The organism is Caulobacter sp. GW821-FHT05F04 (assembly GCF_059419665.1).
This window is the reverse complement of the sequence record NZ_JBWKSF010000009.1, coordinates 1-56,728: the sequence shown is the minus strand read 5'-3', so window position 1 is coordinate 56,728 and position 56,728 is coordinate 1. Positions and strand designations below refer to the sequence as shown.

At 67.8% G+C, this 56,728-nt stretch carries 48 protein-coding genes, 1 tRNA gene and 1 riboswitch (1 of these 50 cut by a window edge); of the genes, 26 read left to right on the top strand and 23 right to left on the bottom strand.

Annotated elements, in window-relative coordinates; translation table 11 throughout:
* The 3 genes in view from AC07R7_RS21150 to moaC are tightly spaced (at most 13 nt apart) and all read left to right on the top strand, a layout consistent with a single transcriptional unit that may run on beyond the window.
* A protein-coding gene (locus AC07R7_RS21150; RefSeq protein ID WP_494636491.1) for a molybdenum cofactor biosynthesis protein MoaE crosses the window boundary here: on the top strand, positions 1-448 show its 3' portion. It extends 11 nt beyond the left edge of the window; the window shows 448 of its 459 coding nt (coding positions 12-459); its start codon lies off the left edge, out of view; the stop codon is at positions 446-448.
* Positions 449-458: 10 nt separating this feature from the next.
* Positions 459-1,010 (top strand): molybdenum cofactor biosynthesis protein B, encoded by a 552-nt coding sequence (gene moaB, locus AC07R7_RS21145; protein ID WP_494636490.1) that lies wholly within the window; start codon positions 459-461, stop codon positions 1,008-1,010.
* A 13-nt stretch (positions 1,011-1,023) separates the two neighbouring features.
* Entirely contained in the window at positions 1,024-1,503 is a 480-nt protein-coding gene (gene moaC, locus AC07R7_RS21140) for a cyclic pyranopterin monophosphate synthase MoaC (protein WP_492887403.1), read from the top strand.
* Here moaC and AC07R7_RS21135 read toward each other — a convergent pair.
* The 6 genes from AC07R7_RS21135 to tsaD all read right to left on the bottom strand — a co-directional run bounded on the left by AC07R7_RS21135 (position 1,500) and on the right by tsaD (position 6,619).
* Positions 1,500-3,299 carry a methyl-accepting chemotaxis protein gene (locus AC07R7_RS21135; RefSeq protein ID WP_494636489.1) on the bottom strand — a complete coding sequence of 600 codons (1,800 nt, stop codon included), beginning with the start codon at positions 3,297-3,299 and terminating at the stop codon, positions 1,500-1,502. The two genes, moaC and AC07R7_RS21135, sit on opposite strands and share 4 nt — an antisense overlap.
* A gap of 118 nt (positions 3,300-3,417) precedes the next feature.
* Positions 3,418-3,795 carry a hypothetical protein gene (locus tag AC07R7_RS21130; RefSeq protein WP_494636488.1) on the bottom strand — a complete coding sequence of 126 codons (378 nt, stop codon included), beginning with the start codon at positions 3,793-3,795 and terminating at the stop codon, positions 3,418-3,420.
* A gap of 45 nt (positions 3,796-3,840) precedes the next feature.
* Positions 3,841-4,206 (bottom strand): Rieske (2Fe-2S) protein, encoded by a 366-nt coding sequence (locus tag AC07R7_RS21125; RefSeq protein WP_492887406.1) that lies wholly within the window; start codon positions 4,204-4,206, stop codon positions 3,841-3,843.
* A 1-nt stretch (position 4,207) separates the two neighbouring features.
* Complete coding sequence (locus AC07R7_RS21120; RefSeq protein ID WP_492887407.1) at positions 4,208-4,492, bottom strand: YciI family protein; 285 nt, start codon at positions 4,490-4,492, stop codon at positions 4,208-4,210.
* A 31-nt stretch (positions 4,493-4,523) separates the two neighbouring features.
* A complete protein-coding gene (locus AC07R7_RS21115; protein ID WP_494636487.1) occupies positions 4,524-5,519 on the bottom strand; it encodes an NAD(P)H-dependent glycerol-3-phosphate dehydrogenase in 996 nt (331 codons plus the stop codon).
* Positions 5,516-6,619 carry a tRNA (adenosine(37)-N6)-threonylcarbamoyltransferase complex transferase subunit TsaD gene (tsaD, locus tag AC07R7_RS21110; RefSeq protein WP_492837775.1) on the bottom strand — a complete coding sequence of 368 codons (1,104 nt, stop codon included), beginning with the start codon at positions 6,617-6,619 and terminating at the stop codon, positions 5,516-5,518. The genes AC07R7_RS21115 and tsaD overlap by 4 nt, the downstream gene beginning before the upstream one ends.
* 71 nt (positions 6,620-6,690) lie before the next feature.
* Between tsaD and hemC the strand changes: the two genes are divergently transcribed.
* From hemC to AC07R7_RS21085, 5 genes are all read left to right on the top strand, one after another.
* Positions 6,691-7,659, top strand: coding sequence for a hydroxymethylbilane synthase (gene hemC / locus AC07R7_RS21105; protein WP_494636486.1), 969 nt, complete (start codon positions 6,691-6,693; stop codon positions 7,657-7,659).
* A 4-nt stretch (positions 7,660-7,663) separates the two neighbouring features.
* The gene (locus AC07R7_RS21100) at positions 7,664-8,383 is read left to right on the top strand and encodes a uroporphyrinogen-III synthase (protein WP_492887411.1); all 720 of its coding nucleotides are present in this window, start codon (positions 7,664-7,666) and stop codon (positions 8,381-8,383) included.
* A gap of 98 nt (positions 8,384-8,481) precedes the next feature.
* On the top strand, positions 8,482-9,375 hold the full coding sequence (locus AC07R7_RS21095; protein ID WP_494636485.1) for a COG4223 family protein: 894 nt from the start codon (positions 8,482-8,484) through the stop codon (positions 9,373-9,375).
* Positions 9,372-10,928 carry a heme biosynthesis protein HemY gene (locus AC07R7_RS21090; RefSeq protein WP_494636484.1) on the top strand — a complete coding sequence of 519 codons (1,557 nt, stop codon included), beginning with the start codon at positions 9,372-9,374 and terminating at the stop codon, positions 10,926-10,928. The genes AC07R7_RS21095 and AC07R7_RS21090 overlap by 4 nt, the downstream gene beginning before the upstream one ends.
* A 40-nt stretch (positions 10,929-10,968) precedes the next feature.
* Positions 10,969-11,044, top strand: a tRNA-Thr gene (locus tag AC07R7_RS21085).
* Positions 11,045-11,422: 378 nt separating this feature from the next.
* Here the strand turns inward: AC07R7_RS21085 and AC07R7_RS21080 are convergent.
* Positions 11,423-12,115 (bottom strand): 5'-methylthioadenosine/S-adenosylhomocysteine nucleosidase family protein, encoded by a 693-nt coding sequence (locus tag AC07R7_RS21080; RefSeq protein WP_494636483.1) that lies wholly within the window; start codon positions 12,113-12,115, stop codon positions 11,423-11,425.
* Between AC07R7_RS21080 and AC07R7_RS21075 the strand changes: the two genes are divergently transcribed.
* The 5 genes from AC07R7_RS21075 (at position 12,114) to AC07R7_RS21055 (ending at position 16,697) form a co-directional block, all read left to right on the top strand.
* Positions 12,114-12,437, top strand: coding sequence for a hypothetical protein (locus tag AC07R7_RS21075; protein WP_494636482.1), 324 nt, complete (start codon positions 12,114-12,116; stop codon positions 12,435-12,437). The genes AC07R7_RS21080 and AC07R7_RS21075 overlap by 2 nt on opposite strands.
* A gap of 305 nt (positions 12,438-12,742) precedes the next feature.
* The gene (locus tag AC07R7_RS21070; RefSeq protein ID WP_494636481.1) at positions 12,743-13,894 is read left to right on the top strand and encodes a site-specific integrase; all 1,152 of its coding nucleotides are present in this window, start codon (positions 12,743-12,745) and stop codon (positions 13,892-13,894) included.
* Between the two features lie 84 nt (positions 13,895-13,978).
* Positions 13,979-14,512, top strand: coding sequence for a hypothetical protein (locus tag AC07R7_RS21065; protein ID WP_494636480.1), 534 nt, complete (start codon positions 13,979-13,981; stop codon positions 14,510-14,512).
* A gap of 127 nt (positions 14,513-14,639) precedes the next feature.
* Positions 14,640-15,860 (top strand): HNH endonuclease, encoded by a 1,221-nt coding sequence (locus AC07R7_RS21060; protein ID WP_494636479.1) that lies wholly within the window; start codon positions 14,640-14,642, stop codon positions 15,858-15,860.
* A gap of 537 nt (positions 15,861-16,397) precedes the next feature.
* Positions 16,398-16,697 (top strand): hypothetical protein, encoded by a 300-nt coding sequence (locus tag AC07R7_RS21055; protein ID WP_492887414.1) that lies wholly within the window; start codon positions 16,398-16,400, stop codon positions 16,695-16,697.
* A 7-nt stretch (positions 16,698-16,704) separates the two neighbouring features.
* On the opposite strand, the gene AC07R7_RS21050 is transcribed toward AC07R7_RS21055, so the two are convergent.
* The 7 genes from AC07R7_RS21050 to AC07R7_RS21020 form a co-directional block, all read right to left on the bottom strand.
* Positions 16,705-17,355: a hypothetical protein gene (locus tag AC07R7_RS21050; protein ID WP_494636478.1), complete on the bottom strand. Its 651-nt coding sequence runs from the start codon at positions 17,353-17,355 to the stop codon at positions 16,705-16,707.
* Positions 17,356-17,487: 132 nt separating this feature from the next.
* Positions 17,488-19,686 (bottom strand): 3-hydroxyacyl-CoA dehydrogenase NAD-binding domain-containing protein, encoded by a 2,199-nt coding sequence (locus AC07R7_RS21045; protein WP_494636477.1) that lies wholly within the window; start codon positions 19,684-19,686, stop codon positions 17,488-17,490.
* Positions 19,687-19,704: 18 nt separating this feature from the next.
* Positions 19,705-20,910, bottom strand: a complete 1,206-nt coding sequence (locus AC07R7_RS21040) for an acetyl-CoA C-acetyltransferase (RefSeq protein ID WP_492887417.1) — start codon at positions 20,908-20,910, stop codon at positions 19,705-19,707.
* A gap of 107 nt (positions 20,911-21,017) precedes the next feature.
* Positions 21,018-21,401, bottom strand: coding sequence for a hypothetical protein (locus AC07R7_RS21035; RefSeq protein ID WP_494636476.1), 384 nt, complete (start codon positions 21,399-21,401; stop codon positions 21,018-21,020).
* A complete protein-coding gene (locus AC07R7_RS21030) occupies positions 21,398-22,561 on the bottom strand; it encodes an acyl-CoA dehydrogenase family protein (protein ID WP_494636475.1) in 1,164 nt (387 codons plus the stop codon). The genes AC07R7_RS21035 and AC07R7_RS21030 overlap by 4 nt, the downstream gene beginning before the upstream one ends.
* A 2-nt stretch (positions 22,562-22,563) precedes the next feature.
* A complete protein-coding gene (locus AC07R7_RS21025; RefSeq protein WP_494636474.1) occupies positions 22,564-24,357 on the bottom strand; it encodes an acyl-CoA dehydrogenase C-terminal domain-containing protein in 1,794 nt (597 codons plus the stop codon).
* 90 nt (positions 24,358-24,447) lie between these two features.
* The gene (locus AC07R7_RS21020; protein ID WP_125157280.1) at positions 24,448-24,927 is read right to left on the bottom strand and encodes a MerR family transcriptional regulator; all 480 of its coding nucleotides are present in this window, start codon (positions 24,925-24,927) and stop codon (positions 24,448-24,450) included.
* Between the two features lie 193 nt (positions 24,928-25,120).
* Between AC07R7_RS21020 and AC07R7_RS21015 the strand changes: the two genes are divergently transcribed.
* Complete coding sequence (locus AC07R7_RS21015; protein WP_492887421.1) at positions 25,121-25,780, top strand: S24 family peptidase; 660 nt, start codon at positions 25,121-25,123, stop codon at positions 25,778-25,780.
* Positions 25,781-25,855: 75 nt separating this feature from the next.
* Here the strand turns inward: AC07R7_RS21015 and AC07R7_RS21010 are convergent, their stop codons facing one another.
* From AC07R7_RS21010 to AC07R7_RS20995, 4 genes are all read right to left on the bottom strand, one after another.
* Entirely contained in the window at positions 25,856-26,065 is a 210-nt protein-coding gene (locus AC07R7_RS21010) for a hypothetical protein (RefSeq protein ID WP_492887422.1), read from the bottom strand.
* Positions 26,066-26,248: 183 nt separating this feature from the next.
* Positions 26,249-27,907, bottom strand: a complete 1,659-nt coding sequence (locus AC07R7_RS21005; protein WP_494636473.1) for a lysine--tRNA ligase — start codon at positions 27,905-27,907, stop codon at positions 26,249-26,251.
* 44 nt (positions 27,908-27,951) lie between these two features.
* Positions 27,952-29,589: a phosphoglucomutase (alpha-D-glucose-1,6-bisphosphate-dependent) gene (gene pgm, locus AC07R7_RS21000; protein WP_494636472.1), complete on the bottom strand. Its 1,638-nt coding sequence runs from the start codon at positions 29,587-29,589 to the stop codon at positions 27,952-27,954.
* A gap of 87 nt (positions 29,590-29,676) precedes the next feature.
* Positions 29,677-30,555, bottom strand: coding sequence for an isoaspartyl peptidase/L-asparaginase family protein (locus AC07R7_RS20995; RefSeq protein ID WP_494636471.1), 879 nt, complete (start codon positions 30,553-30,555; stop codon positions 29,677-29,679).
* A 70-nt stretch (positions 30,556-30,625) separates the two neighbouring features.
* Here AC07R7_RS20995 and AC07R7_RS20990 point away from each other — a divergent pair, with 70 nt between their 5' ends.
* The 5 genes from AC07R7_RS20990 to AC07R7_RS20970 all read left to right on the top strand — a co-directional run bounded on the left by AC07R7_RS20990 (position 30,626) and on the right by AC07R7_RS20970 (position 34,806).
* Positions 30,626-31,624, top strand: a complete 999-nt coding sequence (locus AC07R7_RS20990) for an NADPH:quinone oxidoreductase family protein (RefSeq protein ID WP_492837755.1) — start codon at positions 30,626-30,628, stop codon at positions 31,622-31,624.
* Positions 31,625-31,741: 117 nt separating this feature from the next.
* The gene (locus AC07R7_RS20985) at positions 31,742-32,659 is read left to right on the top strand and encodes a WecB/TagA/CpsF family glycosyltransferase (RefSeq protein ID WP_494636470.1); all 918 of its coding nucleotides are present in this window, start codon (positions 31,742-31,744) and stop codon (positions 32,657-32,659) included.
* Positions 32,660-32,724: 65 nt separating this feature from the next.
* Positions 32,725-32,916: a hypothetical protein gene (locus AC07R7_RS20980; protein ID WP_494636469.1), complete on the top strand. Its 192-nt coding sequence runs from the start codon at positions 32,725-32,727 to the stop codon at positions 32,914-32,916.
* Positions 32,917-33,025: 109 nt separating this feature from the next.
* A complete protein-coding gene (locus tag AC07R7_RS20975) occupies positions 33,026-33,916 on the top strand; it encodes an SDR family NAD(P)-dependent oxidoreductase (protein WP_494636468.1) in 891 nt (296 codons plus the stop codon).
* Entirely contained in the window at positions 33,913-34,806 is an 894-nt protein-coding gene (locus AC07R7_RS20970; RefSeq protein ID WP_492837749.1) for a DMT family transporter, read from the top strand. The genes AC07R7_RS20975 and AC07R7_RS20970 overlap by 4 nt, the downstream gene beginning before the upstream one ends.
* Here the strand turns inward: AC07R7_RS20970 and AC07R7_RS20965 are convergent.
* Together AC07R7_RS20965 and AC07R7_RS20960 are read right to left on the bottom strand one after the other, a co-directional pair.
* Positions 34,794-35,768 (bottom strand): NAD-dependent epimerase/dehydratase family protein, encoded by a 975-nt coding sequence (locus tag AC07R7_RS20965; protein WP_492887429.1) that lies wholly within the window; start codon positions 35,766-35,768, stop codon positions 34,794-34,796. The genes AC07R7_RS20970 and AC07R7_RS20965 overlap by 13 nt on opposite strands.
* A gap of 2 nt (positions 35,769-35,770) precedes the next feature.
* On the bottom strand, positions 35,771-37,078 hold the full coding sequence (locus AC07R7_RS20960; RefSeq protein ID WP_494636467.1) for a UDP-glucose dehydrogenase family protein: 1,308 nt from the start codon (positions 37,076-37,078) through the stop codon (positions 35,771-35,773).
* Between the two features lie 194 nt (positions 37,079-37,272).
* Here AC07R7_RS20960 and galE point away from each other — a divergent pair, with 194 nt between their 5' ends.
* The 3 genes from galE to AC07R7_RS20945 all read left to right on the top strand — a co-directional run bounded on the left by galE (position 37,273) and on the right by AC07R7_RS20945 (position 43,279).
* Complete coding sequence (gene galE, locus AC07R7_RS20955) at positions 37,273-38,250, top strand: UDP-glucose 4-epimerase GalE (RefSeq protein ID WP_494636466.1); 978 nt, start codon at positions 37,273-37,275, stop codon at positions 38,248-38,250.
* Between the two features lie 117 nt (positions 38,251-38,367).
* Positions 38,368-40,821 (top strand): bifunctional diguanylate cyclase/phosphodiesterase, encoded by a 2,454-nt coding sequence (locus tag AC07R7_RS20950; protein WP_494636465.1) that lies wholly within the window; start codon positions 38,368-38,370, stop codon positions 40,819-40,821.
* Between the two features lie 109 nt (positions 40,822-40,930).
* A complete protein-coding gene (locus AC07R7_RS20945) occupies positions 40,931-43,279 on the top strand; it encodes an ATP-binding protein (protein WP_494636464.1) in 2,349 nt (782 codons plus the stop codon).
* On the opposite strand, the gene AC07R7_RS20940 is transcribed toward AC07R7_RS20945, so the two are convergent.
* Entirely contained in the window at positions 43,276-44,823 is a 1,548-nt protein-coding gene (locus AC07R7_RS20940) for a helicase HerA-like C-terminal domain-containing protein (protein ID WP_494636463.1), read from the bottom strand. The two genes, AC07R7_RS20945 and AC07R7_RS20940, sit on opposite strands and share 4 nt — an antisense overlap.
* Before the next feature lie 97 nt (positions 44,824-44,920).
* Between AC07R7_RS20940 and AC07R7_RS20935 the strand changes: the two genes are divergently transcribed.
* The 4 genes from AC07R7_RS20935 (at position 44,921) to AC07R7_RS20920 (ending at position 53,817) form a co-directional block, all read left to right on the top strand.
* Positions 44,921-46,072, top strand: coding sequence for an AI-2E family transporter (locus tag AC07R7_RS20935; protein ID WP_494636462.1), 1,152 nt, complete (start codon positions 44,921-44,923; stop codon positions 46,070-46,072).
* A gap of 289 nt (positions 46,073-46,361) precedes the next feature.
* A complete protein-coding gene (locus AC07R7_RS20930; protein WP_494636461.1) occupies positions 46,362-51,188 on the top strand; it encodes an NAD-glutamate dehydrogenase in 4,827 nt (1,608 codons plus the stop codon).
* A gap of 57 nt (positions 51,189-51,245) precedes the next feature.
* Entirely contained in the window at positions 51,246-52,565 is a 1,320-nt protein-coding gene (locus AC07R7_RS20925) for an MFS transporter (RefSeq protein ID WP_494636460.1), read from the top strand.
* A gap of 37 nt (positions 52,566-52,602) precedes the next feature.
* The gene (locus tag AC07R7_RS20920) at positions 52,603-53,817 is read left to right on the top strand and encodes a DUF418 domain-containing protein (RefSeq protein WP_494636459.1); all 1,215 of its coding nucleotides are present in this window, start codon (positions 52,603-52,605) and stop codon (positions 53,815-53,817) included.
* Here the strand turns inward: AC07R7_RS20920 and AC07R7_RS20915 are convergent.
* Entirely contained in the window at positions 53,784-54,536 is a 753-nt protein-coding gene (locus tag AC07R7_RS20915; RefSeq protein WP_494636458.1) for a dienelactone hydrolase family protein, read from the bottom strand. The genes AC07R7_RS20920 and AC07R7_RS20915 overlap by 34 nt on opposite strands.
* A 148-nt stretch (positions 54,537-54,684) precedes the next feature.
* Entirely contained in the window at positions 54,685-56,274 is a 1,590-nt protein-coding gene (gene purH, locus AC07R7_RS20910) for a bifunctional phosphoribosylaminoimidazolecarboxamide formyltransferase/IMP cyclohydrolase (protein ID WP_494636457.1), read from the bottom strand.
* 26 nt (positions 56,275-56,300) lie between these two features.
* A riboswitch (ZMP/ZTP riboswitch) is annotated at positions 56,301-56,381 on the bottom strand.
* Between the last annotated feature and the right edge of the window lie 347 nt (positions 56,382-56,728).

Below are 56,728 nucleotides of genomic sequence, written 5' to 3'. Positions count from 1 at the left end.
GCCCACGATCACCTTGGCCGACCAGCCATTCGAACCCGGCGCGCTCGTCACCGCCTTTTGCGCGGACCGCCAGGAGACCGGCGCGGTGGCCACCTTCGTCGGCCTGGCCCGCGCCGAGCAGGGCGCGGCGGCCGCGCTGGAACTGGAGGCCTATCCGGGCTTCACCGACGCGGCGATCGGCGAGATCGCGAAGGACGCGATCAAGCGGTTCAAGCTGCAGGACGTCCACATCGTCCATCGTACGGGACGCATCGCGCCGGGCGAGGCCATCGTCTTCGTCGCCACGGCCGCCGGCCACCGGCGGGAGGCCTTCGAGGCCTGCGACTTCCTGATGGACTATCTGAAGAGCCGCGCGCCCTTCTGGAAGAAGGAGCATGGCCCGGACGGCGCGCGCTGGATCGAGCCGACGGACCGCGATAGGACCGACGCCGAACGTTGGGACGGATAGGAGAGACGGAATGACCGAAGCGCTGAAGCCGGGCGGCGGGATCAAGCCGGACCTTCCATTCAAGCCGGTCCGCGTGGCCGTGCTGACCATCTCCGACACCCGCGACGAGGAGAGCGACACCTCGGGTCAGATCCTGGTCGACCGCGTCAAGGCCGCCGGCCACGACCTGGGCGGCCGGGCGGTGGTCCGCGACGACGTCGAGCAGATTCGCCAGCAGGTTCGCGACTGGATCGACGCCAAGGCCGTCGACGCCATCGTCACCACGGGTGGCACCGGCCTGACCGGACGCGACGTCACCCCCCAGGCGCTTGAGCCGCTGTTCGACAAGAAGATCGACGGCTTCTCGGTGATCTTCCACCTGGTCAGCTACGCCTCGGTGGGCCTGTCGACCCTGCAGTCGCGAGCCACCGCCGGGCTGATCGACGGCGTCTTCGTCTTCTGTCTGCCGGGCAGCAACGGCGCGGTGCGCGACGGCTGGGACAAGGTGATCAGCGCCCAGCTCGATAGCCGCCACAAGCCTTGCAACATGGTCGAGCTGATGCCTCGACTGCTGGAACAGTGAGGCCGCCGCGGCCGTGAGCAAGCTTACCCACATCGACGAGCAAGGCCGGGCGCGCATGGTCGACGTTTCCGACAAGCCGGCGACGGCGCGCGAGGCGGTGGCGACCGGCTTCGTGCGGATGCGTGCGGAGACCCTGGCTCTGGCGGTGTCGGGTTCGGGCCGCAAGGGCGACGTCCGCGCGGTGGCCGAACTGGCCGGGGTGATGGCCGCGAAGAAGACCTCGGACCTGATCCCGTTGTGCCACCCGCTGGCGCTGTCGAAGGTGGTGGTTGAGGTCGAGCCGGCAGAGGGCGGACTGTCGGTGACGGCGCGGGTCAAGACAACGGGACCGACGGGCGTCGAGATGGAGGCCCTGACGGCGGCGTCGGTGGCCTGCCTGACGATCTACGACATGCTGAAGGCGGCCGAGAAGGGCATGGTCATCGAGGCCGTGCGACTGCTCGAAAAGACCGGCGGCAAGTCGGGAGACTGGGCGGCCGACTCGCCGGCCTAAGCCGCCCGCCGCGGCGCCGTCTCACCCGCGATCCGCAGCTCGCCCATCCGCTGGGCCAGGCGCGTGGCCTCCTGCGCCAGCGCATGGCTCGCCGCCGTCGTCTCTTCCACCATGGCCGCGTTCTGCTGGGTCACCTGATCCATCTGGTTCACGGCCACATTGACCTCGGCCAGGCCCCGGGCTTGTTCCTGGGCCGAGGCGGCCATGGCGCGAACCAGGCCGTCAATCTGCTCGACCTCGGCGGCGATGGCGCGCAGGGCCTCGCCGGCCTTGCCGACGAAGTCAACGCCCTGGTCGACCTCGGCGGCGCTGGCGGCGATCAGGCTTTTGATCTCCTTGGCGGCGTCGGCCGAGCGTTGGGCCAGGGCCCGCACCTCTTGCGCCACGACCGCGAAGCCGCGGCCAGCCTCGCCCGCGCGGGCCGCCTCGACCCCGGCGTTCAGGGCCAGCAGGTTGGTCTGGAAGGCGATTTCGTCGATCACCCCGATGATCCGGCCGATCTGGCTGGAGGACTTCTCGATCGCGCCCATGGCCCCGACGGCCTGGTCGACGATGTCGCCGCTGGCCCCGGCCGCGTCCCGGGCGCGCTGGACCACGGCGCGGGCGCGGTCGGCGCCCTCGGCGGTCTGGCGTACGGTCGAGGTGATCTCGTCCAGGGCGGCGGCCGTCTCTTCCAGGCTGGCGGCCTGTTGCTCGGTGCGGCGGGACAGATCGTCGGCCGCGTCCGTGATCTCGCGCGCGCCGCCGTGGATCATGCTGGTAGCCTCCAGGGACGCCGCGATCACGCCCGACAGCTTCTCGATGGCGATGTTGAAGTCGACGCGCAGCCGCTCGTAACCGGCCGGGAACGGACGCTCCAGGCGTTGCGTCAGGTCGCCCTCCGACATCGACCTCAACGCGCCGGCCAGGCTCTCGACCACGGCCTTCTGAGTGGCTTCGGCCTCGTCGCGGCGCGTTTCGGCTTCGGCGCGCTCGATCTCCAGGGCATCGCGGACGTCGGCGGCTTCCAGCTCCTTGCGGCGGGCCTCGACGGTGTCGTGGAAGGTCTGGAGAGCCTCTGCCATCTGGCCGATCTCGTCCTGGCTGCGCTTTTCGGGCAACACCACCGACAGGTCGCCGGCCGCCAGGCGGCGCAGGGCGCGGGTGATTTCGACCAGCGGCGCGACCAGGCCCCTCTGGGCGGCGATCATCAGGATGGCGGCGAAGGCGGCGGCGACCAGCAGCAGCGCGCCCATCACCACCTGGCCCAGCAGGCCTATCGTCTTGGCGGCCTTGGCGTCGCGGATGGCGGCGGTCTCGATCTTGGTCGAGGCCTCTTCCATCTTGGTCTCGAGGGCGGAGAACTGCCGGGAGAAGCCGGGCAGCCCGGCGCGCGCGCCGGCCGCATCGGTGTCGGCTCGACCGACGATCGCGTCGGCCGAGGCGATGTAGGTCGCCAACGGCCCCTCGACATCCGCGAGGGCGGCCTTGATCGCCGGATCGCGGGCCAACTGGCCGCTCGCGGCGATGTCGCTCTCGAAAGCCTGGATGTGCTCGGCGAGATCCGCTTGGACGGCCTTGATATCGACGCCCAGGGCAGGGTCGGAGGACATGATCCCGCCCATGACGTCAGCGCGCAGAGCGTCGTGCATCATGTCGGCATGCATGTGCAGCCGCAGGATCTTGGCCGAGGTCTCGGAGCGGGTGAGGGCAGAGTCGAGGCTCATCGCCACCCAAAGGCCCGTGCCGGCGGTGGCCGCGCACAGCAGCGCAGCGCCGGCGGCCGCTCCTATGACCTTCTGACCCAAGGACGCCATATCGGTATCTCCCGCGACGCATCGCAAATTCGCGGGGCAGGATGCGGGGATAGTTATCTAACGGCCCTTAACCTTGGCCGTATCGAGCCGGCGACATAGTGTCGCGTACCGGCGATATCTAGCGCGGGATTTCGGCGGTCTTGACCAGGGCGACCTGACGATAGACGGCCGCGACCTCGAAATAGCGGCCGAAGGCGGCGTGGAACTGATCGACGGCCTGCTTCACGCCCGGTCCGCCGATCTCGCTGATGTCGTGCCAGTAGTCGTCCAGCACCATCATGCCGCCGACGTAGATCAGGTCGAACTGTTCATTCCGCTCCAGCATCTGGGGCAGGACGGAGGTCGAGAAGCCCTTGTGGGTGTCGAGGCTCTTGAAGCCGCACTTGGCCAGGTTCGAGGCTAGGCGCGGATTGATCTTGGTCTGCGAGCGCAGCTTGGCGAGACCGGCGCGGTGGGTGACCGTCTCGGCGTCGAAGTGCATGTCGGCGGCGGCCATGGTCCGGTTCCTCGCGATCGTTGGCGAGACCGTACCGGAAAGGTCTTAAGCGACGACGATCTGGCCGTCGCGGACCTCGACCGGCCAGGGGAACAGCTTGTCGCCGGGGCAGGGGCCCGCCACGCAGGTCCCGTCCTCGATCTTGAACAGGGCCGCGTGACCCGCGCACAGGATCAGGTCGTTCTCGCGGGTCAGGTAGCGGCCGGCGAAGCCGGCCAGCGGCCAGCCGGCGTGCGGGCAGCTGTCCAGATAGCCGACCACCCGTTCGTCCTTGCGGACCACGAACCCGGCGAACATCGCGTCGCCCTCGCGCCAGCGGAAGCCCTTCGCGCCGGGCGAGGCGATCTCGTCCAGCGCGCAGAGCACCGTGCCGGCGGCCGGGCGTGCGGGGTTGTCCGGGTCGGCGCGCAAGCTAGCCGAGCGAGCCGACGCCGACGCGCCAGGCCTGGATCTCGACGCTCTCGAAGATACCGGCCAGGGTGTAGGGGTCGTTGTCGACGAACGCCTGCGCGGCGGCGCGATCCTGCGCCTCGACGATCAGCATCGAGCCGATCGGGGCGCCGGCGTCATCCAGCAGCGGGCCGGCGGCCTTTACCAGGCCCGCGCCGTTCAGATAGTCCAGATGGGTCGGGCGAGTGGCCATGCGCGTCTCCAGCGCGCCGGGCTTATCCTTGCAGTAGATGACGAAGAGGGCCATGCGGCGGTCCTTTTTAGGTTTCTGATAGCTCTTAAATTTCAGACTTCAGGGGGCGAGACAGCAGGCGCGCGATGGCGGCGTCGACCTCGATCTCGCCGTCCAGGATGGCGGCGACGGCCTCGCAGATCGGAACCTCGACCCCGACCTTGCGGGCCAGGGCGCGGACGGCGGGGGCCGAGGCGACGCCTTCGGCCACGGATACCTTGCCGGCCAGGGCCTGCTCCAGGGTCAGGCCCCGGCCCAGCGCCAGGCCGACGCTCATATTGCGCGACTGCGGGCTGGAGCAGGTCAAAACGAGGTCACCCAGGCCGCAGAGACCCGACAGCGTCTCCGGCTTTGCCCCCAGGGCCACAGCCAGGCGGGTCAGTTCGGCGAAACCCCGGGTGATCACCGAGGCGTGGGCGTTGCGGCCCAGACCCTTGCCCTCGACCACGCCGCAGGCGATGGCCAACACGTTCTTGACCGCCCCGCCCGCCTCGGCGCCGATCAGATCGCTGGCCGTATAGGGACGGAAGGTCGGGGTGGCGATGGCCTCGGCGATGGCGCGGCCCAGGGCTTCGTCCGCGCAGGCCAGGGTGACGGCGGCCGGAAGGTTGCGGGCCACCTCGCCGGCGAAGCTGGGCCCCGACAGCACCGCGATCGGCGCGCCCGGCAGGGCCTCGGCGGCGACCTCCGTCATCAGTTTCAGCGTGCCCTGCTCGACGCCTTTGGCGCACAGCACGATCGGCGCGCCGGCCTGACGATGCGGGGCGAAGGCCGCCAGCGCGGCGCGCAGGTGCTGGGCCGGGGCCACGGCCAGGATCAGGTCGCAGTCGGCGAGGGCGGCCAGGTCCGTCACGGCCGTGATCCCAGGCTCCAGCCCGACGCCGGGCAGGAACACCGCGTTCTCGTGGCGCCCATTGACGGCCGTCACGACCTCGGGCTCGCGGGCCTGCAGGGTGACCTGCAGACCGGCGCGAGCGCAGACCTGGGCCAGGGCGGTGCCCCAGGCGCCGGCGCCGATGACGCCCACGTGCTTAAAGGTCATGCCTTGGCTCCCTTGCGTCCGTAGGCGTTGGCGGGGTTGGCCAGCGCCGCGGCCTCGTCCAGCGGCCAGCGCGGTCGGGCGACCGCGTCGAGGTCGTCGAAGATCCCCAGGGCCAGCCGCTCGGCCCCCGCCAGGGCGATCATGGCGGCGTTGTCGGTGCAATAGGCCAGCGGCGGCGCGGCGAAGGAAAAGCCGTTCTTCTCGCAGTCGGCCAGCAGGGCCGCGCGCACCGCGCCATTGGCGGCCACGCCGCCGGCGACGACGAAACGCAGGTCGTCCGCGCCGTGGCTATCCCTGTAGAGCTTCATCGCCCGGTCGACCCGCTCGGATAGCTGGCGGGCGATGGCGCCTTGGACGGCGGCGGCCAGGTCGCGACGCTCGTCGTCGGTGGTCAGGGTCTCGGCGATCCGCGCCGCGGCGGTCTTCAGGCCCGAGAACGAGAAGTCGCAGTCCTTGCGGCCCAGCAGGGCCCGGGGGAGGCTATAGCGGGTCGCGTCGCCGCCGACCGCCAGTTTCTCCAGGGCCGGACCGCCCGGATAGGGCAGGCCCAGGCTCTTGGCGATCTTGTCGAAGGCTTCGCCGGCCGCGTCGTCGATCGTGGTGCCCAGGCGCTTGCAGGCCCCGACGCCGGAGACCTCCAGCAACTGGCAGTGACCGCCCGAGACCAGCAGCAGCAGGAACGGATAGGCGATGTCGGCGCCGAGGCGGGCCGAGACCGCGTGGCCTTCCAGGTGGTTGACGGCGACCAGCGGCACGCCCCGCGCCAGCGACACGGCCTTGCCGAACGCCAGGCCGACCATCACCCCGCCGACCAGGCCTGGACCGGCCGTGGCGGCCACGCCGTCCAACTGGTCGAAGGTCAGGCCCGAGGCGCGCATGGCCTCGGCGGCGATGGCGTCGATCGACTCCACGTGGGCGCGGGCGGCGATCTCGGGCACGACGCCGCCGAACGGCGCATGCTGCTCGAACTGGGTGCCGATGACCGACGACAGCACTTCAACCGTCCCGTCCGGCGCGCGCCGTACGACCGAGGCCGCGGTCTCGTCGCAGCTGGTTTCCAGGCCGAGGATGGTGAGTGTTGAATCCGTAAGGACAGTCATTCGTTGCGGGCTTCCCGCCGCTCCTGTAGCAGCGAAGGTGAAATCTTGTCTCCGCAGGTAACGTTCCGACCGTGTCCCGGCAACCTCCCATCCGTATCGGCGCGCGTGGCTCCAAGCTCTCCCTGGCCCAGTCGGGGCTGATGCAGGCGCGGATCGCGCACGCGCTGGGTGTCCCCAAGGGGGCCTCGCAGGCCGAGATCGAGGCCGCCGCTCCGCTGATCCCGATCATCACCAGCGGCGACCGCATCCAGGACCGCCGCCTGATGGAGATCGGCGGCAAGGGGCTATTCACCAAGGAGATCGAGGAGGCCCTGCTGGACGGTCGCATCGACTGCGCGGTCCATTCGCTGAAGGACATGCCGGCCGAGCTGCCGCCGGGCCTGATCCTGGCCGCCACACCCGAGCGCGAGGATCCGCGCGACGCCTTCATCAGCCATGTCGCCGAGCGGCTGGAGGACTTGCCCAAGGGCGCGCGCCTGGGCACCGCGTCCTTGCGTCGTCAGGCCCAGGCGTTGCACGTGCGGCCCGACCTCGAGATCATCATGCTGCGCGGCAATGTCGACACCCGCCTGGCCAAGCTGGAGCGCGGCGAGGCCGACGCCATCCTGCTGGCCCAGTCGGGCCTGAACCGCCTGGGCCTGGGTCACCTGACCCGCAGTTGGCTCGACCCGGAGGCCGCTCCGCCGGCCCCTGGACAAGGCGCGTTGGTCATCGAGACCCGCCTCGAAGACGCCCACGCGCCCTGGCTGCAGGCCGTCAGCTGCCGCGAAACTACGCTCGCCGTCGCCGCCGAGCGCGGGGCGCTCTACGCCCTGGAAGGCTCGTGTCGCACGGCCATCGGCGCCCGCGCGGTGCTGGACGGTTCACGCCTGACCCTGATCGTCGAGGCCCTGACTCCGGACGGCGCGCAGCGCTTCCGCCGGCAGGGCGAGACCACCCTTTCGGGTGTGGATGATATCGCCGACGCCCGCGCCCTGGGCCTGGAGCTGGGCGCCCAGGTCCGCGTCGAGGGCGGCGACGCCATCCTGCTGCCGGAATAGCGCCGTGGACGCGGGCGCGCCGGTCTGGATCACCCGCGCCCGCCCCGGCGCCCTGGCCACCGCCGAGCGCGTGCGGGACCTGGGCTTCGAGGCCATCGTCGATCCTCTGCTGGCCGTCGAAATCCTGGACGCCGAGTTGGACCTCGCCCACGTTACGGCGCTTGCCTTCACCAGCGCCAACGGGGTCGAGGCCTTCGCGCGGCTGTCGGACGAACGCGGCCTGCCGGTGTTCGCGGTCGGTCGGGCCACGGCCAAGGCGGCGCAGGGCGAGGGCTTCGCGTCGGTCTCCAGCGCCGACGGAGATGTCGAGGACCTGTGCGCGCTGATCGCCGCCGGGGCTTCCGGACCGGTGCTGTGGGCCGGGGCCAAGGAACCGGCCGGCGATCTCGTCGGCATGCTGCGCGGCCACGGGGTGATGGCCAGAGGCGTGGCCGTCTACGAGACGCTGGAGCGCGCCCCTTCCGATGACACTCTGGCGCGGCTGGACGCGCCAGCGGCGGTGCTTGTGCACTCGCCCCGCGCGGCCCGCGCCTTGGCGGCGATCCTGCGTGAGCGGCCCGCGCCGGCCGTGCGATTCCTGTGTCTCTCCAAGGCCGTCGCCGCCCCTCTGCGCGACGCCGCCGAACCCGGGTCCGTGACCTTCGCGCCGCGTCCGGACGAATCCGCGTTGCTGGATCTGCTCAACGCCACAGGTCTGTCAGTTCAGACAGACCTGATTTCCTAGGGGGAGCGCGACGGTCGCCAAAACCGGACGCCACTTTTGGCTGTCGCGCTCAAGCGCGCCGTTGCGAAGCGCGGCGGCGTGGGGCACGAATGGACGTCATGAACGCCGCTCCCGATCCCGCTGAAATCGTCGCCCCCAGCGATCCGGCGCTGTATGCCCGCCGCCGCGTGATGGGACCCGGCGTCTGGATCTGGCTGATCCTCTGCGTGCTCTGCATCGCCCTGGGCGCGGGCGTCGCGCATTACGGCCCGACTCTGTTCAAGACCAAGGCCGCCCCAACTGACGGCGAGGTCTCGGCCGAGCCGAGCCCGCACGCGGTCGCCGATCGCGTCGCCACGGGCTCGGCCCTGCCGGTCGACGCCGGAACCAGCGCCGTGGCCCCGCCGGCCGCCGATCTTGAGCGCCTGGACGGCCGAATCGCCGCCCTCGAATACAGCCAGAAGGGCGTGACCGCCGCGGCGGCCGCCGCCTTGGCGGTTTCCGCGCTCGCGGAGGCCACCGAGACCTCGCGCCCGTTCGGCCAGGAGCTGGCCGGCCTGCAGCGCGTGCTGCCGCCCTCGCCCGACCTGCGGGCGCTCGGCGAGCTGGCCGACAAGGGCGCGCCGACCCGCGCCGGCCTGGCCGTGCAGTTCAGCGCCCTAGCTGGCCGCGCCGCCAGCGCTTCGCGCAATCCCGGTCCGGACGCCGACCTGTTCTCGCGCATCCGCTACGCCCTCTCCAGCATCGTCTCGATCCGCCATGTCGGCTCGACCACCGGCTCGACGCCCGACGCCATGCTGGCCCGCGCCCAGGCCTTGCTCGACGACGGCGATGTCGAGGGCGCGGTCCAGGCGCTGGACCCGCTGCCCGACGCAGCCCGCGTCGTCCTGGCCCCGTGGATCAACGCCGCCAACCGCCGCATCGAGATCGACCGCCACGTCGCCGCCATCCGCGCCGACGCCCTGACCGGCCTGTCTCGTGTCACGCGGACGGGCTCCGAGGGGCTGCCATGACCCGCGTCGCCTTCGCCCTCTTCCTCGTCGCCGCCGTCGCGGTCACCGTCCTGGCCCTGACCGGCGAGCCGGGTCGCGCCGCGCTGGACTGGATGGGCTGGCGCATCGAGATGACCGCCGCCGCCGCGGCCCTGCTGACCCTGTTTTCGGCGTTGGCGTTCACCCTGCTGTGGCGCGGCGTGATCTGGATCGTCGAGGCGCCGCGCCGGGCCGCCCGCGCTCGCGCGGAGGCCAAGCGCAAGTCGGCGATCGAGGCTCTGTCGCGCGGCTTCCTGGCGGTCGCCGCCGGCGACGGCTCCGAGGCTCGCCGACTGGCTCAGAAGTCCGCTGAGCTGGCCGAGGACGCCCCGGCCCTGGTCCGCGTGCTCGCCGCCCAGGCCGCAGAGGCGGCCGGCGACCTTGGCGCGGCCAAGAGCGCCTACAACGCCATGCTCGGCTTCCCCGAGATGCGTCTGGCCGGCCTGCGCGGCCTGATGCAGGCGGCCCAGGCCGAGGGCGACCGGCCGACGGCCCTCCGTCACGCCGAGACCGCCTACGGCCTGGCGCGCACCGCCCGCTGGGCCTGGCGCGCCTTGCTGGAAGCCCGGCTGGAGGTCGGTGACTGGGCCGCGGCCCTGGATCTCGTCCAGGGCGCTTTGGAACGCAAGATCGTCTCGCCGGTCGTCGCCGATCGCAGCCGCGCCGCGCTCCTGGCCGCTTCGGCCGCCAGCCTGGAAGACAGCCCCGAGCCCAAGGCCCGCGTCCAGGCGCTCGACTTCGCGACCCAGTCGGTGAAACTGAAGCCCGACTTCGCACCCGGCGTGGTGATGGCCGCCCGCCTGCTGGCCGACGATGGCAAGGTCGCCAAGGCGGGCCAGCTGATCGAGACCGCCTGGAAGGCCGAGCCGCACCCGGCGCTTTGGCTAGCCTATCGCGACCTGAAGACCAACGAGACTCCCAAGGTCCGCGCCCAACGCCTGACCGCCCTGGCCGCGATGAAGCCCGAGCCGCGCGAGAGCCGCATCCTGCGTGTCGAGAGCGCCCTGATTGGCGGCGACCCCATCGCCGCCCGCGCCGCCGCCCGGCTGCTGGACGCCGAGGCCCCGACCGCCCGTTTCGCCGGTCTTATGGCCCGCGTCGCCGCCGCCAACGGCGAGGCCGACGAGGCTCGCGCCTGGATCGCCCGCGGCGTGGAGGCCCCGCAGGAGCCCGACTGGTCCGACCTCGACCCCGAGGGCCGCGCCTTCGCCTATCGCCGCGAGGACTGGGCCCGCCTGGTGGGCAGCTATGGCGAGACCGGCCAGCTGATCCACCCACGCCACGAGCGCCGCGAGCGGACGATGAACGACCTGCCCGAGCTGCCTTCGGCCTATGCCGACTACGCGGCGTCGACGCCGTTCATTCGCGCGGCCGAGACCGGCGGCGCCCTGATGCCCGTCCCTGACGATCCCGGCGTCTTCGACGCGCCGCCGATTTCGGACCCGCCGGAAGGGCCTCTTGGGGGAGGGCCGGCGCCTCGTCGCAATTCTGGTGCAAGACGGCGCTTGGCAAGCGGCTCGCGCGCCGCTAAATAGGCGCTCCCTTCGCCCTGAAGCCCTGCTTCGGGGTGCGTGGGCCGCCTTAGCTCAGCCGGTAGAGCGGCGCATTCGTAATGCGTAGGTCAGGTGTTCGAGTCACCTAGGCGGCACCACCCCTTCCAGTAGGACATAAAGTTTGAAGCTGCCGAAAGGCCGCAAACCTTAGTCGCCGCGTGGGTTCCCACTGGGTGTGGCTTTGGTTCGGATGAACTCGTTCTAGCGCTTGCTCGCGACTCACGACCATGCGGCCGCTAGGTCATCAGCGGGAGGGATGCGCGCTTACCACGCTCCTTTCGGAGTGTCCGCTGGCAGGGCTGTGGCGGCGATTTTAAATCACGACCTGGCGCAGTGTTGCCTCGCCGTCAATTGAGCGCACCCAGGCTGCCCCCCCCCTGGGTGAAATCCATTGAGAAGGTGCCATGCCCGGAGAAAATTCGAGCATTGCCCAAATTTCGGATGAAACGGTATTCGAAATTTATCCCATTTGAGAGTTAGCAATTCCGCTCGAAGTATTTCTTGAGCGCTTCAACCATAAATCTTGCTGATATCTCGCAGCCGTAGGGATGAAGTTCGTCGTTCTTACCAGCGCCAGCGAGGTCAACGACGGTCTTTGCGCAGATGAAATCAGGGCTGCACTGCGCTGTGTGAGCGGCTCTCTGTAGCGCATAGATCTCCATGTCTAGGCCAGAGACGCGTCTATGGTAGGTTGCAACCTGCTCGATATACTTGTCGCTTGCGATTACAGCTGAACCACTCGTGAAGGTAGAGAGCTTTGGCTGGCTCATTTTGGATGGCCTATCGGAGTTCCAGCCGTGTTCAAGACGCGAAAGGAGCTGTTTGTCATCGAGGAGTTCGGCGGCGATAGACCTTACCTCTTCTGACACCGGTACCTGATAAGGCTCTTGCGAGAAGCCGTCGGCTGTCCATTTGCCTGACTGGTACTCGAAGGCCAGTTCGGAGACGAGGAGTTGACCCAACTCAGCGCGGTCGGGAAAGCCAGCACAAATCCCCGACATGGCGACTATGTGCGGCTTAAATCTCTCGATGCATTGCCCCACGGTAGCGGCAGCATCGACCAAGCCCATTCGCGGGAGATCGATGACCGTCCCACGCTTTCCGCCGATCGATATGTCATATCGGCTTAGCTTGTCTTTGTGCTTCGGGGATCCAGCGAGTTCTGCCATGCCTGTGTACGAAGAGAAGCTGGTTTCCGTGCAGCTCGTTGATCCGGATGAGCTGGAAGACTACGGGCCTGACCACAATGATGAAAGCGAGCCCCAGTTGATGGCGTGTATCGTGAAGCTCATCAAGGAAGGCGGCGGCGGCGGCCAAATGCAGCTGGCGAAAGCCGCAGCCAAGGCGTGCGGTATGTCTGAGCGGGCCGCGCTTCGAGTTCTGAACAAGCACACCGGCAACACTCCCGGTGAGCATCTGTGGAACGTGGAAAAGGGCAATCGAGGCGCTCGGATCTATCACCTGATCACCCAGGACGCCCCTGAGCCCTAGGCCGACAGGTTCGCAGCGTTTCAGTTTCGCAGGGTTGCGCCCCGTCCTGGCGGTGCCGGCCTGAGCCGTCGTGCGAAACTGCCGCGCTGCAAAACTGCCCCGATCCGCCCCCGTCGCCGCGTCGCCCACCGTGGCCCGCTGGGGCGCGGACTGGGCTGTCGATCACCCCACCCATCGCCGCTCCCGACGTGCGCCCCTCTGGCCGCCTCTGGGGCTCCCCGTGACCCCTGACCCGGGCTGCGACCCCCTCGCGGCTCGATGCGCTCCCGCGCGCCCATTCCCCAAACAACCTGAAGGAAATGAACATGCCCAAGGCAAAACTCGACCACATGTTCGCGGCCACGGCTGAATGCGAACCCGGCAAGAAGAAGACCGATTGGTGGGATACGACCATCCTCGGCTTCGTCCTGGAATGCCGTGCAGGCGGTGGGCGGACCTATTACCTCCGCTACCAGGATCTCGCCGGCCGACAGAAGCAGTACAAGATCGGCCGGTACGAGGACATTTCGTTCGCCACGGCCCGGAAAGAGGCCCAGCGGCTGAAGTCTGAAGTCACCCTCGGTGGTGATCCCGGCGCGGCCAAGGCGAAGGCCAAGTCCATCCCGCTCTACAGCGAGCTGGCCGAAATGCACCTCGCCGACGCCAAGCTGCATCAGCGGTCCTTCAAGGACACCGAGATGTATATGCGGCGGCATATCCTGCCGAAGTGGGGCAGGGTTCGCCTCTCGGACATCAACAGCCGGGACGTCGCGAAGTGGCTCAGCGTCAAGGACGGAGAGGGTCTGGCCCCCGCGACCGTCGAGAAGATCCGCGTGATCTTCGGTCGATCGTTCGTTCTGGGCGCGAGCTGGGATGTCCCTGGGGCTGAACGCAACCCGACCCAGGGGATTCGCCGGCCGAAGCTGAACAACGCCCGCCAGCGGTATCTGACGGCGGAAGAGGCGGCTCGGCTTCGATCGGCTGTGGCCGAGTCCTACAACACCCAGCTGCAGCACATCGTGGGCCTTCTGCTGCTGACCGGGGCGCGGGTGAATGAGCTGCTGACCGCCCAATGGCAGCACGTCGACCTGGGTCGAAAGGCCTGGTTGATTCCGACCAGTAAAACCGGCCGCTCACGCCACGTCCCGCTCTCCGGCGCCGCCATCGAGATCATCCAGAGCCTGAGCCGGTTCAAGGGGTGTCCGTGGCTGATCCCGAACCCGGAGACCCTGAAGCCCTTCGTGTCCATCCGTCATGGTTGGGAGCGGGCGATCCGCGTGGCGAGGTTGCCTGGGCTGAGGATTCACGACCTTCGGCACTCGGCCGCCTCGTTCATGGTCAACAGCGGCGTGGATCTCTTCGCCGTGGGCAAGGTCCTGGGTCACGCCAGTGTCCAGTCCACCCAGCGGTACTCGCACCTCGCCAACGACACCCTGTTGAAGGCTGTCGAGGCCGGGGCCGCCAAGCAGACCCTCTAACCCTCCTTACCCCGCTCCGCGCGCAGGCTTCGGCCGGTTCGTGGGGCGGGGCCTTCACGCCATTTTTTTTCGAAAGTTCTCCACATGGATAACCCACACAACCCTTTGATTGCCGGTCTGGCCCTCGAAGACTGGAACAGCCGTTGGACGCCGGTTTCGGGTGGTCTAACGCGCTATCATTCTGCTTTGCGGTTCGAGGTTGGTCTCTTCCGCCTGTTGCTCGATGGCCAGATCATGGTCGTGGGCACCGGCACTGATAAGTCGGGCGGCATGGCCAAGCGCTTGTCCGATTTCCGACGCGACAGCGACAGTGGCCGACGACATTACGCGGGCCAGCGCATCCACGAGGAACTCGACCGCTTGGCGGTGGAGGTGCTGATTACCGGGTCCGGTCCGCAAGCGCGGGAGATCGCTCGGAAGCTGAAGGAGCCGATGATCCGCTTTCACCGACCCGTCTGGACTATGTCGAACGCCCCGTTCACGACCAAGGCTCTCGACATCGGCGCGGCCAAAGCCGGCTCTCTAACCCCCTGCGCCGACGAAAACGACGTGAAAGGGTATCGCGTGAAGGCGTCTCGGGCCGTGGTGTCGCCGGAGGAAGCGGCACTTCGGCGCTAACAGTTCGCGGCCGTCATTGCCCGATCAATGAGGCGCGGCGAGCGGCGATTGGTCACTCGTGTGGGGACCGATAAAATTGCAACGAGAACTCTTTTCCACTAATGAGGGATTTTAGCTGGGGGTGGAAATGGTTGAGGTATCGGCACAGGGGCTCGCAGCTCGCTCTTCAACCTGCATCTTCTGCGACAACACACTTGGCCCAAAGACCAAGCCTGAACACATCCTTCTGAATGCGCTCGGTGGACGGAAATCCACGCGCCAGGCGACATGCAGCAAGTGCAACGAACATTTCGGAAGTACAATTGATCAGGCTATCGCGGCGCAGGCCGCGACAATCCGCAACCTGTTTCAAATGCCGTCAGGTGACGGGAAAACTCCACCGCGCGTCAGGAAAGTGGATTCGGTCCAAGGAACTGTAGACCTGAACCCAGACGGAAGCGTGGATTTGAAGAAAAAGCCCTTCGTGATTGAAGACCTTGGCGACGGGCGGTTTGGTGTAAACGTTCATGCAAACAGTATTGAGCACCTGCACAAATTAGTTCCGCAAATTGCCGCAGCCACGAAAATGTCGGAGGAACAAATCTGGCAACAATTTGAAGGAGTCCAGGCAACTCGGGTCATCGCTCCCGCTCCTGAAATATCAGTCTCGCTGCATTTTGGAGGCGAAGATGCATTTCGCTCGATTACAAAATCTTGCCTGGCGCTGCTTGCAACGGTGGTTGGATCGAATCTTCTAAAGGGCGATAGTTTCCGCGCCGCCAGGGAGTTTGTGCTTCAGGGGGGAAAGGATTTTATGGATTCGTCCGTCAGGGAGGACGCGCGCTTTCTTCCCGACGAAATCTTGGGTCACCTCACTAAAGTATATGGGCCGCATTTTAGCTTTATTTATGTTGGAACTAATGATGCGGGGCGCACTATCGGCTATTTCGGACTGTACAATGTAGTGTATTGGCGAGTTGTGCTTGTTGAAGCCGGCGCCATTCCGAACCTTGAAATCGCTCTAGCGTCCGACCCTACTAACCCGGCGACTTGGAGCGACAAAGTCGCCAAGGATGAAAGCCTCTCGTTCGAGTGGTTCGACAGTCCTGACAACCAAGATGTGATGGGTGCTACAAATAAGCGCCTCGATGCTGCAATGGCCACCTATTTTGAAAAGGGCCGCACCAAGGAAACAGGTCGGGCAGTTGACGAAGTATTCAATAAATACTTCAAAGAGGGCGAGGTGTTGCAGGGTGAAAGGTTTACGGAAATGGTCAGAGAACTCTCTGAACGCGTGGCACATCAAGTGCTTAAACTGCCGTTCGAAGAGCCGCTGACCATCAAAAAGCCCGGCCCGAAGAAGAAATAGGGCCGTTAAAATTAGGTGCGCGAGAGGTTGTCCAGAAATCTCGCCGCTTCCGTCTGAAAGTGGGTTAGTACGGCCGCAACTGCGTTGAAGATGCCGAACCGCTGATCATCGGCTCACAGGCCCGGCGGCGTGTTGGCAAGATTGGGCGAGCGGCTCAAAAAGCGTTGCGATCGCTTGTGCCGTCTCATGACGGCTACCCACCCATCTCTGGCCTCGGCGATGTCCGCTTTGGGCCGCGCCTTGAGTGGGTATAGCGCAGGTCACATTTTCCGTGTTTCCCACGTGAAAGCGCGTAACTCAGGTAAAGTAGATTCGGGCGTTAAGGCGAGATTGGGAAGTGTCTGGGGCGATAAGGTTTGGATTGCCAAAAATAGTATTAAGAAGTTATAGCTATTAGACTTTTCAGAAAACCTAGAACGACTTCGTAATGCGTAGGTCAGGTGTTCGAGTCACCTAGGCGGCACCACTTCTTCTTTCCTTTTTGAAATCAGGAACTCTCGCCACGACGGCTTCGTTCGTGTCTCGAAGGAGTTCCGCATGCCCAACCGCGTCGACGACGATACCGCCCTTGAGGAAGTCATGAGCTTTCTCGACTCACCGCCAGAGGAAGGCAGCGCCGACGACGAGCGGTTCGGGGAGCGGTTGAGGCAGGTGATCGCGGCGGCGATTCCATTGGATGAGGGCGAGGATCCGGCGGACGGGCCGACCTTGCAGCTGGACGACAGCCTGCGGGGTCGCCTGGAAGCGCTGGCGAAAAAGCGGGGCGGGAGCCACTATTTTGGCGACCATCCGGACGGCATCGGCCCGACCCTGGGCATGGATGTGAGCAAGTCGTAAGCGCCGCTCAGTCGTCCCAGCCCTTGCGCTTCTTCTTCTTGCCCAGGGCGAAGATCCCCGGATAGGGCCCCTTGCCGACGCGGTAGAGGCACCAGTCGTCGTCCTTGGCGCAGTCGCCGTCGAAGGCGGCTTTCTTGTCCGGGTCGATGGCGGCGTACATCGGGGCGGTGCGCGAGCGCTGGCCGTCGGCCTCGGCGCAGGCGGCCTTCTGGTCGCGGTTCAGGGCGACGGTCTTCTCGTGCCGACAACCGAGGCTTTCGCGCAGGCTTTCGCGGGTCTGATCGCTCTGCTCGACCAGCTTGCGGGCGGTGAAGCCGGGCGGGGCGACGATGGCTGGCGGGCCGGAGGGCCTGGCCGCCACGGACGGGGCCGGAATGATCGTGGGCGAGGACGGCAAGGGCGAGGCGGCGCTTGGCCGGACTTGGACCGGCGCGATCGGGGCTGGCGTGGACGTATCGACAGGGCGGGACGGCGCGTCCAGCAGCTGCGCCTCGATGATCGGCGGCTCGACCAGCTGCGGCAGCCAGCGCGCCCCGGAAACCAGCGCCAGCAGCACCAGGATGTGAGCGGCCAGAACCGCGCTCAGGGCCGTGAGGTTGCGCCGCAGATCCCGTCGTGAGGGGCGCCGCCAGGTTCCGATGGCGATCGCCGTACTCATGATGTCTCCAGGCGCTGCGGCGCTGGATATGGGTATGCGCGCGATGCGGCGCGAGCGTGGCCGTACGGGACAAGAAAAAGGCCCGATGTTTCCACCGGGCCTTTACCTGTTTCAGCGATGAGGCTGGAAGCTTTACGCCGCCGCCTTCGCCTTGACGCCGAAGCGGCCGTAGAAGGTCTCGCCCTTTTCGGCCATCTCGCGCAGCAGGGCCGGCGGCGCGAAGCGCTTGCCGTACTGCTGGGCCAGGCGGTCGCAGGTTTCGACGAAGGCCTTGGCGCCGACGCCGTCGATCAGGCTGATCGGGCCGCCGGTCCAGGGCGCGAAGCCCCAGCCCAGGATGGCGCCGACATCGGCCTCGCGCGGGTCGACGATGACACCTTCCTCGAAGCAGCGGGCCGCCTCGACGGCTTGGCGATACAGCAGGCGGGTGCGGATCTCTTCGATCAGCTTGGCGTCGGCGTCCTTGATGGTCACCGGCGCCAGTTCGGCCAGACCCGGCCACAGCTTCTTCTGACCGCCTTCCGGATAGTCGTAGAAGCCCTTACCGTTCTTGCGGCCGAGGCGGCCCAGTTCGACGACCATCTTTTCCAGCACCGGGGCGAACGGACGCTCCTCGTACCTATCGCCGAGGTCCTTCTTGGTCTGCTCGCCGATCTTGTAGGAGAGGTCGAGGGCGACGTCGTCGTTCATCTCCAGCGGACCGCGCGGCATGCCGGTGGCGCGGCCGACATTGTCGATGATGGCGGGGGCGATGCCCTCGGCCATCATTTCCAGGCCTTCCTGCACGAAGGTGCCGAAGCAGCGGCTGGTGTAGAAGCCGCGGCTGTCGTTGACGACGATCGGGGTCTTCTTGATCTTCAGGACGTAGTCGATCGACTTGGCCAGGGCTTCCTGGCTGGTCTCCTGGCCCATGATGATCTCGACCAGGCCCATCTTGTCGACCGGCGAGAAGAAGTGGATGCCGATGAACGAGGCCGGACGCACCGAGGCCTTGGCCAGGCCGGTGATCGGCAGGGTCGAGGTGTTGGAGCCGAAGATGGCGGTGTCGGCCAGTTCGGCCTCGGCCTTCTTGGTCACTTCAGCCTTGACGTCGCGGTTCTCGAACACGGCTTCCACGACCAGGTCCGAGCCCTTGACCAGGCCGTAGTCGGTGGTCGGGGTGATCAGGGCCAGGATCGCGTCGCCCTTTTCCTGAGTCATCTTGCCGCGCGAGACGGCCTTCTTGACCAGGCCCTCGGCGTAGGACTTGCCCTTCTCGGCGGCTTCCTGCGTCTGGTCGATCAGCACGCTCTCGATGCCGGCCATGGCTTGGACATAGGCGATGCCCGCGCCCATCATGCCGGCGCCCAGGACGGCGACCTTCTTGACGTCATAGTGCGGGACATTGGCCGGACGGCCCGAACCCTTGCCCAGCTCCTGCAGGGAGAGGAACAGGGTGCGGATCATGCCCTTGGCCTGGGGCGTCATCATGGTCTTGAGGAAGTAGCGGGTCTCGATCCGCAGGGCGGCGTCGAACGGCACCTGCGTGCCCTCATAGACCGCCTTCATGATGTTCAGCTGGGCCGGGTAGTTGCCGTAGGTCTGCTTGCGCAGCATGGCGTTGCCCATCACGAAGACCTGGCTGCCGGTCGGAGTGTAGGGACCGCCGCCCGGAAGCTTGAAGTCCTTCTTGTCCCACGGGGCGACGGGATCGCCCTTGGTCTTGACCCAGGTCTTGGCGGCTTCCACCACCTGGTCGGCCGGGACCACCTCGTGCACGACCTTGTTGGCCAGGGCCTCGGCCGGCTTCATCGACTTGCCTTCCAGCAGGTACGGCGCGGCGGCCATCACGCCCATCAGGCGCGGCAGGCGCTGGGTGCCGCCGGCGCCCGGCAGCAGGCCGACCTTGGCTTCCGGCAGGGCCAGCTGGATCTTCGGATTATCGGCGACCACGCGATAGTGGCAGGCCAGGGTGATCTCCAGGCCGCCGCCCATGGCCAGGCCGTTGATGGCCGCGGCCACCGGCTTGCCGCAGGTCTCCAGGGCGCGGAACGCCTTGTTCAGCGCGAAGCCGGCCTCGAAGGCGGCTTTCAGGCCCTCTTCGCCCGGCTTGCCGCCGCCCAGGCCGCCCGAACCACCGAGCTCACCGAGGTCGGCGCCGGCGCAGAAGCCGGTCGTCTTGCCCGAGGTGATGACGGCGCCCTTGATGGCCGCGTCCGACTTGATGGTCTCGACCACCTCGCCGATTTCCTTGATGACCGAAGCGGTCAGGGTGTTCATCGAGCGGCCGGGCACGTCGAAGGTGACCAGGGCCACGCCGTCGGAATCGACCTCGATCTTGAAGTTTTCCATGGTGTTAGCTCCTCGGCCTTAGACGCGTTCGATGACGGTGGCGGTGCCCATGCCGGCGCCGACGCACAGGGTGATCAGGGCGGTTTCCTTGTCCGAGCGTTCCAGCTCGTCGAGCATGGTGCTGATCAGCATCGCGCCGGTGGCGCCCAGGGGGTGACCCATGGCGATGGCGCCGCCGTTGACGTTCATCTTGTCGTGCGGGATGTCCAGCGCCTGCATCATGCGCAGGACGACGGCGGCGAAGGCCTCGTTCAGCTCATAGAGGTCGATGTCCTTGACGCTCATGCCCAGGCGCTTGAGCAGCTTTTCGGTGACCAGCGAGGGGCCGGTCAGCATGATCGAGGGTTCGCTGCCGATCGAGGCCGCGCCTTTGATGCGGCCGCGGGCCTTCAGGCCCAGGGCCTCGCCCATTTCCTTGGTGCCGATCAGCACGCCCGCGGCGCCGTCGACGATGCCCGAGCTGTTGCCGGCGTGGTGGACGTGGTTGATCTTCTCGACCTGCGGATAGCGCTGGGTGACCACGGCGTCGAAGGCCATCTCGCCCATGCCCGTGAACGAGGGGTTCAACGAGGCCAGGGTCTGCATGGTGGTCGAGCCGCGCACGGTCTCGTCATGATCCAGGATGGTCAGGCCCAACTGGTCCTTGACCCCGATCACCGACTTCTTGAAGCGACCATCGGCCCACGAGGCGGCGGCGCGCTTCTGGCTCTCGACGGCGTAGGCGTCGACGTCGTCGCGGCTGAAGCCATAGAGCGAGGCGATCAGGTCGGCCGAGACGCCCTGTGGGGCGAAATAGGTCTTGAAGGCCGAGGACGGGTCGGTCGGCCAGGCGCCGCCGTCGCTGCCCATGGGCACACGGCTCATGCTCTCGACACCGCCGCCGATGGCCATCTGGGCTTCACCCGAGGCGACCTTGGCCGCGGCCATGTTCACGGCTTCCAGGCCCGAGGCGCAGAAGCGGTTGATCTGCACGCCGGCGACGCTTTCGGCGTAGTCGGCGGTCAGGACGGCGGTGCGGGCGATGTCGCTGCCCTGCTCGCCGACGGGGGCGACGCAGCCCAGGATGACGTCGTCGACCTTGCTGGTATCCAGGTTGTTGCGGTCACGCAGGGCTTCCAGCACCTGGGAAGCCAGGGACAGGGACGTGATCTCGTGCAGAGACCCGTCCTTCTTGCCCTTGCCGCGCGGGGTGCGCACGGCGTCGAAAATGTAAGCGTCAGCCATGGAATGGCTCCTTCCTGCGAAGTGGTGTTCGTGTCGTTGAAAGCGGCGGCCGGGGTGTTTTCCGAAGGAAAATGCTCCCACCTTTGAAGGGGTGTTGGAGACCGGCCCTATTGTTTCCAGTTGCCGATCGGGTACTTGCCGATGGGCTCGCACTTCAGGCCGCTGGCGCCGGCCTTGGCCCGATAGTAGAGGCGCGAGCCGAACTCGGGCGGCGGCAGCGAGCAGGCGGTGAAGCCAGAGGTCGTGACCTCCAGCTTCCACTCGGCGATCTTCGAGCGCAGCAGCGTGTTGCAGACGTCTTTGCCGGGCGGTGTCAGCGGCAGCTTGAAGGCGCCAGGTTGCGGGCGCTTGCCGACCAGCTCGCCGGAGAAGGTCAGGGGGCGCGGACCGGGGGCGGCGCGCACGCAGACCACGGCCGAGCGGGCGTCGGCTTGAGCGGGAGCCGGCGCGGCGGGGCCGGCCAGCAGCGCGATGAGAGGCAGTACGATCACAGCGTCCTCGCGATCAGGAGTTTCATGATCTCGTTGGTGCCGCCGTAGATGCGCTGGATGCGGCTGTCCTTGTACATGCGCGCGATCGGATACTCGTTCATGAAGCCGTAGCCGCCGAACAGCTGCAGGCAGCGGTCGACGATCTTGTTTTCCAGGTCCGAGACCCAGTACTTGGCCATCGAGGCGGTGGCCGCGTCCAGCTTGCCGGTCAGGTGCTGCTCGATGCAATGGTTGGTGAAGACACGGGCCACGGTCGCCTCGGTCTTGCACTCGGCCATGACGAACTGGGTGTTCTGGAAATCGATGATCGCCTTGCCGAACGCCTTGCGGTCCTTGACGTAGGCGATGGTCAGCTCCAGCGCGCGCTCGATCGTCGCCATGCCCTGCACGGCGATGTTCAGGCGTTCCTGCGGCAGCTGGCCCATCAGCTGGAAGAAGCCCTGGCCTTCGTCGGTTCCCAGCAGGTTCTCGGTCGGGACCTTCACGTCGTTGAAGAACAGCTCGGAGGTGTCCTGGGCCTCGTGACCCAGCTTGTCGAGGTTACGGCCGCGCTCGAAGCCTTCGGTTCCGTCGGTCTCGACGATCAGCAGGCTGGTGCCGCGCGCGCCGCCGGTCGGGTCGGTCTTGGCGACGACGATGATCAGATTGGCCGTCTGGCCATTGGTGATGAAGGTCTTGGAGCCGTTGATGACGTACTGGTTGCCGACCTGCTTGGCGGAAGTCTTGATGCCTTGCAGATCCGAACCGGCGCCCGGCTCGGTCATGGCGATGGCGCCGACCAACTCGCCGGTGGCCAGGCGGGGCAGCCAGCGCTGCTTCTGCTCTTCCGTGCCGTAGTGAAAGATGTACGGCATGACGATGGCGTTGTGCAGGCTGATGCCGAAGCCGTCGACGCCCTTGCGGCCCAGCATGTCCATCAGCACGACCTCGTGGCGATAGTCGCCGCCGGCTCCGCCGTACTGATCGGGCGTGGAGAGGCCGAGCAAGCCGGCCTCCCCCGCCTTGGTCCACATGTCGCGGTCGACGCAATGGTTCTTGCGCCATTTCGCGACCGTCGCTTCCGGCGCGTGCTCATCGAAGAACTTGCCCACCGCGTCCTCGAAGATCGCGATGTCCTCTTCGGCCATGAAGGCGGGCTTTTCGACGTTGAGCACGCTCATGATCAGAAGGCCTCCGCGGGCAGCGTCATCAGGGTCGCCGAACCGGTCTTCAGCTTGGCCAGGTGTGCCCCGGCGTCAGGCAAGATGCGTTCGATGAAATAGCGGCCCGTGACCAGCTTGGTCGTGAAGAACGGGTCGGACGAGCCGGCCGCGATCTTGGCGTTGGCCGCCTTGGCCATCAACGCCCACATGTACGCCAGGCCGGTCAGGCCGAAGAGGTGCATGTAGTCGGTCGAGGCCGCGCCGGCGTTGTCGGGGTTCTGCAGGCCGTTCTGCATCAGCCACATGGTGCCGTCCTGCAACTGCGCCTTCACGCCCGCCAGGGCTTCGATGAAGGGCTTCAGGCTCTCGTCGGCGTCGTTCTCGCCGATGAACTGGTCGATTTCCTGGAAGAAGGTCATGACCGCGCGGCCGCCCTTGGAGGCCAGCTTGCGGCCAACCAGGTCCAGGGCCTGGACGCCATTGGTGCCTTCGTAGATCAGGGCGATGCGGCAATCGCGCATGAACTGGCTGACCGGGAAGTGCTCGGTGAAGCCGCTGCCGCCGTGCACCTGCACCGCGTTGGAGCAGACCTCGAAGCCCTTGTCGGTCAGATAGCCTTTCAGCACCGGCGTCATCAGGCCCATGTAGTCGGCCGACTTCTCGCGCACCGCCGCGTCCGGGTGGACGTGCGAGAGGTCGCCGTGCAGGGCGGTCCAGAACAGGAAGGCGCGACCGCCCTCGATCAGGGCCTTGCTCTCCAGCAGCATGCGGCGCACGTCCGGGTGGACGATGATCGGATCGGCCGGGCCGTCGGCGTTCTTCGGACCCGTCAGCGAGCGGCCCTGCAGGCGGTCCTTGGCGAAGGCGACGGCGGCCTGGTAGGCGGCCTCGCCCTGGGCCACGCCCTGCATGCCGACGCCCAGGCGGGCCTCGTTCATCATCACGAACATGATCTTCAGGCCGGCGTTTTCCTCGCCGATCAGATAGCCCTCGGCGTCGTCGTACTGCATGACGCAGGTGGCGTTGCCGTGGATGCCCATCTTCTCTTCCAGGCCGACGCACTTGACGCCCTGGTTACGCTCGCCGACCGAGCCGTCGGCCTTGGGGAAGAACTTCGGCACGATGAACAGGCTGATGCCCTTCACGCCGGCCGGGGCGCCCTCGATGCGGGCCAGGACGAGGTGGACGATGTTGTCCGACATGTCGTGCTCGCCGGCCGAGATCCAGATCTTCTGGCCGGTGATCTTGTAGCTGCCGTTCGCCTGCGGGACCGCCTTGGTGCGCAGGAGACCCAGGTCCGTGCCGCAGTGGGGCTCGGTCAGGTTCATGGTGCCGGTCCATTCGCCGCTCACCATCTTGGGCAGGTAGGTCTGCTTCTGTTCGTCGGTGCCGCCCGTATGGATGGCCGAATAGGCGCCGTGGGCCAGGCCCGGATACATCGAGAAGGCCATGTTGGCCGAGCTCGACATCTCGCTGAAGGCCAGGTTGACGACGTAGGGCAGGCCCTGGCCGCCATAGGCGGGATCCGAGCCCAGGCCGGTCCAGCCGCCTTCGCACAGCTTCTTGTAGGCGTCCTTGAAGCCCGGCGGGGTGGTGACGAGGTTGGTGGCCGGATCCAGCTTGCAGCCGGTCTTGTCGCCGACCGTGTTCAGCGGGGCCAGGACTTCGCCGGTGAACTGGGCGGCGGCCTCGAGGATCTGCTCCACGGTCTCGAAAGGCGCGTCGGAGAAGCCGGGCAGATCGCCGTGCTGATCGATGTTGAGCACGTCACGCAGGATGAAGGCGTGGTCGCGAACGGGCGGCTGGTAAGTCATGAAACGGTCCTGGCTAGGATCGGGAGGAAAAACGGATGTGCGGTCGCCGTCTCTCGCGCGTCTTGCACGGAGGCGGCGTCGCGGAAGGTCTTACTTGCCCAGCATGGCTTCGGCGTGACCGTCGAGGCGGGCGCGCAGCACCTGTTCGTAGTCGGCCGCGCGGGGCAGCAGGTCGGGTCGGATCTCGGCGAGGCGACGTTCCAGGCGGTTGCAGGCTTCGCGCAGCTCGATCAGGGCGTTGTCGATGTCTTCGCGCTGTTGCTCCAGTGCGTTGGCGCGTTCACGGAACTTCTTCAGCGAGCGGGCCATCTGCGCCGCGCCCTCGTCGTTCTCGTCATAGAGGTCGAGCAGTTCGCGGATCTCGGTCAGCGACAGACCCACGCGCTTGCCGCGCAGGATCAGCTGCAGGCGGACGCGATCCTTGTGGGAATAGACGCGGTTCAGGCCCTCGCGGGCCGGATTCAGCAGGCCCTTGTCCTCGTAGAAGCGCAGGGCGCGCGGCGTGGCTTTGAATTCGTTGCAGAGCTGGCGGATCGTGAAGGTCCGCTCGGGGCGTCGCAGGTCGGCCATGGATGGAAACCTCCCAATGAAGAGGGCCTGGCTACCGCGGCCGGGCCGCTTTGTTATCGTTGATCACCCTAAACCCGATCCCAGGCAGACGTCAACGCTTACGTAAACGTCAATATAAGGATCAGCGATAGGTTTACTTTCCTAGCTCGCGAGGCGTATTTTCCTCGGTAAGACAGCGCTCAAGGAGGCGTCAGTGGCGACCCTCTCTCACGGCGAAATCTGGCGGGCCATCGACGCCCTGGCCGAGCGTTTCGACATGACGCCCTCGGCCATGGCCCGCATGGCGGGCCTGGATCCCACCAGCTTCAACCGCTCCAAGCGCGGCTCGGCCGAAGCCGATGGCCGCGCGCGCTGGCCCTCCACCGAGAGCCTGGCCAAGCTGCTGGAAGCGACGGGGGTCAATTTCTCGGAGTTCGCGGCCCTGACCGAACGCACGCCGGTGCGGACGCCTAGCGGGATGCTTGGGCGCGCGCGCGGCGCGCCGCTGATCGGCCTGGCCCAGGCCGGGCAGGACGGGTTCTTCGACGATGCAGGTATGCCGGTCGGGGCCGGCTGGGACGAGGTCGCCGCCCCGGATCTGGGCGAGGGCCTGTTCGCGCTGGAAGTGACGGGCGCCGAGCTCGCGCCGGTCTATCGCGACGGCGACCGCCTGCTGGTCTCGCCTAATCAGGAGCCGCGCAAGGGCGACCGCGTGGTGGCGCGGACGAACGCTGGCGAGGTGCTGGTGCGGGAGCTGGGGCGGGTGACGGCCCGAACCCTCGAACTTGTCGCCCTGGACCACTTGGGCGCACCCCGCCTGCTTTCGCGGGACGAGGTCGCCTGGGTCGCGCGGATCGTCTGGGTCAGCCAGTAGGGCCGACCCTATAGTCGCATTTTTGCTTGGCGCGCGACGGCCGCCGAAACCGGCGACCACTTTCGGCTATCGCGCTTACGTGCGCGGGCAGTTGGCGTGGCTGTCGAGCAGCCAGGCGATCAACGGACCGGCCGAGGGATCCTCGCACGACACGTCCAGGCGGTACGACGCCCAGGTGTCGTTGTGCGCGGCCTCGACATGGGCGTCGGGGAACTGCTGGATGATCCCGCCCAGAAGGGAATCGAATTCCTGACGGTCGGCGGGGCGGAGAGTGAACGAAGCCATGGTCCTAAACCTTGATGACTGATCTTGGTTCTGATGGTCCGAACCTAGACTCCGAAAGGTGGTCGGACCCTTAACCGCGTTTTCAGACTTCGTTCATTTTCAAGGACATGGTGTCGCAGGGTGCGCGGATTCACCCGGCGCGCGCAAGCAGCGCCGTTGACGCCGCGCGACGCGGGAGCGGGATTAGCCCAGCTTCTCTTCGATCAGCGCGATCGTCCGGTCGATGCCGAAGATCGCCGCGAACGAGCCGAAGCGCGGGCCCTGGCTCTGACCCAGCAGCACCTCGTACAGCGCCTGGAACCAGGCGCGGAGCGGGTCGAAGCCGTGGGTCTTGCCGACCTCGAACACCTCGTTCTGGATCAGCTCCGCGTCCGGCGCGTCGGCTGGCATGGCTTTCAGCTTGGCCAAGAGGTCCAGCATCGCGGCGCGCTCCTGGTCGGTCGGGGCGCGGAAGGTCTTCGTCGGTTTGACGAAGTCCTCGTAGTAGTTGATCGCGTAGCCGGCCAGGCGGTCCAGCAGCGGCTGGGTTTCCGGCGAGGCGCCCGGGATGTAGCGCGACAGGAAGCCCCAGAGGATCTCCTTGGTCGAGGCGTCGGCGGCCGAAACCAGATTCAGCATCAGGCTGAACGACACCGGCGAGCCGTGTTGCGGCGGGCGGCCCGAGTGGATGTGCCAGACGGGATTGTCCAACTGCTTGGCCGGCTCCTGGCGCTGGAAGGCGTCCAGCTGCTGCAGGTACTCGTCGGTCGCCTTGGGGATGACGTCGAAATAGAGCTTCTTGGCCGACTTGGGGCTCTGGAACATGTAGTACGACAGGCTCTCCGGCGCGCCGTAGCGCAGCCAGTCCTCCATCGACAGGCCGTTGCCCTTGGACTTGGAGATCTTCTGGTTGTTCTCGTCCAGGAAGAGCTCGTAGTTGAAGCCTTCCGGAGGCACGCCGCCCAGGGCCCTGCAGATCGCGCCCGAGGCCTTGACCGAGTCGATCAGGTCCTTGCCCGACATCTCGTAGTCGACGCCTAGAGCGGTCCAGCGCATGGCCCAGTCGGGCTTCCACTGCATCTTCACGTGGCCGCCGGTGACCGGGACCTCGACCTTGCTGCCGTCCTCGTCCTCGAAGACGATCGTGCCCTTCTCGACGTTGCGCTCCAGGGTCGGAACCTGCAGCACCTTGCCGGTGGTCGGGCTGACCGGGAGGAACGGCGAATAGGTCGCGCGGCGCTCTTCGCCCAGGGTCGGCAGCATGACCTTCTGGATAGCGTCGAAGCGCTCCAGGGCGATCAGCAGCGTCGCGTCGAACAGGCCGCTCTTGTAGCACTCGGTCGACGAGACGAACTCATACTCGAAGCCGAAGCCGTCCAGGAACGCGCGCAGGCGGGCGTTGTTGTGGGCGCCGAAGCTGTCATGGGTGCCGAAGGGGTCACGGACGACGGTCAGCGGCTTGCCCAGGTCCTCGATCAGCGGCTGCTTGTTCTCGATGTTGTCGGGAACCTTGCGCAGGCCGTCCATGTCGTCGCTGAAGGCGATCAGGCGCGTGGGGATGTGGTCGTCGACCAGCGCGCGGAAGGCCTGGCGCACCATGGTCGTGCGCGCCACCTCGCCGAAGGTGCCCAGGTGCGGCAGGCCCGATGGACCATAGCCGGTCTCGAAGATCACGGCCTTGGAGAGGGCCGGAAAGGCTTTCACCGCCTCGTCGGTCTTGCCGGCGTCGATCAGGGCCTTGGCGGCTTCCTGGTCGGCGCGGTCGGGAAGGCGCACGCGCAGGACGCGGGCGATGGTGGCGCGCGCCTGCTCGAACGGCCAGGAGCGGGCTTCGCGGGCGAGGGGGGAGAGGCCTTCAAACATGCGGGGCGGTATAAGCGGTGTGGGCGCGAAGGGCCAGCTTTGCGTCAGCCCTTCAACGCCCCGGCCACCACCTCACGCGCCTCGGCCTGGACCTGCTTCAGGTGATCCGGCCCCAGGAACGACTCCGCGTAGATCTTGTAGACGTCCTCGGTGCCCGAGGGGCGCGCGGCGAACCAGGCATTTTGCGTCACAACCTTCAGGCCGCCGATCGCCTCGCCGTTGCCGGGGGCGTTGGTGAGGATGTCGGTGATCGGCTCGCCGGCCAGAGTCTTGGCGCTGACGTCACTGGGGCTGAGCTTGGACAGGCGCGCCTTCTCCTCGCGAGTCGCCGGGGCGTCTACGCGGGCGTAGGATGGAGCGTCGTACTTCTTGGTCAGGTCGGCATAGAGCTGGCTGGCGCTCTTGCCCGTTCTGGCCTGGATCTCGGCGGCCAGCAGGGCCAGCTGGATCCCGTCTTTGTCGGTGGTCCACACCGAGCCGTCGTGGCGCAGGAAGGCCGCGCCGGCCGATTCCTCGCCGCCGAAGCCGACCGAACCGTCCAGCAGGCCGGGCACGAAATATTTGAAGCCGACCGGCACCTCGAGCAGGCGGCGGCCGAGCCCGGCCACCACACGATCGATCATCGAGGACGAGACCAGGGTCTTGCCGACAGCGACGTCCGCGCCCCAGCCTGGGCGGTGGGTGAACAGGTACGAGATCGCCGCGGCCAGATAGTGGTTGGGGTTCATCAGCCCGCCGTCGGGCGTGACGATGCCGTGGCGGTCGGCGTCGGCGTCGTTGCCGGTGGCGACGTCATAGGCCGCGCCGCCCTTCATGATCTCGATCAGGTTGGCCATGGCCGACGACGACGAGCAGTCCATGCGGATCTTGCCGTCGGTGTCGAGCGGCATGAACGCCCAGCGCGGATCGACCGCGGCGTTGACCACCGTCAGGTTCAGCCCGTGGCGTTCGGCGATCTCGCCCCAATAGGCCACGGCCGCCCCGCCCAGCGGATCGGCGCCGATGCGCACCCCCGCCGCGCGGATGGTCTCCACGTCGATGACGCTGGGCAGGTCGTCGACATAGCGGGCGAGGAAGTCATACCGGCCCGCGGCCTTGTGGGCCTCGTCGAAGCTGACGCGCTTCACGCCCGCCAGGCCCTGGGCCAGCAGGTCGTTGGCGCGGGCGGCGATGGCCGAGGTCGCGTCGCTGTCGGCCGGGCCGCCGCTCGGTGGATTGTACTTGATGCCGCCGTCGCGAGGCGGATTGTGCGACGGCGTCAGCAGCAGGCCGTCGGCCCGCGCCGCGTTCTCACGGTTGTGCGTCAGGATGGCGTGCGAGACCGCCGGGGTCGGGGTGAAGCCGTCGCGGCTGTCGATCAGCGCGGTGACGCCGTTGCCGGCCAGGACTTCCAGCACCGAGCGGAAGGCCGGCTCGGACAGGCCGTGGGTGTCGCGGCCGACGAAGATCGGACCGGTGATCCCCTGGGCCGCGCGATGCTCGACCACGGCCTGGGTGACGGCCAGGATGTGGTTCTCATTGAAGCCGCCGTCCAGGCTGGAGCCGCGGTGACCCGAGGTGCCGAACACCACCTTCTGGGCGGGGTTGGCGACATCGGGCTTGATCTCGAAATAGGCGCTGATCAGCGCGTCGAGGTCGATCAGATCCTCGGGAAGAGCGCGAAGGCCGGCGCGGCTGTGCATGAAGACCCCAGGTTATGGTTCGACGTCGGACGGCGACGGCCAACCCCTAGAGGCGGTTCAAGACGATTTCATCAACTATCTGCGGCTTCAGAACGCATCGCTGACGATCGTTCCGTCCAGCAGCAGCGCCGCCCGCTTCAGGCCGCTCGACGCGAACGGCATGGCGATATCGCCTTTCCGATCCACGCAGACCAATCCGCCATGGCCGCCCAAGTCCGCCACGCCCTGGATCGCCGCCCGCGCCGCGCTTTGCAGGCTCTCGCCGCCGAACCGCACCCTGTGGGCGATCTGGGCGGCGACGGCGGTGCGGATGAAATATTCGCCCTGGCCGGTGCAGGAGACCGCCGCATAGCCATCGGCCCAGGCGCCCGCGCCGATGATCGGCGAGTCTCCCACCCGGCCCGGCCGCTTACCGAACACCCCGGCCGTCGAGGTCGCGGCCGCCAACCGGCCCTCGGCGTCGCGAACCACGCAGCCGACGGTGCCGGTCGGCAAGGCGTCCGGCGGATGATTGTCCTCGAACGCCCCGGCGCGGGTGAACCAGGCTTCCGGATCCTCGACCCTTTCCAGTCCCTGGTCGCGGGCGAAGTCGATCGCGCCCTGACCGGCCAGCATCACGTTGGGGGTCTCTTCCATCACCGCTCGGGCGGCCAGGATCGGGCTCTTGAAGCCCTGCAGGGCGGCCACCGAACCGGCCCGCAGGGTGGGGCCGTCCATCAGGCTGGCGTCCAGCTCGTACGCGCCATCGGCGTTGGGCGATGCGCCCTTGCCGGCGATATAGAGACCGCTGGCCTCCAGAGCGACGACGGTCTCGACCGCGACGTCCAGGGCGCTGGCCCCAGCGGCCAGCCGGTCGCGGGCCGTCTCGACCAGGCCGCGCATATGGGCGATCTCGACGGTGTAGTCGTGGCCGCGCTTGGCCCCCGCGCCACCGTGCAGGGCGAGACTAAAACGGTTGTTTGACATTCTGCTTCCTTGGCCCGGCGTCCCGCGCTAGCGTCCGGCCCTCTTAATCAAGAAACCTGGGAGAGGCGATATGAAGGCGGTGCTCAGCAAGGAAGTCGGCGGTCCCGAGACCCTGGTGCTGGAGGAGCTGCCCGATCCTGTCGCCGGCCCCGGTCAGGTGCTGATCGACGTCAAGGCCTGCGGGGTCAACTATCCCGATGTCCTGATCATCGAGGACAAGTACCAGTTCAAGCCGACGCGGCCGTTCGCGCCGGGCGGCGAAGTGTCGGGCGTGATCGCCGCGGTCGGCGAGGGCGTCACCCGCTTCAAGGTCGGCGACCGTGTGCTGGCCTCGACCGGCTGGGGCGGTTTCGCCGAGAAGCTGGCCCTGGAAGAGCAGCGCTGCACCCCCATTCCTGACAACATGCCGTTCGACGAGGCCGCCGCCTTCGTCCTGACCTATGGCACTTCTTACTACGCCCTGAAGGACCGCGGCGCGCTGAAGGCCGGCGAGACCCTACTGGTTCTGGGGGCCGCCGGGGGCGTGGGCCTGGCCGCCGTCGAACTGGGCAAGGCGGCGGGGGCGCGTGTTATTGCCGCAGCCTCCAGCCAGGAGAAGGTCGATCTGGCCATCAAGCACGGCGCCGACAGCGGCGTCGTCTATCCGCGCGGCCCGTTCGACAAGGACGGCCAGAAGGCGCTAGCCAACCTGATCAAGGACGCCTGCGGACCCAATGGCTGGGACGTCGCCTATGACGCCGTCGGCGGCGACTATTCGGAGGCGACGATCCGCGCCGCCGGCTGGAACGGCCGCTTCCTGGTTATCGGCTTCCCGTCGGGGATTCCGAAAATCCCGTTGAATCTCACGCTGTTGAAGTCTTGCGACATCGTCGGGGTGTTCTGGGGCGCGGCGGTGGCGCGCGATCCCAAGGGCCACGCCCAGAACCTCAAGGACCTGATGGGCCTCTATGCCGAGGGCAAGATCAAGCCCTACGTTTCCGAGCGCTTCCCGCTAGCCCGGGCGGGCGAGGCCATCGCCCACCTCTCCAGCCGCAAGGCCATGGGCAAGGTGGTGATCACGGTTGAATAGAATGGTTGCCTAGAATGGTGAACACCATCGTGGTTAAATCGCGCTAAGTATCCTTTTTAGCAAAGGAAACACGACATTCCCGCAGAGTGCTCCTCAAGACTAGGAGACTCTGCGGCGATGTTCGTCCCCCAGGAACAGAGCGGAATGAACGACGCGGCGCCCGCCGCGCCGCGCCGACCCTATCGCCTGACGCGGCGCCCCGAAGAGCGCGTGCGCGTGCTCGGCGGGGTCATGGATCTGGTGCGCCCGGAAGAGGTGTTCCATTTCGTCACCGGCAAGCTGGAAGCACGCCAGAGCGTCATCGTCGCCAACCACAACCTTCACAGCCTCTATCTGATCGGCAAGGACCACCAGGTCGGCGCGTTCTACAAGCAGGCCGACCTGATCGAGGTCGACAGCGTGCCACTGATCTTCTGGGCGCGGCTGGTGGGCCGGGCCAGCCGGCGCTTCCACCGCTGCACCTATCTGGACTGGCGTGACGACTTCTGGTCCCTGGCCACGCGGAAGAACTGGAAGGTTTTCTTCGTCGGCGGCGCCCCGGGCGTGGCCGAGAAGGCCATCGAGCGCATCCACCGGGACTATCCGACCGCCCAGATCGCCAGCCATCATGGCTATTTCGACGTCAAGCCCGGCTCGGCCGCCAACGACGCGGTGATCGAGGCGATCCGCGACTACGCGCCGGACATCGTACTGGTCGGCATGGGCATGCCGCGCCAGGAAATCTGGACGCTGGAGAACCACAAGGCCTACGGCCCGGCCGCGACCTTCACCGTGGGCGGCGCCTTCGACTACGAAGCCGGCGTCCAGAAGGCCGCGCCGCGGTGGATGGGCCCGATGGGCATGGAATGGTTGTTCCGGCTGATGGTCGATCCGCAGCGCCTGTTCTCGCGCTACTGCGTCGAGCCCTGGTCGCTGGTCGGCCTGGCCTGTCACGATGTGGTCCGGGCGCTGGGCAGGCGCGCGGCGAGCGACACCCGCGCGGCGGAAAACGCCCGGTGGGAGCAAATGCGTGCGCGCAACGAGGGAGCGCGCTAGGATAATATGGCCTGTGGGGGCCGAGATCACCGTTACGGCGATCTCGAAAGAGGGGCTTGGGGATAATGGGTCTGGATATTCGCATCATGACGCTGGAGGCCAACGAGCGCTCCGGCTTCGCTCACCGCGCCGTCGCCGGCGTGGGCCTGGTCGGGCTGGGTCTGGCGTGGGCCGTTCTGCTGATCCCGTGCATGATCTGGCTGGCCGCCAGCCACCTGGGGCGCCGCCTGCAGCCGCTGGTTCGCCGCCCGGCCTGATTTCATCTCCCGTCCGGGTCCAAGACCCCTAGCCAACGACCGTTTGCTCCGCGAATATGATCATTGATCACTGACCCGCGAAGAGGTCGGGGACGCGGAGGAAATTTCCATGGTCGGACGTCTGGACGGCAAGGTCGCCGTCGTCACCGGGGGCTGCTCGGGCATCGGGCTCGGCGCGGTCGAGTTGTTCGTGGCCGAGGGGGCGAGCGTGATCGCCGCCGATCTGCAGGCCGAAAAGGGCGAGATGCTGGAGAAGCGTTTCCCCGACCGCGTCCGCTTCTCGCGCTGCGACGTCACCTTGGAAGACGATCTGGCCAGGACCATGGCCATGGCCGAGGAGAGCTTCGGCGGCCTCGACATCCTGTTCAACAACGCCGGCCACGGCGGCACGCCCGCCGCCGTTCCCGAACTGACGGTGGAGGGCTGGGACAAGACCTTCGCCCTTCTGGTGCGAGGTCCGGCCATCGGCATGAAGCACGCCCTGCCGCTGATGCTGAAGCGCGGCGGCGGCTCGATCATCAACACCGCCTCGATCGCGGGCCTGCAGGCCGGCTTCGGACCGCTGGCCTATTCGGCGGCCAAGGCGGCGGTGATCCACATGAGCCGATGCGCGGCGGCCGAGCTGTCCCCGCTGAAGATCCGGGTCAACGCCATCTGCCCGGGCCTGATCGCCACCTCGATCTTCGGGGCCTCGATGGGTCTGCCGCGTGAGGTCGCCGACCAGATGGCCGCCCAGATCGCCTCGATCGGTCCCAAGATCCAGCCGATCCCCAAGTCGGGCCTGCCCGAGGACATCGCCGCCGCCGCCCTCTACCTGGCCAGCGACGATTCCCAGTTCGTCACCGGAACCCACATCGTCGTCGACGGGGGCATCACGGTCGGTCCGCGCAGCGCGTGGGACAAGAACACGCCCTCGCCGATCCTGGCGGCCATGGGCATCACGCCCGAACAGGCCGAGGCGATGCGCGCCCAGCTGGTGGCCTCCGGCGCGGCGGGGTGACCCTCACGCCGAACCTGCGCGGCGCGCTGTGGATGCTGGCCTCCGCGGTCGGCTTTACGGCGATGACCACCCTGATCAAGTTCCTGGGACCCGGCTATCCGGCCGCGCTGCAGACCTTCTACCGGCAGTTGGCGGGGGTGCTTGTGCTCCTGCCGCTGATGGCCCGCGACTGGCGCGCGGCGTTCCGGACGACCCGGCCGGGCATCCTGATCTTCCGATCCAGCGCCGGAGTGCTGGCGCTGATCATGGGCTTCTACGCCTATCAGAAGCTGCCGCTGGCCGACGCCAACGCGCTGTCGTTCACGCGGACGCTCTGGCTTGTCCCGCTGGCCGCCTTCGTGCTGCGCGAGCCGATCGGACCCTTGCGGATCGGCGCGGCCCTGGTCGGCTTCGCTGGCGTGCTGATCATGCTAAGGCCCGGCTCGGGCGGGGCCGCCGCCTGGATCGGCTGGCCCCAGGCCTGCGCCCTGATCTCGGCCTTCCTGTTCGCCCTGACCATCACCGGCATGAAGGTCATGACCCGCGACCACAGCCCGTTCGTGTTGCTGGTCTACGCCGCCGTGCTGGGCCTGGTGTTCGCCATCCCTCCAGCCCTGTTCGTCTGGCGGTGGCCGACCCTGCCGGACCTGGGTCTGCTGGCCGCCATGGGCGTGATCGGCACCTTGACCCAAGGCGCCTACATCAAGGGCATGGAGGCCGGAGAGGCGGCGGTCATGGCCCCGATCGACTATACCCGGCTGGTTTTCGCCGTGGGCGCGGGCTTACTGCTGTTCCACGAGGTTCCCAAGCCGGCGGTGATCGTCGGCGCGGCGATCGTGGTCGCGTCGACCCTGTTCATCTCCTGGCGCGAGCACCAGCTGTCGAGGCGGGCGATGCTTCAGCCGGCGTAGCTTCTCCGCCATTGGACGAACCTGGCCAAGCCTTCGGCCAGCTTGACCTTGGGTTGGTAGCCGCAGAGCGCCTGGAGCTTGTCGATATTGGCGAAGGTCGCCGGCACGTCGCCGGGCTGCATTGGCAGGAAGACCTTCTTGGCCTCGATCCCGAGCGCGGCTTCCAGCGTCGAGATCATGTCCAACAGTCCGACCGGATCGTTGTCGCCGATGTTGTAGACCTCATGCCCGCCTTGGGCCGGCGGATGGTCGAGCACGCCCAGGATACCGTCGACGATGTCGTCGATATAGGTGAAGTCGCGGGCCATCTTGCCCTCGCCATAGACCTCGATCGTCTCACCCTTCAGCATCTTCTCGGTGAAACCGTAATAGGCCATGTCCGGCCGGCCCCAGGGGCCATAGACGGTGAAGAACCGCAGGCCCGACTGCGGAAAGCCGTAGAGCTGAGCGTAGCTCTGGCTCAGCAGTTCGCACGAACGCTTGGTGGCGGCGTACAGCGATACGGGGGTCTCGGCCGGGTCGGTTTCGCGGAAGCCGTCGCCGTTCAGCGGCCGGTCGCCATAGACGCTGGACGAGGAGGCGTAGACCAGGTGCTCGGCCCCGGCATGGCGGCAGGCTTCCAGCACCGACAGGTGGCCGGCCAGGTTGCTGCGCTCGTAGGCGAACGGGTTCTCGATCGAGTAGCGGACCCCGGCCTGGGCGGCCAGGTGGACGACCCGCTTGGCGCCCGAGGTCTTCACCAGTTCGGCGAAGGCCTCGTGCTCGGCGATGTCCATGCGGACCATCGTGAAGCCGTCGCGGCCTTCCAGCCGCGCGGCCCGGGCCGCCTTCAGCGCCGGATCGTAATAGGTGTTGAACACGTCGACGCCGATCACCGTCTCACCGCGATCCAGCAGGCGCTCGGCCACGTGGTAGCCCACGAAGCCCGCCGCGCCCGTGACGATGATCGGAGTCTTGCCCATGCTCAGCCGCGCCCGATGGAAGCGTAGGTGAAGCCATGCCGGACCATCTCGGCGGGCTTGTAGACATTGCGCAGGTCTACCACGACCGGGGCCGCCATCAGGAGCTTGATGCGGTCCAGATCCAGGGCCCGGAACTGGTCCCACTCGGTGATGATCACCAGCGCGTCGGCGCCCTCGGCGGCTTCATAGGCGCCTGACTTGAACTCGACGTCCTTGAGCATGTGGGCGGCTTCCTTGGCGCCTTCCGGATCGAACGCCTGCACCTTGGCGCCCAGGGCCTGCAGGGCCGGGACGATGTCCAGGCTCGGCGCGTCGCGCATGTCGTCGGTGTTGGGCTTGAAGGTCAGGCCCAGCACGCCGATCGTCTTGCCGGTCAGGTCCTCGGCGCCAATGGCCTTGGCCACCTTGCCGGCCATGGCCTTCTTGCGGGCGTCATTGACCTCGACCGTGGTCTCGATCAGCCGCACGGGCGCGCCGTACTGCTGGGCCGTGCGCACCAGGGCGATGGTGTCCTTGGGGAAGCACGATCCGCCATAGCCGGGGCCGGCGTTCAGGAACTTGCCGCCGATCCGCTTGTCCAGGCCGATGCCCTTGGCGACCTGCTGCACGTCCGCGCCCACCACTTCGCAGAGGTCGGCCATCTCGTTGATGAAGGTGATCTTCATCGCCAGGAAGGCGTTGGCGGCGTACTTGATCAGCTCGCTGGTCCGGCGGCCGGTGAAGATGATCGGGGTCTCGTTCAGTGACAGCGGGCGATAGAGCTCGCGCATCACCGCCTGGGCGCGCTCATCGTCGGTGCCGACCACCACGCGATCAGGGCGCTTGAAGTCCTCGATCGCCGCGCCCTCGCGCAGGAACTCAGGGTTCGACACCACCGCGAACTGGGCGTCGGGCCGCGTCTTCTTGATGATCGCCTCGACCTCGTCGCCGGTGCCGACCGGCACGGTCGACTTGGTGACCACCACCGTGAAGCCGTCGATCAGGCCGGCGATCTCCTCGGCCGCGGCGTAGACGTAGGAGAGATCCGCATGACCGTCGCCGCGACGGGTGGGCGTGCCCACGGCGATGAACACCGCGTCGGCGTCCTTGATGGCCTGCGCGCCGTCCAGCGTGAAGAACAGCCGGCCCTCACGGACGTTGCGGGCCACCAGGTCATCCAGGCCCGGCTCGAAGATCGGGATTTCGCCCTTCTCCAGGCGCTCGATCTTGCTCGGGTCCTTGTCGATGCACGTCACCACGTGACCAAAGTCGGCGAAACACGCCCCAGACACCAGGCCCACATAACCCGTGCCAATCATCGCTACGCGCATCGATTCTTCCCGATCCGAACGAGCGCCTCGCGCGGCGCTCCCGCCTAATCCAGCAATCGCGACGCCGAGGCAAGCCGCCCCGGCGCCGACCGTCAAAACGCTCGGTCCCGTGACATCTTGATGACCTTTGCCGGGTAGCGCCTTCCCTGCGTCATGCAAAATCGCTAGCGAGAAGCGACGGCGTGGAGATTCCGATGCAAACCGTACTCGTGGCCGGCGGCGCCGGATATGTCGGCTCGCACACCTGCCTGGCCCTGGCGGCGGCGGGCTTCAGACCCGTGGTCTTCGACGACCTGTCCAACGGCCACCGCGAGCACGTGCAGTGGGGACCGCTGGAAGTCGGCGACATCCGCGACGCCGCCCGCCTGGACGCGGTGTTCGCCCAGCACAAGCCGATCGCCGTCCTGCACTTCGCCGCCCGCATCGAGGTCGGGGAGTCGGTCAAGAACCCTGGCGCCTTCTTCGACAACAATGTCGGCGGGACGATCACCCTAATCGAGGCCGCGCGACGGGCCGGGGTCGAGGCCCTGGTGTTTTCCTCGACCTGCGCCACCTTCGGCGACCCGGTGACCCTGCCGATGGCCGAGGATCACCCGCAGGCGCCGCTCAATCCCTATGGACGCAGCAAGCTGATGGTCGAGCAGGCCCTGGCCGACTACGACCGCTATGTCGGCTTCCGTAGCGCCGTGATGCGCTACTTCAACGCCGCCGGCGCCGACCCCGAGGGCCGCATCGGCGAGTGGCACGAGCCGGAAACCCACGCCATCCCGCTGGCGATCCAGGTCGCCCTGGGCCAACGCTCGCACTTCACGATCTTCGGCGACGACTACGACACCCGCGACGGCACGGCGGTGCGCGACTACGTCCACGTACTGGACCTGGCCGACGCCCACGTCTCGGCGCTGAAGCGTCTGCTGGCGGGCGGCTCGTCGGAATCCTACAACCTGGGCACCGGCACGGGCACGACGGTGCGCGAGCTGGTCGATGGCGTCGGCCGCGCCGTGGGCAAGCCGCTGGCCGTCCAGATGGCGCCGCGACGCCCAGGCGACGCCCCGATCCTGGTGGGCGATAACACCAAGGCCCGCGCGCAGCTGGGCTGGAGCCCGTCGCGGGATCTCGACGCCATCCTGTCCAGCGCCTGGAAGTGGCATCAGGCTCAAGCGAACGGCTGAACGCTGGTCATCGAGCGGGCAAATTCGACCCGTGCCGCCCGGCCGTTCTGACCAGATGTCGCCGGAAACTCGCGCGAAACGCTTTATTTGCAACTCTCGCTGTAGCTCTAGAGGGATGTGACCCTCGGGGGGGCGTGCGTGCTCAAGTTCCTGACCTGTCTGACGACGCAACACGACCTGCGCCTGGTGCTCGTCGCCGGCCTCGTCTGCATCGCCGGCTGCTTCACCACGTTCCGCCTCTATTCGCGGATGCGCGGCGCCCGGGGTGTCGTGCGCGCAGCGTGGTTGCTGCTGACCGGTCTGGTCGCCGGCTCCAGTGTCTGGGCCACTCACTTCATCGCCATGGTCGCCTTCACGCCGGGCCTGAAGACCGGCTACAGCCCGACGGGCACCTTGCTGTCGCTGATGATCGCGGCCGTGTTCATGGCCAGCGGCTTCGCCGTGGCCTCCGCCCAGCGCTCAACCACCAACGACTTCGCCGGCGGAGTCCTGATCGGCCTGGGTGTCGCGGCCATGCACTATACCGGCATGTCGGCCTTCGTGACCCAGGGCCACCTGGTCTGGGAACACGCCACCGTCGGGCTCTCGGCGATTCTTGGGGTCTGCGGCGCGACGACCGCCTTGGTGCTGGCCGGCCAGGCCCGGACCGTCAAGAAGCAAGCCATCGGCGGCGGCCTGCTGTGCCTGGGCATCGTCGCTCTGCACTTCACCGGCATGTCCGCGATCACCATCATTCCCGACGCCGGGGTCCAGGTGCCCGACCAACTGCTGTCGGGCGGCTTCCTGACCCTGGCCGTCGGGTCGATCACGGCCATGATCATCCTGGGCGGCCTCGGCGCCGTCGCCATTGAATCCCAGACCTCGCGCTCGGCCCTCGAGCGCATTCGCCGCCTGGCCAACGCCGCTTATGAAGGTCTGGTCGTGGTTCAGGCGGGCAAGATCAACGACGCCAACGCCGCCTTCTGCGAGCTGGTCGGCGCCGAACTCCCCGAACTGGTCGGCCGCCCGCTGGTCGGTTCGATCCTGACTTTCGACGAAGCCGGTCCGACCCGCGAGGGCGTGCGCCGCGAAGGCAAGATCCAGCCGATCACCGGCGGTCGCGAGATCCCGGTCGAGGTCTTTTCGCGCCTGATGGACGATGGCGCCCGCGTGGAGACCTCGGGTCTGACCGTCCTGGCCGTCCGCGATTTGCGCGAGCGCCGCGCCGCCGAGGAGAAGATCCGCTATCTCGCCGAGCACGACGGTCTGACCGGTTTGCCAAACCGCAATTCGCTGCAAGCCCGCCTGGGCGCGGCCCTCGATCGCGTCGAGGCTTCCGGCGAGACCCTGTCGGTGATCTGTATCGACCTGGACCACTTCAAGGAAGCCAACGACCAGCACGGCCACCTGGCCGGCGACGCCATCCTGGTGGAGACCGCCCGCCGCCTGCAGTCGGCGGTCCAGGCCCCTTCGTTCGCCGCGCGTCTGGGCGGCGACGAGTTCATCATCGTCCAGGTGGCCGGCGGCGATCAGCCGACCGCGGCCGCCGAACTTTCGGGCGGCCTGCTCGAACTCCTGTCGGCCCCTGTGGTCTATGACGGCCAGGAGCTGGCGCTCGGCGCCAGCCTGGGCGTCAGCCTCTATCCCGACGACGGCCGCACGACCGAGGCTCTGATGGCCAATGCCGACATGGCCCTGTACCGCGCCAAGGAAAGCGGCCGAGGCGTCTACCGCTTCTTCAAGCGCGAGATGGACGACACCATCCGCGAGCGCCGCAATCTGGCCCGCGACCTGCGCCAGGGCATCGCCGAAGATGAACTGGTGGTCCACTACCAACCCCTGGCCCGCGCCACCGACGGCGAGGTCTGCGGCTTCGAGGCCCTGGTCCGTTGGCAGCACCCGACGCGCGGCATGATCCCGCCGTTGGATTTCATTCCGGTCGCCGAGGAGAACGGTCTGATCGGCGCGCTGGGCGACTGGGTCCTGCGCCGCGCCTGCGCCGACGCCGCCTCATGGGAGAAGCCGCTGCGCATCGCGGTCAACCTCTCGCCGATCCAGCTGCACAATCCGGCCCTGCCCAGCCTGGTGCACGAAGTGCTGATCGCCACCGGCCTGTCGCCTTCGCGCCTGGAACTGGAGATCACCGAGAGCGCGCTCTTCAAGGACTATCAGCGCGCGCTGGACAATCTGCGCCGCCTGAAGGCCCTGGGCGTGCGGATCGCCATGGACGACTTCGGCACCGGCTTCTCGTCGCTGTCGACTCTGCAGTCGTTCCCGTTCGACAAGATCAAGATCGACAAGAGCTTCGTCGAGAATATCCACCGTCACGACCGCGCTACGGTCATCGTGCGGGCCGTGCTGGGCCTGGGCCGCAGCCTGGAGATCCCGGTCGTCGCCGAGGGCGTCGAGACCGAAGAGCAGATCATCTTCCTGCGCGGCGAGAACTGCACGGAGCTGCAGGGCTACGCCATCGGTCGCCCGGCCCCGATCGACACCCTGTCGGCCTGGACCCTGGTCGGCGCCGCGCCAGCCCGTCTTGAAGGTCCCGTCGACCTGGGTCAGGCGCCGGGAGAGGCCAAGCGCTCGGCCTGAGCCGATCAGCCGGACATCGAACGCTTTGCACGGCGCCCGGAACCCTCCTAGGCCCTGAGCCGTTAGACGGTCCCAAGCGGGGCCGTAGAGCCGACATCGGGGCGAGCGCGTGCTGGGACGGACCGCCATCAAGTTCGTAACCGCGGCCGATCGGCGCGAACTGCGCTATGGCTTCGCGCTGCTAGCTGTAGGCGTGGCCGTCGTCGCCCGCTTCGCCGCCGTCTCCGTGTTCGGCGTTCCGATCTATTTCCCGACTTTCTTCGTCGCGGTCATGGTCGCGGCGATGGTCGGCGGGCTGGGGCCGGGATTTCTGGCCCTTATCGTCTGCGCCCTGACGGCCTTTCGGTTCTGGATGACCCCCGACGGCGCGTGGGCCCCGCAATCCCGCGAAGCGGCCCAGCTGATCATGTTTCTGCTGTGCGGCGGGCTGATCGTGATGCTCGTCGAGGCTCTGCGTCTGGCCGTGCGGTCGGGCCTGGCGGCCGAGGCGCGCTTCCGTTCGGCGCAGGAGGTGTCGCTGGACGCCTTCGTGATCCTGGAGCCGGTTCGCGAGGCCGGACGGGTGATCGACTTCCGCTGGACCTACGCCAATCCGATGGCCGAGACCATGAGGCCGAAGGGGACTTCGACCCTGCTGGGCAGGCGGGCTTTGGATGTCTTTTCCGACGAGACTGGCCGCGACATGGTCGATCGCCTGGCGCGCCTGCTGGAGAGCGGCGGCCCCGACGACATCGACGTGCGGCGGGTCATCGACGGCGAGGAGCGCTGGATCCGCTCCAGCGGCGTGCGGCTGGGCGAGGATCTGGCCGTGACCTTTCGCGACGTGACCCAGGAGCGCCGCGCGGCGGCGGCGCTGCGCGGCAGCGAGGAGCTGTTCCGAGGCGTCGCCAATACGGCGCCGGTGCTGATCTGGGCGACAGCGGAGAACGGCCGGGCCGACTGGTTCAACCAGGCCTGGCTCGACTTTCGCGGACGCTCCCTTGAGGCCGAACTGGGCGCCGGCTGGCTGGAGGGCCTGCATCCCGAAGATCGCCAAGCCGGGTTCGAGATCGCCAACGCCGCGGCCAGCCGACGCGAACCTTTCAATGTCGTCTTCCGCCTGCGCCGCGCCGACGGCGCCTGGCGCTGGATCAACAGCGTCGGCGCGCCGCGCTTCGATGAGGCCGGGGTCTATCGTGGCTATATCGGTAGCTGCTTCGACTTCACCGAGACGGTCGAGGCGCGCAAGGACCTGGAGGATCGGGTCGCCGAGCGCACGGCGGCGCTGCAGGCCAGCATGGCCGAGACCGCTCGCGCCCAGGCGGCGCTGGCCCAGGCTCAGCGGCTGGAGACCGTCGGCCGGCTGACCGGTGGGGTGGCGCACGACTTCAACAACCTGCTGACTGTGATCGTCGGCGGCCTGGACATGATCCTGCGCAGGCCCGACGACACGCCGCGCGTCACCCGCCTGGCCGAGGCGGCCCTGGCGGCCGGTCAGCGCGGCGAACGCCTGACCCGCCAGTTGCTGGCCTTCTCGCGGAATCAGGAGTTGAAGCTGGAGGTGGTCGAGATCGGGGCGCTGCTCGACCAGGCCGAGCCGCTGCTGCGCCGGGCGGTGGGCGAAGGCGTGACCCTGACGCTGCGCCGTGACCCGGCCGCCTGCTGCGCGCGGGTCGACGCGGCCCAGTTCGAGGCGGCTCTGCTGAACCTGGTGGTCAACGCCGCCGACGCCACGGCGTTCGGCGGCGAGATCAGCATCGCCGTCGCGCCCGTGACTCTGGCCGTGGACGAGGTCGCCGACACCGCGCCCGGCGACTATGTCCAGGTGGCGGTCAGCGATACCGGCGCGGGTATGCCGCCCGAGGTTCTGGCCCGGGTGTTCGAGCCGTTCTTCACCACGAAGGAGGTCGGCAAGGGTACGGGTCTGGGCCTGGCCCAGGTCTACGGCTTCCTGCGGCAGTGTGGCGGCGGGGTGGCCATCGACAGCGTCGAAGGCCACGGCACGACCGTCACGCTCTACCTGCCGGCCACGGACGACGCCGCGACGCCGGCCGGGATCCCGGTACAGCCGCCGGCGCGCGACCGGCTGAAGGGCGTGCGGGTGCTGCTGGTCGAGGATGACGCGGCCGTGCGCGAGATCGCTGGCGGCCTGCTGCGCGATCTGGGTTGTGAGGTCGCCACCGCCGAGAACGGGAACTCCGCGCTGGAGGCGCTGGCGGAGGGCGTGGCGTTCGATCTTCTGATGTCCGACGTGATCATGCCCGGCGGCGTCAGCGGCGTGGACCTGGCGCGATCGGTCTCGGTCCATCGGCCGGACATGGCCGTGCTGCTCACCACCGGCTATGCCGGCGACCGCATGGACACGGCTCCGGCCGAGCTGCCGTGGCCGGTGCTGCGCAAGCCGTTCCAGATCGACCAACTGGCCGAGATCGCCGCGGCGCTGTTGGGCGACCGCGCCCCGCCCGCGACGAAGCTCTAGCGCCGCCGGCGCCGGGTAGTCGTTCCCCCGACCAGACCGCCCAGCAGGCCTCGGATCAGCTCACGTCCGGCGGTGGACGCCACGGTGCGGACCAGGGTTACGGCGAAGGCCTCGGTCATGGTCTGGCGGCCCGACGTCCGGGGTCGGCTCTCGCGCTCCCGCTGGGCTTCCTCGCGCTCGCGGACCTTGGCCTCGACGGCCTCGCGCTTGTTCTCCTCGGCCTGTTCGCGCGCGTTGTCGGCGTCCTGCTGGGCCTTCTTGGCGCGGCCCTGCAGGATCTCGTAGGCGGAATCGCGATCCTCGGCGGTGTCGTAGACTCCGGCCACGGGGCTTTGGGCCTGGAGGGCCGCGCGCTCCGGCGGCGTCAGCGGTCCCAGGCGCGAGGCCGGCGGCCGGATCAGGGTCTTCTGCACGACGTTTGGCGCCCCCTTCTCGTCGAGGGTCGAGACCAGGGCCTCGCCGACGCCCAAGGCCTGGATGGTCTCGGCGGTGTCGAAGTTGGGATTGACCCGGAACGACTGGGCGGCCGCCCTCAGGCCCTTCTGATCGGCGGGGGTATAGGCGCGCAGGGCGTGCTGCACGCGAGCGCCCAACTGGCCCAGCACCGCGTCGGGAATGTCGGCCGGATTCTGGGTGACGAAGTAGATCCCGACGCCCTTGGAACGAATGAGGCGCACGACCTGCTCGATCTTTTCCAGCAGCGGCTTGGGCGCGTCGTTGAAGAGGAGGTGAGCTTCGTCGAAGAAGAACACCAGCTTGGGCTTTTCCGGATCGCCGACCTCGGGCAGCACCTCGAACAGCTCAGACAGCAGCCACAGCAGGAAGGTCGAATAGAGCTTGGGCGACTGGATCAGGCGGTCGGCGGCCAGCAGGTTGACGTAGCCGCGGCCGGCCGCGTCGGTGCGCATGATGTCGGAGAGATCGAGAGCCGGCTCGCCGAAGAAATGCTCGGCGCCTTGCGTCTGCAAGGTCAGCAGCTTGCGCTGGATCGCGCCCACCGTGGCGGCCGAGACATTGCCGTACTGCGTGCCGATCTCGTCGGCATGGTCGGCGACATATTTCAGCGCCGCCTGAAGGTCCTTCAGGTCCAGCAGCAGCAGGCCGTCCTGGTCGGCGACGTGGAAGACGATGGTCAGCACGCCCTCCTGCACGTCGTTCAGTTCCAGGAGACGCGAAAGCAACAGCGGCCCCATCTCCGAGATGGTCGTGCGAATCGGGTGGCCCTTCTGGCCGAACAGGTCCCAGAACATCACCGGCGGCGCGGCCGGCGAGAGCACGAGGCCCATCTGATCGGCGCGGGCCTGCATCTTCTCGTTCGGCGTTCCGGGCATGGCCACGCCGGAGAGGTCACCCTTCACGTCGGCGGCGAAGACGGGCACGCCGGCGTCGGAGAAGGCCTGCGCCAGAACCTGCAGGGTGACGGTCTTGCCGGTGCCGGTCGCCCCGGCCACCACGCCGTGGCGGTTGGAGCGATCGAGCCGCTGTGTCACCGGGCCTTCGCCCAAACCGACTAGGATCTCGTTTTCGCCAATCGACAGCGGCATGACCAAACTCCTTCGAACGCGTTGACCCTAACCGGGGCCTTGCGCCGCGCCAATCTGCGCGGTCAATGTCGGGCTCGCCTCTGGAGATATTTTACAAATGACGGCCACTGACCCGCCCCGCGCTCCGCCGCCGGTCACGACGCGCAATGCGGTGGTCTTCCTGGCCGTCATCGCCGGCGGCGCGACGCTGAAGTGGATGCAGGACATCCTGACCCCCCTGGCCCTGGCCGTGTTCCTGGCGGTGATGATCGACAGCTTCGCTCGCGTGCTGACCCTGCGCACGCCGGGCTTCCCGCGCAAGCTGGCTCTGCCGACCGCGGTGGTGCTGTCCCTGGCGTTGTTCGGCGTCTCGATCTGGATCGTCGTGGTGAACAGCAAGACGTTCTTCGACCATTCCTCGGAGTATGTCGCCAGCCTGAACGCGATCATCGCCAAGTTCACGCCGCTGGCCGGCAGGCTGTTTCCCGGCCTGCAACTGCATGGCGTTCCCACCATCACCGACCTGGCCAAGCTTTTGAACCTGCAGAGCTACATCGGCGATGTGGCCCAGTCGTTCAAGAATTTCGGCACCAGCGCTGTGCTGGTGCTGATCTATCTCGGCTTCATCCTCGCCTCGCGCCGGGGCTTCAGCCGAAAGATCGTCGCCCTGTTCCCGCACCATGCCGAGCGCGAGTCGAACATGACCATGTTCCAGCGCATTCGCGACGGGGTGGAGCAGTATCTTTGGATTCAGACGGTCACCGGCCTGATGATCGCCGCCGCCGCCTGGGTAGTGATGATGCTGGTCCGCTTGGACAACGCCTTCTTCTGGGCGTTCCTGATCTTCCTGGCCGCCTACATCCCGATCCTGGGCGGGGCGATCGGCTGCTTCTTGCCCCCCTTGTTCGCGCTGGTCCAGTTCCCCGACACCCTGTGGCCGGCGATCATCCTATTCGCGGCTCTGCAGGGAATCTTCTTCGTGGTCGGCAACGTCATCTATCCGCGCATGCAGGGCGACAGCCTGAACATGGATCCGACGGTGATCCTGCTCTCGCTGGCGGTCTGGGGCGCGCTGTGGGGCGTGCCGGGTATGTTCCTCTCCACGCCATTGACCGTGGCGGCCATGGTGATTCTGGCGCAGTTCGAGGGCTCGCGCTGGATCGCCATCCTGCTGTCCGAGGACGGCGACCCGCAGGGCGGGCAAATGCTGTCGGGGCGGGGTCACGGGCCGGCGCCCGACGCTCCGCCGCGGCGGACGCGAAAGAAATGAACACGCCCCTTAAAATAAACTGGCTGGCTCCTATCTATGCCTTGTCCGGCTCCCCCCACCCGGACACCCCGCAGGTCCCGGCTGGCAAGGCCGCCGCGATCGAAGCGGAAAACGCCCGCCTCTCCCCCCGGAGCGGGCCCGCGCCGCCGGCTTCCCCCCCGCCGGCGGCGCTTCCGTTTCAAGCCGAATTTGGCCGAAAACAGCAGGAATTCTTTCCACTTCCAGACGTAACGGTTGAAGTGACGCCCGAAAGGGCTAGGTTCCGGCCAAAAATTCGCGAGGAAATTGAATGATCGGTGAAAAAAAAGACCTCATTTCCGCTGAGGCTCCGATCGGTCCGCTAGTAAGCGCTTTCGCCCAGGCTCTGGGGGTGTCGGCCGAGTCCCTGTCACCCGCCGCGCGCGGCTTCGCCACCCAGGCCCAGGACGACTGGTCGGCTGAAGAACTGCCCGGTCTGGACGTCGCCGATGTGGCGCGCGCCCTGGCCGATTTCTGGCGTTTCGGCGAAAGCGCCAAGGACGTCTCCGAACCTGTCATCCGCCTGCGCCGCACCGAGGGTGGAGAGCCCCCGTCCGATCTGCTCGAGATCGTGCAGCCCGACCGACCGTTCCTGGTCGACAGCATCATGGGCGAGGTGACCGAGGCCGGCTTCTCGGTCCGCGCCCTGTTCCACCCCGTCGCCGACTGCGGCGGCGTCCGCCGCTCGATGATCCAGATCTGGCTAGCCCCGGTCGGCGAGGACCGCGAGGCGGCCCTGCTGCTAAGCGTTCGCGAAGCGCTCGCCGACGTCCAGCTGGCCGTGCAGGATTTCGAAGCCATGCGCGGGCTGATGCGCCGCACGATCGACGAGCTGAAGGCCGCCAAGGCGCCGGTCTCCGCGGACGAGAAGGCCGAGGACCTGGCCTTCCTCGACTGGCTGGAGCGTGACCACTTCGTGTTCCTGGGCGCGCGCCTCTACGAATATCCCCGCACCGCCGATGGCGGCTATGCGGCCGAGGAGCCCCTCTATCAGCCGGAAGGCAGCCTGGGCGTCCTGCGCGACCAGGCTCGCACGGTCCTGCGCCGGAGCAGCGAGCCGGCCATTCTATCGGCCCAGATCCGCAGCCATATCGACATCGGCGACCCGATCGTGGTGGCCAAGTCGAACCTGCGTTCGCGCGTCCACCGCCGCGGCTACACCGACTATGTCGGCGTCCGCCGCTACGGCGCCGACGGCAAGGCCTCGGGCGAGGTCCGCTTCGTGGGCCTGTTCACCGCCGAGGCCTATGAGACGCCCGCCCACGAGGTGCCGCTGATCCGTCGCAAGGTCGGCCACATCCTGGAGCGCGCCGGAAAGGATCCCGAGAGCCACAACGGCAAGCGCCTGCGCAACATCCTCGAGACCTGGCCGCGCGACGAGCTGTTCCAGACCGACGAGGCCCAGTTGCTGGCCACGGCCATGGGCGTGCTGCACCTTTATGACCGCCCCCGCGTCAAGCTGTTCGCCCGCCGCGATCCCTTCGACCGTTTCATCTCGGTCCTGATGTTCGTGCCGCGCGATCGCTACGACTCCGGCGTCCGCACCCGGGCCGGCCACATCCTGGCCGAGGCGTTCCGGGGCCGGGTGTCGGCCTATTATCCGAGCTTCTCCGACGCCCCGCTGGCCCGTGTTCACTACATTCTGGGCGTGACGCCAGGCGATCACGCCGAGCCGGACATGGCCGCCGTGGAGGCCGCCATCGCCGAGACCGCCCGCACCTGGGACGACCGCTTCGAGGCCGCCGTTCGCGAGGGCTCCACGGGACGCGTCGCCCACCTGCTGGCCCGCTATGCCGGCGCCTTCCCGCCCGGCTATCGCGACCAGTACGACGCGGGCGAAGCCCTGGCCGACATCAAGGTCATCGACGATCTGGCCGAGGACGAGGCAGTCCGGGTCCGCGCCTTCCGCCGCGCTGGCGACAGCGCGGTGACCTTCCGCTTCAAGCTCTATCGCCCGGGCGCCGCCGCGCCGCTGGCCGACGTGCTGCCGATCCTGGAGCACATGGGCCTCAAGGCCTTGATCGAGGACGGCTTCAAGGTCTCCCCAGACGGCAAGCCGGTCTGGGTTCATGAATTCGTCCTGCGGGACGAGGCCGGCGAGCATCTGGTCTTCGGCGATATCAAGCAGGCCTTCGAGGCCGCCTTCGTCGCCATCTGGACGGGGCGCGCCGAGAGCGACGGCTTCAACCGCCTGGTGCTGGAACTCGGCATCGGCTGGCGCGAGGCGGCCCTGATCCGCGCGCTCGCCCGCTATCGCCAGCAGTCGGGCCTGGATCCCAGCCAGGGCGTGCAGGAGCGGGCCCTGGCGGATCACCCGGGCGTCGCGCGCCTGATCCTGGATCTCTTCCAGACCAAGTTCGATCCGGCGGTTCGCGCCGATCTCAAAACCCGCGAAGAGCAGGCCAGGGCGGTCGAGGGCAAGATCACCGAGGCCCTGCAGGCCGTCGAAAGCCTCGACGCCGACCGCGTGCTGCGCCGTCTGGCCGCCCTGGTCGGCGCGATCCAGCGCACCAACTTCTATCAGCCGGCGGCCGACGGGGGTCCAAAGCCCTACATCAGCTTCAAGATCGCCTCGCGCGAGCTGGAAGACCTGCCAGCCCCCAAGCCCTATCGCGAGATCTACGTCTCGGCCCCGCATGTCGAGGGCGTGCACCTGCGCTTTGGCCCCGTCGCCCGCGGCGGGCTACGCTGGTCGGATCGCCGCGACGACTTCCGCACCGAGGTGCTCGGCCTGGTGAAGGCCCAGCAGGTCAAGAACGCGGTCATCGTGCCGGTCGGCTCGAAGGGCGGTTTCTATCCCAAGCACCTGCCGCGCGGCGGCGATCGCGACGCGATCCAGGCCGAGGCGATCCGCGCCTACAAGACCTTCCTGTCGGGTTTGCTGGACCTGACCGACAATATCGACGCCGACAACCAGGTCGTGCCGCCGCCCTCGGTGGTCGTGCATGACGGCCACGACCCTTACCTGGTGGTCGCCGCCGACAAGGGCACGGCCACCTTCTCCGACATCGCCAACGGCGTGGCCGAGAGCTACGGCTTCTGGCTGGGCGACGCCTTCGCGTCCGGCGGTTCGGTCGGCTATGACCACAAGGTCATGGGCATCACCGCCCGCGGCGCCTGGGAAGCGGTCAAGCGCCACTTCCGCGAGCTGGGCAAGGACATCCAGACGGAGCCCTTCACCGTGGTCGGCGTGGGCGACATGTCGGGCGACGTGTTCGGCAACGGCATGCTGCTGTCCAAGCAGACCAAGCTGCTGGCCGCCTTCGACCACCGCCACATCTTCCTCGACCCGAACCCGGATCCGGCCGTGTCGTGGGAAGAGCGGGACCGGATGTTCAAGCTGCCGCGCTCGTCGTGGGACGACTACGACAAGTCGAAGATCTCGGCCGGCGGCGGCGTCTTCGCCCGCGGCCTGAAGAGCATCCCGCTGTCGAAGGAAGTTCGCGAGCTGTTCGAGATCAAGGCCGAGGCCGTCTCGCCGGCCGAGCTGATGACCGCGATCCTGAAGTCGAAGGCCGAACTGCTCTATCTCGGCGGCATCGGCACCTATGTGAAGGCCAGGGGCGAGAGCAACGCCGACGCCGGCGACAAGGCCAACGACGCCATCCGCATCAACGGTTCGGATCTGCGCGTGAAAGTGGTCGGCGAGGGCGCCAACCTCGGCCTCACCCAGGCCGGTCGGATCGAGTTCGCGCAGAGCGGCGGCCACATCAACACCGACGCCATCGACAACTCGGCGGGTGTCGACAGCTCGGACCACGAGGTCAACATCAAGATCCTGACCGGGATCCTGGAGCGGGGCGGTGAGCTGACCCGTGACAGCCGCAACACGCTGCTGGCCTCGATGACCGACGATGTCGGCCATCACGTGCTGGAGCACAACTACGATCAGACCCTGGCCCTGACCCTGTTGGAAAGCGACGCCGTCAGCGAGGTCGACGCCCAAATCCGCTACATGGTTGATCTCGAGCAGCGCGGTCGCCTGGATCGCCGCGTCGAGGGCCTGCCGACCAATACGGCGCTGCTGGAACGCAAGGCCGCCGGCAAGGGCCTGACCCGGCCGGAACTGGCGGTGCTGCTGGCCTATGGCAAGCTGGACCTGTTCGACGACATCGTCGCCAGCCCGGCGCCGGACGATCCGTGGTTCGAGGCCACCCTGCGAAGCTACTTCCCCAAGGCGCTGGACCGGTACGCCGACGCCATGCAGAAGCACCGCCTGAAGCGCGAGATCATCGCCACGGTGGTCGGCAACCAGATGGTCAACATGTGCGGCCCGACCTTCGCCAGCCGCCTGAAGGCCGCCGCCGTCGCCGATGTCGGCGCGGTGGTCGTGGGCTTCACCGCCGCGCGCGAGATCCTCGGGATCGACGGCCTGTGGGACCAGGTCAACGCGCTCGACAACAAGGCCTCGGCCAACGGCCAGACGGCGCTCTACAAGGCCCTGGCCTACGCCCTGCGAAGCCTCAGCTTCTGGCTGGCTCGCCGCGCGGTCCGCGACAAGGCGACCGTGCAGCAACTGGTCGAGGCCTACGGCCCAGCGGTGAAGACGCTGACCGGCATGGCGCCGGCGATCCTGTCGCCGTTCGAGCAGAAGACCGTCGCCAAGCGGGTGAAGGCCTATATCGTCGACGGCGCGCCCGAAGCCCTGGCCCAGTCCGTCGCGGCTCTGCAGCCCTTGACCACGGCCGCCGATCTCGTCGACCTGGCCAACGCCTCCAGCTGGAGCGTCGAGAACGTCGCCCGTCTGTACCATCAGGTCGGCGCGGCCTTCGGTTTCGACCGCCTGCGCGGCGCGGCCGGCGCCTTCGTGGGCGGGGACGCCTTCGAGCGTCTGGCGGTCCGTCGCCTGATCGAGGACATGCTGACCGAGCAGACCTCGATCACCCAATCGGTGCTGAAGTTCGCCGCCAACGCTCAGGCCGGCGAGGACGAGAGCGCGGCCAAGTCCGCCATCGCGTCCTGGGCCGCCCTGCGCGGCGATCGTCCCCGCGCGGTCAAGCGGACGATCGAAGACATCGAACAGGCCGGCGGCGGCTGGACCTTCGCCAAGCTGACCATCGCCAACGCCGCCCTGCGCGAACTCTCGACCGCCGCTTAAGCGCTGGCTCATCCTCCACCTCTCCCTTACGAGGGAGGGGTGGAGAAGGGACTCCGAATGGATCAGGGCGATCGTCGGCGTTTGGCCTGGACCCTCTATGAGTGGGCCCAGCAACCCTATTGGGCGCTGATCGCGACCTTCATCTTCACGCCCTATTTCGCGTCCGGCTTCGTTGGCGACGCCGTCCGGGGGCAGAGCCTCCTGGGCTATGCCGGGGTGGTGTCGGGCTTGGCCATCGCCATTCTGAGTCCCCTGCTCGGGGCGACGCTGGACGCCCGGCGCAATCCGCGCGCCTGGCTGGTCGGCCTGGCCTTTCCGTTCGTCATCGCCAGCGCCGGGCTGTGGTGGGCCGCGCCCAGCGAGACGGCCCGCATCCCGCTGATCCTGGCCTGCCTGGTCATCGCCAGTGTCGTGGCCGAACTGGGCGTGACGGTGATGAACGCCCTGCTGCCGGTGGTTGCCAAGCCGGGCCAGATCGGGCGGCTGTCCGGCACCGCCTGGGCCCTGGCCTATGTCGGGGCGCTGATCACCCTGTTCATCGTCCTCTTCTGCTTCTCCCTGCCCAAGGTTCCGCTGCTGGGCCTGTCAAAGGCGCTGCACGAGCCGGACCGGATCGTCGGACCGCTGGTGGCCGTGTGGTTCCTGGCTTTCGCCTGGCCGCTGATGCTGATCGCCCCCAAGCCATCGGAAGGTGCGGGCGACAAGCCTCTGGCCGAGCTGTGGGCGACGATCCGCGGCCTGCCCCGCCAGCCGCACATGCTGAAGTTCCTGATCGGCCGTATGCTGCTGGGCGACGGCATCTCCAGCTTCATCGCCTTCGGCGGGGTGCTGGCGGCGGGCCTGTTCGGCTGGACGACGACGCAGCTGGGGCTCTACGCGATCATGCTGTCGGTCGCGGCCGGCATCGGGACGTTCATCGGCGGGCGGGTCGACCAGAAGATCGGTTCCAAGGCCACCGTGCTGATCGCCACGGGCGTGATCCTGTTCGGCGCCACGGGCGTGGGGATGGTCGGCCGGGATACGGTCTTCTTCCTCGTTCCGGTCACGCCGGCTCAGGCCGATGAGGCTTTGTTCTCCAGTACGCCAGAGCGGATGTTCCTGGTCTTCAGCCTGTTCGTCGGCCTGACCTTCGGGCCGGCGCAATCCAGCCTCCGCGCCTGGATGGCCGAGCTGGCCCCGGCCGGCGAGACCGGGCGGTGGTTCGGGCTCTATGCGCTGTCGGGCAAGGCCACGGCGTTCCTGGCCCCGCTGGTCATCGCCGTCGGCACCCGCCTGGCCGGCGACCAGCGGATCGCCGTCGTGGTCTCGGCGGGGTTCATGGCGCTGGGCGCCCTCGTTCTGGCCAGCGCCCCCAGACGCGCCCCGGTTGTCGGCTGACGCGGAACACGTCAGGCTCCCGTCCGAGGGGGAGCTCATGACCAAGGATCGCATCGTTCTGCTCGACTCGCTGAGAGGTCTCGGCGTGCTGGGCATCCTGCTGTGCAACATGCCGGACTTCTCGGTGGCCCCGCCGCTGTCGGAGTCGGTGGCCAACTGGCCGCACGGGACCGGCCCGGCGACCCTGGGGGTCTGGGCCGTCACCCAATGGCTGTTCCAGCGCAAGTTCGTCACCCTGTTCGCCATGCTGTTCGGCGTCTCGATCTTCCTGGTCGGCGGCGAGCGATCGGACCAGGAGCGCGGCGCAATCCTGCGCAAGCGTCTGGCCTGGATGGTCGTTTTCGGCCTGCTGCACGGCTTCGCCATCTGGTTCGGCGACGTGCTGCTGAGCTACGCCCTGGCCGGCTTCGCGGTGATGCTGGCCCGGTCCTGGGCGCCCCGGAGGCTGATCCGCACCGGGGTCACCATCTGGGTCGTGTTCTCGCTGCTGATGACGGCCGGCATGACCGCCGCCGCTGTCATGCAGCACGATGCGGCCCAGGCCACGCTGGAGACCGCCAAGGCCGTCGCCAAGTCCAGGGCCGCCGAACTCCAGTACGGCGGGACGTTCCTGCAGTCGATGATCCAGAACGCCAAGGATCGGCTGGGCTACCTGCAGGGCGAGCCGTTCATCTTCGTCATGACTTCGGCCCTGATGATGATCGGCCTGGGCTGCTTCAAGCTGGGGGTGCTGACCGGCGAGGCGAGCAGGCGGACCTATGTCACCCTGGTCGCCGTCGGCCTGACCGCCTCGGCGGCGGTCGGCGGCCTGGTGGTCGCCCAGATCGTTCTGGGCCTGCCGCGGCCGCTGTCGATGATCTTCCAGGCCGTGCAGTGGATGACCGCGCCCCTGACGACCCTGGCCTATGTCGGCCTGATGGTGTTCGCCGCCCGGTCGAAGGGCTCGTGGAGCGCGATCCCCAAGGCCCTGGCGCCGGTCGGGCAGATGGCGTTCACCAACTATCTGACCCAGTCGCTGATCATGACCTCCATCTTCTATGGCGGCCGGGGCCTGGCTTTGCACGGCAAGGTCGACCGGCCGGTGCTGGCGGCCCTGACCGTGGCGACCTGGACCGTCCAGATCCTGTGGTCGCGCTGGTGGATGGACCGGTTCGAGATGGGGCCGCTGGAGTGGGTCTGGCGCCGTCTCTATCGCGGTCCGACCCGCCTGCGCCGGGCTCAGCCGCAGGCCGTCAGCGCCCTGGCGAAATAGGTCTGCATCTCCTGAAAGAGGTCGGGCCGATAGCGGGCCCGGGGATCGTTGGCCTTGTCGTCGTCGAAGGCGTGGGTGGCGTCGTCGAACATCACGCGATCCACGCGCAGACCGTCGCTCGCCAGGCGGTCCAGCGCCTTGCCGGGCAGCTTCCAGCCGACCACGGCGTCCTTGCCGGCCAGCACCGACCAGACCGGCGGCGCCCCCTCTCCCCAGCCCCGTCGCGAGGTCAGGGAGGGATAGCCGGCGTAAGGATAGACCAGCAGCGCCCCGCGCACCCGCTGGCGCAGCCGGGCCGGATCGGCGTCGGCCAGCTTCGTGGCGCGGGCCGCGTTCTCGCCGATCGCGTAGCTGTCCATGATCGTCCAGCCGCCATGGCTCCAGCCGGCCAGGAAGACGTGCTCCGGATCCGCCCAGGCTTGAGTCTCCAGCCAGGCCAGCATGGCGAAGACGTCGGCCGCGCGGGTCAGGCCGCGCAGCGCCACGCCGGTGCAGACGAACAGCTTGGCGTCCAGCGAGGACATGCCGCGCGGCTTCAGGCTGTCGACCACGACCGCCGCCCAGCCGGCCGCCACGGCGGCCCGGGCGTAGGCCTCGAGGAACGGCGTCTTGCCGCCGCAGCCGTGCAGGATCAGCGCCACCGGAAACGGTCCCGGACCGGCGGGCTTGAAGACCCGCGAGTGCTTGGCGACCTTGTTCCCCCAATCCGCGCTGTTCATATAGCTCCTCGTGGTCCGCCCCCGTCCTTCGACAAGCTCAGGATGAGGGCTACTGAGCGTCAGTAGAAATCCTCACCCTGAGCCCGTCCCCCGGGACCGACCTTGGTCGGCCCGAGGATAAACTCCGGGCGAGGGTTTCGTGCCTCAATCAGTGCCGGAACACTCGCACGCCGGTGAAGGCCATAGTGAGGCCAAGCTTGTCGGCCGCCTCGATCACTTCGCCATCGCGCATCGAGCCGCCCGGCTGGATGATCGCCGTCGCCCCGGCTTCCGCCGCCTGGATCAGGCCGTCGGCGAACGGGAAGAAGGCCTCCGAGGCGCAGGCGCACCCACGGAGGTCCAAGCCAAAGTCAGCGGCTCGAAGAGCAGCGATCCGGGCCGAGTCCTTGCGGTTCATCTGGCCGGCCCCGACGCCCAGGGTCTGGCCGGCGCGGGCGTAGACGATGGCGTTGGACTTGACGTGCTTGCCCACCGTGAAGGCGAACAGCATGTCGCGGATCTCGTCTTCCGTCGGCTGGCGCTTCGTCACGATCTTCAGGTCCGAGGCCGTGATCCGTGCGTCGTCGCGGGACTGCACCAGGAAGCCGCCGGCCACGCTCTTGAACGTGTCGCCGGTCGACAGCGGGTCGGGCAGGCCGCCGGTGACCAGCAGGCGCAGGTTCTTCTTGGCCGCGAACACGGCGACGGCGTCGTCGTCGGCCTCGGGGGCGATGACCACCTCGGTGAAGATCTCGACCATCGCTTCCGCCGCCTCGCGGGTCAGGCGCGAGTTCACCGCCACGATGCCGCCGAAGGCCGAGGTCGGGTCGCAGGCCAGGGCCCGCTCATAGGCCTCGCGCTGGCTTGCGCCCACCGCCACGCCGCACGGATTGGCGTGCTTGATGATCGCCACGGCCGGACCGGCCGCCGGGTCGAACTCGGCGATCAGCTCGAAGGCCGCGTCGGTGTCGTTGATGTTGTTGTAGCTGAGCTCCTTGCCCTGCAGCTGGCGGGCCGTGGCCACGCCCGGACGCGGGTTCGGGAAGGTGTAGAAGGCCGCCTTCTGGTGCGGGTTCTCGCCATAGCGCATGGTCTGGCGAAGTTCGCCGGCGATGGCCTTGCGGGCCGGGAAGTCCTGGCCCAGCGCGGCGGCGAACCAGGCCGAGATCGCCGCGTCATAGGCCGCCGTGCGGGCATAGGCGCGGGCCGCCAGCTGCTGGCGCAGCTCCAGCGTCGTCCCGCCGGCCTTCAGGGCCTCCAGCACGTCGGCCAGGTCGGCCGGGTCGGTGCAGACGGCGACATAGCCGTGGTTCTTGGCCGCCGAGCGGATCATGGCCGGGCCGCCGATGTCGATGTTCTCGACGCACTCGGCGTAGCTGCCGCCCTTCGCGACCGTGGCCTCGAACGGATAGAGGTTCACATAGAGGATATCGATGCCGCCGATCCCGTGGTCGGCCATGGCCTTGGCGTGCTCGGGGGCGTCGCGGACGCCCAGCAGACCGCCGTGCACCACCGGGTGCAGGGTCTTGACCCGGCCGTCCATCATCTCGGGGAAGCCCGTCAGGTCCGAGACGTCCTTGACCGGGATCCCGGCCGCGGCGATCGCGGCCTTGGTGCCGCCGGTCGAGACCAGCTCGACGCCGGCGGCGTGGAGGACCTGGGCGGCCTCGACCAGGCCGGTCTTGTCGGAGACCGACAGCAGGGCCCGCTTGGGGGCGACGAGATCGGGGGCGGACGGATAATCGGGCGCTGCGGGCACGGCGGACTCCAGGTCTGTGGTTGTCAGAAGGGAGCCCAGGCGCGCGGCATATGAGGTCCGCGCTCCCCGGTGGTTTCCCACCTTCAACGCCAGTCACGCGAACGGGCCGGAAAATACGGGGGCGGGCGGGGGAGTCAATGCGTGGCGCTGACCCCCTCCACCGGCTTCGCCGGTCCCCCTCCCCCAACAGGGGGAGGAGAGAAGAGGACGTGGCTCCCTCTCCGCCCCGCTTGGGGGCGGACAGACCTGCGTGAGCAGGTCAGGTGGGGGCCAGTGCTGAGCCGGCACGGCTTGGCGGCTTCACGCGGCGTGGCCGCTGAAGGCGTGTGGGGAGGCGACGGAGCGGCCGGGCGAACCCGGAGACCGTGAGGTTTGTTTGTGTTTCGGCTCGCTTGACCGCTCCGCCAGGCTGTTCTTGCCCGTGAGGATGGGGGGCGTGAGCGTCTTTCAGCTC

Excerpts from the sequence above, each read along its gene's own strand:
- AC07R7_RS20975 (WP_494636468.1), top strand. The coding sequence starts at position 33,026 with ATGGTCGGACGTCTGGACGGCAAGGTCGCCGTCGTCACCGGGGGCTGC.
- AC07R7_RS21135 (WP_494636489.1), bottom strand. The coding sequence starts at position 3,299 with ATGGCGTCCTTGGGTCAGAAGGTCATAGGAGCGGCCGCCGGCGCTGCG.
- AC07R7_RS20980 (WP_494636469.1), top strand. The coding sequence starts at position 32,725 with ATGGGTCTGGATATTCGCATCATGACGCTGGAGGCCAACGAGCGCTCC.
- AC07R7_RS21120 (WP_492887407.1), bottom strand. The coding sequence starts at position 4,492 with ATGGCCCTCTTCGTCATCTACTGCAAGGATAAGCCCGGCGCGCTGGAG.
- AC07R7_RS20920 (WP_494636459.1), top strand. The coding sequence starts at position 52,603 with ATGACCAAGGATCGCATCGTTCTGCTCGACTCGCTGAGAGGTCTCGGC.
- AC07R7_RS20930 (WP_494636461.1), top strand. The coding sequence starts at position 46,362 with ATGATCGGTGAAAAAAAAGACCTCATTTCCGCTGAGGCTCCGATCGGT.
- AC07R7_RS21080 (WP_494636483.1), bottom strand. The coding sequence starts at position 12,115 with ATGGCAGAACTCGCTGGATCCCCGAAGCACAAAGACAAGCTAAGCCGA.
- AC07R7_RS20965 (WP_492887429.1), bottom strand. The coding sequence starts at position 35,768 with ATGGGCAAGACTCCGATCATCGTCACGGGCGCGGCGGGCTTCGTGGGC.
- pgm (WP_494636472.1), bottom strand. The coding sequence starts at position 29,589 with ATGCACAGCCGCGCCGGCCTTCGCGCTCTTCCCGAGGATCTGATCGAC.
- galE (WP_494636466.1), top strand. The coding sequence starts at position 37,273 with ATGCAAACCGTACTCGTGGCCGGCGGCGCCGGATATGTCGGCTCGCAC.
- AC07R7_RS21045 (WP_494636477.1), bottom strand. The coding sequence starts at position 19,686 with ATGGAAAACTTCAAGATCGAGGTCGATTCCGACGGCGTGGCCCTGGTC.
- AC07R7_RS21130 (WP_494636488.1), bottom strand. The coding sequence starts at position 3,795 with ATGGCCGCCGCCGACATGCACTTCGACGCCGAGACGGTCACCCACCGC.
- AC07R7_RS21055 (WP_492887414.1), top strand. The coding sequence starts at position 16,398 with ATGCCCAACCGCGTCGACGACGATACCGCCCTTGAGGAAGTCATGAGC.
- AC07R7_RS21095 (WP_494636485.1), top strand. The coding sequence starts at position 8,482 with ATGAACGCCGCTCCCGATCCCGCTGAAATCGTCGCCCCCAGCGATCCG.
- AC07R7_RS20925 (WP_494636460.1), top strand. The coding sequence starts at position 51,246 with ATGGATCAGGGCGATCGTCGGCGTTTGGCCTGGACCCTCTATGAGTGG.
- moaB (WP_494636490.1), top strand. The coding sequence starts at position 459 with ATGACCGAAGCGCTGAAGCCGGGCGGCGGGATCAAGCCGGACCTTCCA.
- AC07R7_RS21065 (WP_494636480.1), top strand. The coding sequence starts at position 13,979 with ATGGATAACCCACACAACCCTTTGATTGCCGGTCTGGCCCTCGAAGAC.
- AC07R7_RS21020 (WP_125157280.1), bottom strand. The coding sequence starts at position 24,927 with ATGGCCGACCTGCGACGCCCCGAGCGGACCTTCACGATCCGCCAGCTC.
- tsaD (WP_492837775.1), bottom strand. The coding sequence starts at position 6,619 with ATGACTGTCCTTACGGATTCAACACTCACCATCCTCGGCCTGGAAACC.
- AC07R7_RS21010 (WP_492887422.1), bottom strand. The coding sequence starts at position 26,065 with ATGGCTTCGTTCACTCTCCGCCCCGCCGACCGTCAGGAATTCGATTCC.
- AC07R7_RS21115 (WP_494636487.1), bottom strand. The coding sequence starts at position 5,519 with ATGACCTTTAAGCACGTGGGCGTCATCGGCGCCGGCGCCTGGGGCACC.
- AC07R7_RS20990 (WP_492837755.1), top strand. The coding sequence starts at position 30,626 with ATGAAGGCGGTGCTCAGCAAGGAAGTCGGCGGTCCCGAGACCCTGGTG.
- AC07R7_RS21090 (WP_494636484.1), top strand. The coding sequence starts at position 9,372 with ATGACCCGCGTCGCCTTCGCCCTCTTCCTCGTCGCCGCCGTCGCGGTC.
- AC07R7_RS21050 (WP_494636478.1), bottom strand. The coding sequence starts at position 17,355 with ATGAGTACGGCGATCGCCATCGGAACCTGGCGGCGCCCCTCACGACGG.
- AC07R7_RS20985 (WP_494636470.1), top strand. The coding sequence starts at position 31,742 with ATGTTCGTCCCCCAGGAACAGAGCGGAATGAACGACGCGGCGCCCGCC.
- AC07R7_RS20915 (WP_494636458.1), bottom strand. The coding sequence starts at position 54,536 with ATGAACAGCGCGGATTGGGGGAACAAGGTCGCCAAGCACTCGCGGGTC.
- AC07R7_RS21075 (WP_494636482.1), top strand. The coding sequence starts at position 12,114 with ATGCCTGTGTACGAAGAGAAGCTGGTTTCCGTGCAGCTCGTTGATCCG.
- AC07R7_RS21025 (WP_494636474.1), bottom strand. The coding sequence starts at position 24,357 with ATGACTTACCAGCCGCCCGTTCGCGACCACGCCTTCATCCTGCGTGAC.
- AC07R7_RS21030 (WP_494636475.1), bottom strand. The coding sequence starts at position 22,561 with ATGAGCGTGCTCAACGTCGAAAAGCCCGCCTTCATGGCCGAAGAGGAC.
- AC07R7_RS21005 (WP_494636473.1), bottom strand. The coding sequence starts at position 27,907 with ATGTTTGAAGGCCTCTCCCCCCTCGCCCGCGAAGCCCGCTCCTGGCCG.
- AC07R7_RS20995 (WP_494636471.1), bottom strand. The coding sequence starts at position 30,555 with ATGTCAAACAACCGTTTTAGTCTCGCCCTGCACGGTGGCGCGGGGGCC.
- AC07R7_RS20940 (WP_494636463.1), bottom strand. The coding sequence starts at position 44,823 with ATGCCGCTGTCGATTGGCGAAAACGAGATCCTAGTCGGTTTGGGCGAA.
- AC07R7_RS21060 (WP_494636479.1), top strand. The coding sequence starts at position 14,640 with ATGGTTGAGGTATCGGCACAGGGGCTCGCAGCTCGCTCTTCAACCTGC.
- AC07R7_RS21070 (WP_494636481.1), top strand. The coding sequence starts at position 12,743 with ATGCCCAAGGCAAAACTCGACCACATGTTCGCGGCCACGGCTGAATGC.
- AC07R7_RS21040 (WP_492887417.1), bottom strand. The coding sequence starts at position 20,910 with ATGGCTGACGCTTACATTTTCGACGCCGTGCGCACCCCGCGCGGCAAG.
- AC07R7_RS20960 (WP_494636467.1), bottom strand. The coding sequence starts at position 37,078 with ATGCGCGTAGCGATGATTGGCACGGGTTATGTGGGCCTGGTGTCTGGG.
- AC07R7_RS20935 (WP_494636462.1), top strand. The coding sequence starts at position 44,921 with ATGACGGCCACTGACCCGCCCCGCGCTCCGCCGCCGGTCACGACGCGC.